Below are 57,671 nucleotides of genomic sequence, written 5' to 3'. Positions count from 1 at the left end.
GGCGCTCTCCTCGCCCAGCTCGCGCAGCGCCGCGATGACGGCGAAGCGGCGGCGGTTGCGGCCCAGGTCGCCGAGCGCCACGAAGGCGGCGCGCATGGAGTCGGGGTTGGCGTTGTACGCGTCGTTGATCACGGTGACGCCGTCGGGGCGGTCGGTGACCTCCATGCGCCAGCGGCTGCGCGGCTCGGCCTCCGACAGCGCCCGGGCGATGGTCGCGACCGGGAGCCCCAGCTCGTAGCCGCCGGCCGCGGCGGCGAGGGAGTTCTCCACCGCGTGCTCGCCGTACAGCCGCAGCGCCACCTCGGCGTCGCCCGAGGGGGTGCGCAGCACGTAGCGGGCCCGGCCGCGCTCGTCCACGGTGACGTCCTCGGCCCGCACGGCGGCGTCGGGGGACCGGCCGAACCACGTCACGCGGGCGGACGTACGGGACGCCATCGCGCGTACGTGCGGGTCGTCGGCGTTGAGCACCGCCACCCCGTCGGACGGCAGCGCCTCCACCAGCTCGCCCTTGGCCTTGGCGATGGCCTCGCGCCCGCCGAAGACGCCGAGGTGGGCGGTGCCCACGTTGAGCACCACGCCGATCCTGGGCGGGGCGATGCGGGCGAGGTAGGCGATGTGCCCCGCGCGGCGCGCGCTCAGCTCCAGCACCAGGAACCGGGTGCTCTCATCGGCCTTCAGCACGGTCAGGGGGTGGCCGATCTCGTTGTTGTACGAGCCGACCGGCGCGACCGTGGGCCCGATCAGCGCGGTGAGCCCGGCCAGGAGGTCCTTGGTGGTGGTCTTGCCCGCCGAACCGGTGATCCCGATGACGGTCGCGGAGGGCAGCTCGGCGTGCACGGCCTGGGCCAGCGCGGCGAGCGCGGCCTGCACGTCGCTCACGATCACCGTGGGCGCCTCGGTCGGGCGCGTGGCGAGCACGGCCGTGGCACCGGCCTCGACCGCCGCGGCGGCGAAGTCGTGGCCGTCCACGCGCGCGCCCTTGATCGCCACGAACAGGGATCCCGGCTCGACGGCGCGCGAGTCGATCACGACGGGGCCGCGCACGACCGTGTGCGGATCGGCCATGCCCATCAGGGCTCCCGATGTGATCTCGGCGATCCTGCCAAGCGGCAACGGGATCATGCTTGTGTCCTCTTCTCGATATCTGATCTACGGTCGATGGCCTCGGCGACCACCTGCCGGTCGTCAAAGGGCAGCACCTCGCCGGCGACGTACTGCCCCTGCTCGTGGCCCTTTCCCGCCACCACGAGGACGTCACCGCGCCCGGCGCGGTCGACCGCGAGGCGGATCGCGGCCGCACGGTCGGGTTCCATGATCACATGAGCGCGTTCGTGCTCGGGCACCCGCAGGGCGCCGTCCAGCATGGCGGCCAGGATGGCCAGCGGGTCCTCCGAGCGCGGATTGTCGCTGGTGAAGATGGCCACGTCCGCCAGGCGGGCGGCGGCCTCGCCCATCATCGGCCTCTTGCCCGTGTCGCGGTCGCCGCCGCAGCCGAGCACCACGGTCAGCGTGCCCGCGCAGACCTCGCGCAGCGCGCGCAGCACCGACTCCACCGCGCCCGGCTTGTGCGAGTAGTCGACGATCGCCTGGAAGTCCTGCCCGGCGTCCACCCGCTCCATGCGGCCGGGCACGCCGGTGAGGGTGCCCACGCCGTGCACGGCCGTCTGCAGCGGAACCCCGGACTCGACCAGCGCCACGACGGCGCCCAGGGCGTTGGCGACGTTGAACGGCCCGGGGAGCGCCACCGCGACGTCGGCCTCGACGCCGCCGGGGCCGACCACCCGGAAGCAGCTCCCGTCGCCGCCGAGGCGCACGTCCAGCGCCCGCCACTCGGCCTCGGCCGCGCCGCGCGCCGAGAACGTGGTGATCGGGATCTTGGCCAGGCCGAGCAGCTCGCGGCCGTAGGCGTCGTCCACGTTGACCACCCCGGCGCGGCTGAACTCCGGGGTGAACAGCCGGGCCTTGGTGTGGAAGTAGTCGTCCATGTCGCGGTGGAAGTCGAGGTGGTCCTGCGACAGGTTGGTGAAGACCGCCACGTCGTACACGACGCCGTCCACCCGGCCGAGCGCGAGCGCGTGGCTGGAGACCTCCATCGCGGCGGCGGTGACGCCCTGCTCGCGCATCAGCGCCAGCAGGCCGTGCACGTCGCTGGCCTCGGGCGTGGTCAGCTTGGGGGTGAACCGCAGGTCGCCCACGCGGATCTCCACACCGCCGATCAGCCCGGTACGGTGGCCGGCCGCGCGCAGCCCCGCCTCGATCAGGAACGTGGAGGTGGACTTGCCGCTGGTGCCGGTGACACCGATGATCGCGATGTCCTCGGCGGGCCGGCCGTAGACCCAGGCGGCCACCTGGCCGAGCACGGCGCGGGGATCGGGCGTGACCAGCACGGGCAGGCCGGTGGCCACCGCGGCCTCCCGCCCCTCGGGGTCGGTGAGGATCGCGACGGCGCCGGCCGCCATCGCCTCACCGGCGAAGCGGGCTCCGTGGGCCGACTTTCCGGGCAGCGCGACGTACAGATCGCCCCGGCGCACCTCGCGCGAGTCGATCGTGACGCCGGTCACCACGGCGATCGGCGCCTTCGGCGAGCCTGACGGCGCGCCGAGCAGGGTCGCGAGCCCGGAGAGCGGGCGGGGCTGACTGGTCGTTGGACGCATGGACGACGGGGGACGCACGGCGAGAGCGTACCTTCACTCGTCACTCACCGGCGCGTATCCGCACCGGTGGGGGTGTGGTCCCGGTAGGTGGAATCTTCCTGCTCTTTAGCGCGAAGGTCATGACGTCCCTGAAAACCGGCGCGGCGATCTGCCCGCCGTAGTGCCCCTTCTGCGGGTCCTGGATCACGGCCAGCGCCACGAGCCTGGGCGCGTCCGCGGGAGTGAACCCGACGAATGTCGCGGTGTACCCACAATAGCCCTGGCACTTCTCGTCGTACCTCATGGCGGTGCCGGTCTTGCCCGCCACCCGGTAGCCCTCGATCGCGGCGAGGTTGCCGGTGCCCTCGGCGCCCACGGCGGCCTCCAGCATGCCCGCGATCTGCTTGGCGGTCGTGGCGCTGATCACCCGGGTGCGCTTGCCGGGCGGCGAGGGGACGATCTTCTTGGTCTCCTCGTCGGCCACGCCCGCCACGATCTGCGGCGCGACCCGTACTCCGCCGTTGGCGATCGTCTGGTAGACGCTGGCCATCTGCAGCGCGGTGACCGAGACGCCCTGCCCGTACGCGACCGTGCAGCTCTGGCTGCCCGACCACTGCGACCAGGACGGCAGCAGGCCGGCCTCCTCGGTCTCCAGGCCGCTGCCCGGCTTGCTGCCGAACCCGAACGCCTTGAGCATGTTGTACAGCTTCTCGTCGCCGACCTTCTGCGCGGCCATGATCGTGCCGACGTTGCTGGAGGTGGCCACGATGCCGGAGAAGGTGAGGTTCTCCGGCTCGTGCGGGTGCGCGTCGCGCAGCACCTGGTCGGCGCAGCGGATGTTGTCCTTGACCCGGAACACGGTGCCGGGGGTCACGGCCCCGGCCTCCAGCGCCGCCGCGGCCGTGATGACCTTGTTGGTGCTGCCCGGCTCGAACACCTCGGCCGCCGCCCGGTTGATCCGGTCCTCGGGCGCGGCCTCTTGCCAGGCGTTGAGGTTCAACTCCGGCGCGTTGGCCATGGCCAGGATGTGGCCGGTGCGCACGTCCATCACGATCGCGCTGCCGCTGCGCGCCCCGGTCTTGGCGACCTCCTGCGCGATGGCCCGCTGGGCCGCCCACTGGATGTCGCGGTCGATCGTCAGCCGCACCTCCCGGCCGGGCACGGGCGCCTGGCGGGTGTCGCGGGTCATCGGGATGCGCTTGCCGTCGCGGCCGATCTCGATGCTCTGCTTGCCGTCGCGGCCCGCCAGCACCTTGTCGTACTTGCGCTCCAGCCCCGCCAGCCCGTCGCCGTCGAACCCGACGAACCCGATCAGGCTGCCCGCCAGGTCGTCACCGGGGTACAGCCGGCGGTACTGCGGCTTGGAGGTCACCCCCGGGAACTCGTGGTCGAGCACCCGCTCGGCCACCACCGGGTCCACGTCCTTGGCGATGAGCTGGTACCGGGTGCCGGTCATGGCCAGCTTGGCCGCGATCTGCTCCTGCGGCCTGCCCAGCTCCTTGGCCAGCGTGGCGGCCACCTGCGCCCGCTTCTCGGCGCTGATCAGCGCCGGGTCCGCCGACACCTCCCGCGCCTCGACCGTGACGGCCAGCTCGTGCCCGTTCACGTCCGTGATCGACCCGCGCCGCGCCGGCAGCACCTCCGGCTGCACGCGCTGCTGCGCGGCCCTGGCCTCGTACACCTTGGAGTCGAGCCCCTGGAGCTGCACCAGCCGCCCGGCCAGGATCGACAGCACGAACGTCATCCCGATGAGCCCGATCGAGATCCGCCGCCGCGGATTGCCCAGCCGCAGCACCGTGGCCGGCGGCTTGGGCGGCCGTGGCGGCCCCCCGCCCCCCTTCAGCAGCGGCCGGGCCTCCTCGGGCCTCCCCGGCCCCCTCCGCGGCGGAACCTCACCCGGCCCCGGCTGCCGGACCCCCCGATCCCGGAGCCCCCGCTCACGCGCTCCCGCGTCACGGGCGGCCCGGTCGCGCGAGACCGGCTCACGCGGCCCGACGTCCCGGAGCCCCCGGTCGCGAGCCGCCGCCGGCTCGCGACCGTCACGGCCGCGACGTTCGGCCCCCCGGCGCTCAGGCCCGGGACGTGCGGAATCGCCCTGCTCGGCCCCCCGCCCGCCCCGGTCCCGCGAAGCACGCTCGCGCGAGGCCCGCTCACGCGGATCACGATCCCGGGACGCACGCTCACGCGGATCACGATCCCGGGGGTCACGGTCCCGGGGGTCACGGTCGCGCGGATCACGGTCCCGTGAGGACGCGCGTCCCCGGGGGCCGCCGTCACGGGCACCGTCGCGTGAGGGCCGGCGCGGGAACGGCACGTCCCCCATGGCGTCCGGCTCAGACGGGCCAGGTGGATCGGGCGGGATCTGCCGGGGGCGAGAGGGCCTGCGAGGGCCACCGGCCTGAGGCGTTCCGGGCATACGGCGACCGGCGCCGGGGCCGCTGGGCCCTCCGGAGCCGGAGCCGCCGCGACCGGGCCCTGAGTTCCGGCCGCCGCTGCTGCTCACGTTGTCCACGTCCTCCGCTTCGCACGCGGCGCTCCTCCGCCGCCACCACGGCGCGACCGCCATGCCGCCCTCGCTACGACACGGCACCGCACCGCCCTTACACCCGGACCCGTGACGAGCCCGCCCCCACCGTCCCGCCGCACCGCCCCCACGACGGCGCGACCACCGGCGGACACGACCCGCCCACAACGCCGAGCGCCCGCCACGGCAGGCCGCACGGCCCCGGCCGCCGACACCCTCTCGCACGCACCGGCCACAGCCCCATGCGCCACGCCGAGCACCACCACCGGCCCTAGCAGCACCACCGGCGGACTCAGGAGGGCCGACAGGCCCGGCAGAGCCGACAGGCCCGGGAGGGAGGCCGGGCCGCACACAGCCGCGCAGGCGCCTCGCGGGCCCATCGCCCCCGGCCCTACAGGACCCGGCTCCGGCACACCGGCCACAGCCCCACACGCCACTGCCGCCGCTACGAGCAACGCCTCCGGCCCTACTGGCAACGCCTCCGGCCCTACCGGCACCGCCGGCGGGCCCTGAACGGCCACGCCGCTCACACCCGCGTGAGCGCCTCCCGGGGCCATCACCACCCACAGGGCCGTCCCAGGACCCGGCTCGGGCACACCGGCCGCAGCCCGCTGCGGACCTGGCAGAACCGCCGAGGGCCCCGGGGTCGCCGACGAGTCCGGAGGCGGCACGGGGCCAGCGGCCCTGTCCCGCGCATCGTGCACGTCCAGCGCCTCATCCACCCCACGCCCGAGACGGGGCCGGTCGGCATGCCGGCCGGGAGCGCCCCGCCGGCGGCCGGGGGCCGCGGGTGGCATGGCCGCCGGTGCCCAGGGCTCGGTGGGCGGGCGGTGCCATGGTGGGACGGCGGGGGTGCTCCCCTGGGGTGCGGTCACTCGCTCGGCCCGGGGTCAGTCGGGCAGGGACGATGCCCTGCCGGTGGGCGTGGTCGCGTCGGGCACGATGATGTTGGGCGAGTTGTCCGGGCGCATGCCGTTCCTGAGAGCCTCCTCGGCGACCTGCTCCGGCATCTCGCGCTGCGCGTTCTTCTGCTTGAGCTGCTCCTTCTTGAGCAGGATCTCCTTGTTGCCGTTGCGGAGCTCGTCGGCCCGGAAGGAGTCCTGCGCGAGCACGGTGTTCAGCAGCAGCAGGCTGACCAGCCCGCCGCACATCAAGCCGACCACGAGCAGCACGAACGGCGCGCGCGGGGCCCGGCCGCGGCGGCGCGGGATGCCCGGACGCGCGGCCAAGGGGCGGCGCAGCCGCACTCCGCCGCCGTCGCGGCCGCCACCGGAGCCGCCCGTGCCTCCCGGGCCGCCGGTGCGGGGCGCGGGGGCGGGCCTGACCGCGGTCTTGGCGGTGGGCGCGTGCCTGGTGGCGCCGCTCGCCTTCGCCGGGGACGCCGTGGTGGCGCCGGCCGTCGTCCCCTGGGGCCGGGGCGCCTGCTTGGGCGCCGTACGCCCCGGAGCCGCCGCCTCCGGGCGCTCGGGACGAGCCGCGCGCTCCGGGCGGGCGGGCCGCTGAGGGCGGGACGGGCGCTCGACGCGGGCCTGGGGCGCGGCGGGGCGGGCGGGACGCATGCGAGCGCGGCCGTCGGACGTACGCGCGGCGGCCTCGCCGCGGGCGGCCCCACCGGTGCGGGCCCGGCCCTCGACGCCCTCGGCACGGGCACGCCCATCGACACGGGCACGGCCGCCTTCCACGCGCGCACGTCCGCCTTCCACGCGTGTACGGCCACCGTCCACGCGCGCACGGCCCTCCACGCGGGCACGGCCACCGTCCACGCGGGCACGCGCCTCGGCACGGGCACGGGCCTCGGTCCGGGCGCGGTCGCCCCCGCGGGAGCGGCCCTCGGTGCGGGCGGCGGTCTCGGGCTGCTCGTCAGGGGCGGGACGACCGGCGGCGCGGGGCGAGCCGGCGCGCGGCACGCGGGGCATCCGCCCCGGGCGCTGGCCCCGCGGGGGCACGCTCCGCTCCACGTCTCGCTCAGTCCTCGTCAACTGGCTCACGGATCCTCTCTGCGGCCCGCAACCGGGCCGAAGCCGCCCGCGGGTTGCGGGCCACCTCTTCTTCGCCGGGAAGCTCTGCTCCCCTTGTCACCAGGCGGAATCTGGGCAGGTCTTCGGGGCGCGGGACGGGCAGGCCGGGTGGGCCGCCCTCGGTGACCCGCGCCGCGAGAACCCGCTTGGTCAGCCGGTCCTCAAGGGAGTGGTAGGCGAGCACCACGACCCGCCCGCCCAGGGTCAGCGCGTCGAGGGCTGCGGGCAGGGCGCGCTCCAGCGCGGCCAGCTCCCCGTTCACCTCGATGCGCAGCGCCTGGAAGGTCCTCTTGGCCGGGTTGCCTCCAGTGCGCCGCGTGGCGGCCGGGATCGCCGCGCGGACGATTTCCGCGAGCCGCCTTGTAGACGTTATAGGCTCCCTGGCCCGTTCCTTGGTGATCAGGCTCGCGACACGCGGGGCGAATCGCTCCTCGCCGTAGTGACGCAGGATCCTGGTCAGGTCGCGCTCGGAGTAGGTGTTGACCACCCGCTCGGCCGTGAGCTCCTGGCCGGGGTCCATCCGCATGTCGAGCGGCGCCTCGTAGGAGTAGGCGAACCCGCGCTCGGCCTCGTCGAGCTGGGGCGAGGAGACGCCCAGGTCGAACAGCGCGGCGTCCACCCGGGGACGGCCCGCGCGGGCGAGGACCGCGGGCAGCTCGTCGGAGACCGCCTTCACCAGTGTGATGCGGGCGGAGTACGGCGCGAGCCGTGCGGCCGAGCGCTCGATCGCGGTGGGATCGCGGTCGATCCCGATGAGATGCAGGGACGGGTGGGCCGCGAGCAGCGCCTCGGCGTGGCCGCCGAGGCCCAGGTTGGCGTCGACCAGCACCGGGTCGGGCCGGTCGAGGGCGGGCGCGAGGATCTGCAGCACGCGGTCGAGCATCACGGGCACGTGCCCACCGGCCTCGCCGTGCTCGGCCTTGGTGCGCTCGGCCTCGGTGCGCCCGGCCTCAGTGTGCTCGGTCTCGGCGTGCTCCGCGCCGGTGTCGCCGGCACGGTGCGTGTGCTGCGTGTGCGCGGCATGCCCGGCGTCGTTGCCATGCATGACCCAAATCCCCCCTTTCGCCGCCTTGCTCGCGGATGATGCGGCATCGTCGATCGTCGGCGCATCCTGTTTTCAGGTCCCCACCCGGCCGCCCGGCCAGGTCCCCATCCGCAACCGCCTCGTGTGAACCGCCTACCTGACACCGGGGAAGGTGCATCAGCTAGGGACGGGTGGGTGCGGGTGGAGACCTCGCCGAACGACATCGAACCGACGGATCGACCGTGATCTACAGGATCCCTGGCAGCACCTCCTCCGACAGATCGGCGAACGCCTGCTCCTGATCGGCCAGATAGGTCTCCCAGGCGTGGGCCGCCCAGATCTCCAGCCGGGTGTTGGCCCCGATGACGACGCAGTCGCGTTCCAACGCGGCGTACTGCCGCAGCGCCTGCGGGATCGTGACGCGCCCCTGCTTGTCGGGCACCTCGTCGGAAGCACTGGCGAAGAAGACGCGGCTGTAGTCGCGAACCGCCTTGGCGGTCACCGGCGCCGTGCGCAGAGCCTCGGTGATGCGCGTGAACTCCTCTACGGGAAACACGTAGAGGCAGCGCTCCTGGCCTTTGGTGATCACCAGACCCTCCGCCAGCTCCTCACGGTACTTCGCCGGCAGGAACAGCCGTCCCTTGTCATCGAGACGCACTTGGTGGGTGCCGAGAAACATCGGCCCCACCTCCCACGCCTCGTGGAGCGCTCAGCGCTGGAGCCCCTGCCCTCCACTGCGCACCACCATACTCCACTTCTCCCCACCGTCAACTAATCCCAATCGTTACGCGGCGCGCTTTCTCGCGCGTTTTCGCAGGTCAAAGGGGTGGTGCGCGGGTGGGGCGGAGTGGAGCGGTACCGGTTCCGCATGGGCGTGTCGCCGGTTCGCAACAGGCCCGGCAAAGCCGCGGAACGGCGGAATGCCCTGGAAAAGCGGTATGCGGCGGGCCTGGGGGCCGGAGGTGGGGGAAGGTGGAGGGGTCTGCGGCGGTTGCAGAGAGGTGGTATGGGGCGGAGGTGTATGGGAGGCATGTCACAGGATCGGGACGCCCATGGCACGCTGTCGGGAAATCACGCGGCGACACTGTGGCTGTTCACCCGGAATGTCACTAAAAGTCGCCCCAGAACCGGCCGCATCGTAGTGTCAGTACACACAATGGAAAGCAATCGCAAGGAATCCGCCATCGCGTCTTGTCCGCGGGGCGACCGTCGCACCCTCATGGAGGCCTGGTGGCAGTAAGCCATGACGTCGGACAGCTAGAGGATCTCGTCGCGACCGCGCACCGGATCCGCCAGGCGATCGAATCGGTGATCGAAGGCAAGAGCGACGTCGTCCGTCTCACCATGACCGTCCTGCTGGCGGAGGGACACCTCCTGATCGAGGACGTGCCCGGCGTGGGCAAGACGATGCTCGCCAAGGCCCTTGCCCGCTCCATCGACTGCCCCGTGCGCCGCGTCCAGTTCACCCCCGACCTGCTGCCCAGCGACATCACCGGGGTGAGCGCGTACAACCAGCAGACCCGCGAGTTCGAGTTCAAGCCCGGCCCGGTGTTCGCCAACATCGTGGTCGGCGACGAGATCAACCGGGCCTCGCCGAAGACCCAGTCCGCGCTCCTGGAGTGCATGGAGGAGCACCAGGTCACCGTGGACGGCACCACGTACGAGCTCGACTCGCCGTTCATGGTGATCGCCACGCAGAACCCGATCGAGATGGAGGGCACCTACCCCCTCCCCGAGGCGCAGCGCGACCGCTTCACCGCCCGCATCGCGATGGGCTACCCCGAGCCCGCCGCCGAGCTGGAGATGCTCGACGTGCACGGGGCGGCCTCGCCGCTGGACAAGCTGGAGCCGGTGGCCACGACCGCCGAGATCAAGGCGCTGATCGAGGCGGTGCGCTCGGTCTACGTCTCGCACCCCATCAAGAGGTACGCGATCGACCTGGTGGCGGCCACCCGCACGTCGCCCGACCTGCGCCTCGGCGCGTCCCCCCGCTCCACCCTGCAGCTCGTGCGCGCCGCGCGCGCCCACGCCGCGATGTCGGGCCGCGACTACGTCATCCCCGACGACCTGCAAGACCTGGCGATCCCGGTGCTGGCGCACCGGCTGCTGCCCAGCGTCGAGGCCCAGGGCCAGCGCCGCCACCCCGAGCAGGTGGTGGCCGACCTGATCCGCAGGGTGCCCGTGCCCGACGCCCAGTCGGCGGCCGGCGGGGCGCCACCACGACGCGGGGCGGGCCCGAGGCAGTGAGCGAGCGAACCACAGGCACGGTCTTGTCGCTCATGCGGCCGGCGGAGGGGATCGCATGAGAGCCGGACTGTCGGCGCTGACCTCGCGGGGCAGATCCTTCCTCGCCTCCGGCTTCGCGGCGCTGGTGTGCGCGTTCGTCCTGGGCGAGCACGACCTGCTCCGCGTCGGCGTGCTGATCGCCGCGCTGCCCCTCCTCGCCGCGACGGTGGTCGCCCGGACCCGCTACCGGCTGAGCTGCGCGCGCCGCCTCGACCCGGTCCGGGCGGAGGCCGGCGGCGAGGCGACGGTGACGCTGCGCCTGGAGAACGTCACCCGGCTGCCGACCGGGCTGATGCTGATCGAGGACACCGTCCCGTACGCTCTGGGCGCCCGCCCCCGCTTCGTGCTGGACCGGGTGGAGCCGCGCGGCATCCGCGAGATCGACTACAAGGTCCGCTCCGACCTGCGCGGCCGGTTCACCATCGGCCCGCTGACCGTGCGGATCACCGACCCCTTCGGCCTGGTCGAGCTGGACCGGAGCTTCACCATCGCCGACACGCTCGTGGTGACGCCGCAGGTCGTGCCGCTGCCCCACGTACGCCTGTCGGGCGAGTGGACCGGCGGCGGCGACAGCCGTACGCGCAGCGTGGCCGCCGCCGGCGACGACGACGTGGCGCCGCGCGAGTACCGCCACGGCGACGACCTGCGCCGGGTGCACTGGCGCTCGACCGCCAGGCGCGGCGAGCTGATGGTGCGCAGGGAGGAGCAGCAGTGGCAGAGCCGCGGCGCCCTCCTGCTGGACACCCGCAGGCACGCACACCGCGGCGAGGGCCCGCGCTCGTCGTTCGAGGTCGCGGTCTCGGCGGCGGCCTCGATCGGGGTGCACCTGGCCCGCGAGGGGCTCGGCCTGCGCCTGGTCACCGACCAGGGCGCCGAGCACATCACCGACAACGGCGTGAGCCACTCCCTGCTCGACACCCTCGCCGTCGTACGCCAGAGCCAGACGCGCTCGCTGGAGTACGGGCTGTCCGCGCTGCGCGGAGGCGGCGGCGACGGTCTGATCATCGCGGTGCTCGGCGCCGTGGACCCAGAAGAGGCCACCGCGCTGGCGCGGCTGCGGCACGGCAGCGTGACCGGGGTCGCGGTGCTGCTCGACACGCCCGTGTGGGAGGCCCCCGGGGCGGGCGAGAGCGCCGAGTTCCGGCAGGCGCAGGCCGTGCTCGCCGGCACCGGGTGGCGGGTCGTGCGCCTGCCGTCCGCCACATCGCTCGCGGCGGTGTGGCAGGAGGCCGCCCAGCGTCCCGGCCAGGGCATCACCGCCCCGACGCCGCTGCGCCTGGGCGCCCCCGCGACCGCCGGGGCCGGAGGCGGGGGCGCGGCGTGAGCATGAGGCTGTCCTTCTTCTCCGGGTTGGCCACGGCCGCGGTCGCGGTGACGCTCTACCCGCTGTTCGCCGGCAGCTCCTGGCTCTGGAGCAGCCTGGGCGCGATCCTGCTGATCATCGCCACGGGCCTCCTGGCCACCCGCTACCGGCTGCCCGGCTGGCTCACGCCGCTCGCCCAGCTCACCGTGCTGTGGGTGTATTTGACGGCCTCGTTCGCCGCCGACGACGCCTGGGCCCGGATCGTGCCGACCCGCGACGCGTTCTTCACCCTCGCCGAGCTGACCGCGCGCGGCTTCGACGACATCCAGCGGTTCGCCGCCCCGGTGCCCGACAACCCGGGCATCACCCTGATCACCGCGGCCGGCGTCGGCCTGATCGCCGTCATGGTGGACGCGCTGGCGGTGCGGGCTCGCCGCGCCGCGCTGGCCGGGCTGCCGCTGCTCGCGCTGTTCATCGTCCCCGCCGAGATCGTCGCCGAGCCGCTGGCGTGGCCTGCGTTCATCCTGGCCGCCGCGGGCTACACCGGCCTGCTGGCCGCCGACGGCCGTGAGCGCGTCGGCCGGTGGGGCCGGGCCGTCCTGGTACGCCGTACGCGCGGCACCGCCCGCCCGGCCGCCGACGCGGGAGGGCTGCGGCTGTCGGGCAAGCGGGTCGGGGTGACCGCCATCGCCCTGGCCATCGTGCTGCCCGCGCTGATCCCCACGCTGGAGCCCAACCCGCTGTTCGGCTTCGGCGTCGGCGGCCCCGGCAACGGCCGCAACGGCAACACCATCAGCATCCCCAACCCGATCGTCAGCCTGAAGGGGCAGCTCACCCTGCCCGACAACGCCACCGTGCTGACGTACCGGAGCAGCGACAACCTGCCGCACTACCTGCGCATGTGGTCGCTGGACCTGTTCACCGGCGAGCAGTGGACGATGACCCCGCCGACCGGCAGGCCCCAGGACCGGGTGGAGAACGGCCCGCTGCCCCCGCCGCCCGGGTTCCGGGCCGGCGTGCCGACCAAGCGGGCCCAGATGAACATCCAGATCAGCGAGGACATCGACGACCTGCAGTTCCTGCCGCTGCCGTACCCCGCGACCGAGGTCGGCGCCGAGGGCGACTGGCGGGCCGACCGCTCCACGCTGATGGTGTTCTCCACCCGCGACTACGCCGAGGGCCTGCAGTACACCGTCACCAGCGACCAGCCCGCCCCCACCCGGGACCTGCTGCAGGCCGCGGGCCCGCCCGGCCCGGAGGTCGTCGAACGGTACCTGGAGCTCCCGCCCGACCTGCCGCCGCGGATCCGGCAGCTCGCCCGCGAGGTGACGGCCGAAGAGGTCACGCCGTACGACAAGGCGGTGCGGCTGCAGGAGTGGTTCACCGGCGACGGCAACTTCTCCTACAACCTGCAGACCCAGGGCCACGGCAACTCGGCGCTGATCGACTTCCTGATCAACAGCCGGGTGGGCTACTGCGAGCAGTTCGCCGCGGCCATGGCGGTCATGGCCCGCGTGCTGGACATCCCGGCCCGGGTGGCGATCGGCTACACCGGCGGCACCAACGTCGGCGGCACCTGGCAGGTGGGCACGCACGACTCGCACGCCTGGCCGGAGCTGTACTTCGAGGGCGTCGGCTGGCTGGCCTTCGAGCCCACCCCCGCGGGCGCGCTCGGCCAGGGCACGGCCCGGCCCCCGGACTACTCGGTCCCCCCGCCGGACGACCCCGCCACCGGCGACGCCACCTCCGACCCGTCGGAGAGCGCGAGCCCCGACGAGACGACCTCCACCGCCGACCCCACCGCCCCCCGCAACCCCCGCCTGGAGGACCGCGAGGGGACGCTGGCCCCGGTGGTGACCGAGGAGGACCCGCCGGTGGCCCCGCGCATCGGTGCCGGCGTGGCGCTCCTGGTCCTGCTGCTGCTCGTCCCGGCCCTGGTCCGCACCCTGGCACGGAGCCGGCGCCTGCGCACGCTCAACCGCCCGTTGCCGGACCCGGGGCCCCCGGCCGTACGGCTCGGTCCCGGGGCCCCGGCGGACGGGACCGCCGGCATCACCGGTGCACCGGCCGAACGGGCGGACCCGGCGGACAGGACCGGCCACCCCATGGCCGGCATCACCGGTGCACGGACCGGACAGGGGGACGCGAGGGCCCGCCACTACGCCGCCGGCGTCGCCGCGGCCTGGGCGGAACTGGACGACCTGCTGTACGACTACGGGGTGACGCGCGACCCCAGCGAGACCCCGCGCACCCTGGCCCAGCGCGTGTCCCAGCAGCACGGCTTCGACCCCAAGGCCACCGAGTCGCTCCGGCACATCACCACCGTGGCGGAGCGCATGCTCTTCGCCCGCACCCCCGGCGACCCCGGCCTGCTCTCCGTCGACCTACGCCGCGTCCGCCGCGCCCTCGCGGCCACGGCCCCCCGGGGCCGCCGCATCAGGGCCACCCTGATGCCCCCCTCCACCCTCCGCCGCCTCCGCGCCCTGGGCACCCGCCTCCTGGACGGCTGGGACCGCCTGGAGTCCCTGAGACTCCGCCGCCCCCGCCGCACCACGCCCTGACGCAATGGTCGGGGGCGCCCCTCCCCGGGGCGCCCCCACCGGGCATGTTCCACGATCCCCGCACGGCGAAATGGGACGTGCAGGACGAGGGCACCAGCAGGCGAGGCGGGGCACCCCCAAGTCGGGGCAGGCAGATGCCGCTCCAAGACGGCCGCCGCCACCTGCCAGCCCCAGGGACAGGCCCGACACGAGCGGCCCCACCGGAAGGCGGGCCGGCAGACGGCCACCACATGCCACGGCCCCCACCGCGCGCAAGCCCTCACCGCCTCGACCTCACGGCCGCGAGCGGCCTTCTTCGCCGCCCCGTCAACCATCGCCGCCCACCTGCCAGGCCACCCCCACAGGACAGGCCCAGCACGAGCGGCCCTACCGGAAGTCGGGGCCGTCAGAAGGGCGGGGCGCCCGCCAAGTGGGGGTAGGCAGATATCGGCCCATGACGCGGCCATCCCGGCCGCGCCGACGCCCTCACCGGCTCGTTCTCACAGCCTGGGGCCGGGCCCTCACCTACGTCGGCGACAGCCTCCGCCACCTGCCGGGTCCCGCGCCCCGCCGCGGCCCGCCCATCACGCTGCCCTCGCCGCACTTGGGCGGAAGGGCGCAACCATGAAATACCGGGCACAGGTGGAATGTCCGCAAGGCGGAACAAGGTGGGTGCCAGAAACCGTGCGAAAGCGACGCCCTCCCGTCGCCTCGCGAAAGTGACGCCTCTCGTCGCCCTCCTTCGACGAGGACGCACCCTGCACCCCCGACACGGTTCTCGGGGCGTGGTGGGGCACGACGCTGGGCCGGGGGCCGCCGTGCCGCCTGCGGGGGACGGGGGTCGGAGACTCAGGATGGCACCGGGCGAGATGCGGCGCGCAATGGGTGAGGCGCCGCGGGCCGGGTGAGACCGGGGGCGGGTGGCCACGCGACGGGTGAGACCGCGGGACGGGTGGCCACACGACGGGTGAAACCACGGGGCGGGTGAGACCACGGGCGGGTCGATAGGGGTGGCGCCAGGACGGCCGGGGCCGGGCCTCGGGTTCGGCCCCTTCAAAGGGCCGCAGACAACGGGGAAGGGGGTGACGCCAAAGGAGCGCAGGAAACGGGGAGGGGTTGACGCCAGGATGGCCGAGGACGGGGCGGCGTGCTCTGCACCGACGGGAAGGCCGAGCCACGGAGAAAGGGTGACACCAAGACAGCCGAGACCGTACCCCCGTGCTCAGCACCAACGAGAGCACCGGCCCACGGAGAAGGGATGACACCAAGACGGCCGAGGGCGGACCCGCGTGCTCGGCGCACCAGCGAGAGGACCGGCCCACGGAGAGGGTGACATCGAAACGGCCGAGGGCGGGCCGGCGTGTTCGGCACCGGTGGGAGGGCCGGGCCAGGGAGAGGGGTGGCCCCGGGAGGGAGGGGTGGGCGCCCGTCACGGGGGGTGGCGGGCGGGGCCCTGTGGAGGAAGCGGGTGCGTCCTGTGGGGAGGGGGGTCAAGGGGACGGGCGGGCGTGGCCCGGGGTGGGTCGCCCGCCGTGTCGGGTCGCCGTGTATGGGGGGTGTGGGGTGCGCCGGCCCCCTGGGGAAGGCCGGGCGGGGGTCAGTGCTCGTCGTGGCGGCGGCGCCAGCGTTCTTCCATGCGCTGCATGAAGCTCTGCCGCGTGCGGCGGTCGAGCCTGGGGGCGGACGATGCCGACGAGCCCGGGGAGGCCGCGGCGTCGCCGAACCCGTTCATACGCTTCCAACTGGACAGACCCCACAAACACGCGGCGAGCATGACCACGAAGCCGCCTACGCCGAGCGGGATGTAGTTGATCACGCCGACCATCAGCAGGACCACGCCGAGGACGAAGCCGATGGAGGCCTTGACCAGGCGACGCTTGTAATGGTTGCGCGGATCACGAATCCGGACGGTATTGGCCCACTTCGGGTCCTCGGCGTAGAGGGCCTGCTCGATCTGGTCGAGCAAGCGCTGCTCGTGCTCAGAGAGCGGCATGGCGCCTCCCAAGGACGGCCCCAGGACGGGGAAGACGGCAACGGACGACACGGGGTGTCCGAACCTCGCGGTCGGTTATCCCCAGAATACGAGGCTGTAGACGCGTACGAAAGCAAACGTCCAACGCGAACCAAACCGGAGGCGACGTCATAGATCTATTCCATCAAACTTAGGACGAACCAGCGACGCCGGGCGGACCGCATCGGGCCCGAAACGTCGCACCGCCTTGTCCATCGCGCGTTCCGCCTCCCTCCAGCCTGACTCCCGCTCTCCCAGGGTAAGCTGCCGCACGGCCGAATCTGCACCCCGGAGGTTCTCCACCCGTACCCCGACAAGGCGCAGTCGCACGCGCTCCAGGCCGGCGGCGGCGTAAAGGTCACAGACTGTGACATAAATCTCTTGCGCGACGTCGGTGGGCTCACGCAGCGTGCGCGATCTGGTGATCGTGGTGAAGTCGGAACGGCGCAGTTTCACGCTCACGGTTCTGCCCACATGACCGCCCGCGCGCAGCCGGGCCGCGACCCGCTCCGACAGCCGCAGCAGCTCGCGCCGGATCGCCTCGGGGTCGTCCACGTCGGCGGGGAAGGTCTCCTCCGCGCCGATGCTCTTGTCGGGCACGTGGGCGGTCACGGCCCGCTCGTCGCGGCCCCAGGCGAGGGCCGCGAGGTGGGTGCCGGCCGCGTGGCCCAGCTCGCGGCGCAGGGTCGCCAGGGGCACCCGGGCGAGGTCGCCGACGGTGTTGATGCCCAGCCGGACCAGGGCCTGCTCCGTGCGCTCCCCCACGCCCCACAGAGCCCCGACGGGCAGCGGGTGGAGGAACTCCACCACCCGGTCGGCCGGGACGACCAGGAGGCCGTCGGGCTTGCACTGGCGGGAGGCGAGCTTGGCCACGAACTTGCTGCTCGCCACGCCCACCGAGCAGGTGATGCCGTAGCGCTCGCGCACCTCGGCGCGGATCATGGCCGCGATCTGAGCCGGCGAGCCGAGCCGCAGCCGCGCGCCGCCCACGTCGAGGAACGCCTCGTCGGACGCGATCGGCTCGACCTGGGGCGTGATCGCGCGGAAGATCTCCATCACGCCCTTGGAGACCTCGGCGTACTTGCCGTGGCTGGGCGGGATCACGACGGCGTGGGGGCACAGCCGCCTGGCCCGGGTCATCGGCATGGCCGAGTGGACGCCGAAGGCGCGCGCCTCGTACGTGGCGCTCAGCACCACCCCGCGCAGCCCCGCCGCGCCGATGATGACCGGCTTGCCCACCAGCTCGGGCCGGTCGAGCAGCTCGACGCTGGCGTAGAAGGCGTCCATGTCGACATGGAGGATCGGGCAGCCGGTGTCGTCGGCGCCCTGGACCGCCGCGACCTTCGGGACCTGCTGTTTCCGCGACACGACACCATCCTATGCGAACGCCTGTTCTACCCCTGGACGGTCGCGAGGACGTGCAGCCGCGTGGCGATCTCGCGCAGCACGGGGTGGGCGGCGGCGGCGCGCTCCAGCTCGACCAGGGCGCCGGCCGCGCCGGGCTCGCCGTCGATGAGCCGGCTGGGCACCAGGTCGGCGAACACGCGTACGCCGTGCACCTCGCCGGGCGCGAACCCGGCGCCGGCCAGCAGCGTGGTGAGGGCCTCGCCGGTGAAGCGGCGCGGGGTGGGGTCGCGGTCGCCCCAGCACCCGCTGGGGTCGGCGAGCACCCGCCGCGCCTCGTCGAAGCGGCCGGCGAGCGCGCGGTGGATGGCGGTGGCCAGCGGGTTGGCGGCGAGCACGCTGATCGCGCCGCCGGGGCGCAGCAGCCGGGCCACCGCGGCCAGCGCGGCGGCGGGCTCATCGACGTATTCGAGCACGCTGTGGCACAGCACCAGGTCGGCGCTCGCGGGCGGCAGCAGCTCGCCGACGCCGGCGGCGTCGCCCTGCATCGCGCGTACGGCGACGCCCGCCTCGGCGGCGCGGCGTTCGAGCGCGGCCAGGGAGTCGGGGCTGGGATCGACCACGGTCACCGAGTGGCCCAGCTCGGCCAGGGGCACCGCGAAGCCGCCGGTGCCGCCCCCGGCGTCGACGATGTCGAGCGAGTCGCGCCCGGTGGCCTTGGCCCGCTCGGCGAGCACGGCTTCCAGGGCGTCCCAGACCACCGCGGTGCGCACTCCCGGTGCCGCCGCCTGCCTCGTGCCGCCTTCGCTCCGCACGGTAAGCCCTCCGCCCGCATCGACTCGTCCATACGACCGGGTCGCGCGGCCCCGTCGCCGCGGCGGCGCGCCCCCGATACGGGCCCCAGCCTACGCCGGTTCAGAGCGTGAGGCTGGGTTTGAGCTGCTTGAATCGGGCGAGCAGCCCGTTGACGAACTGCGGCGACTCATCGGTGGACAGCTCGGCGGCGAGGTGCACCCACTCGCTGATGACCACGCCCTCGGGCACGTCGGGCATCCACAGCAGCTCGTACGTGCCGCCGCGCAGCACGTTGCGATCGACCGCGGGCATGCGGTCGAGGGTCCAGCCCTCGGCGTAGTCGGAGATCAGCTCGTCGATGCGGGCGCGGTGCCTGGCCACGCCCTCGACGACGGCCCTGGTGTACTCGTTGACGGGCGGTTCGGCCCGTTCGAGGCGCTCGGCGAGGACCGCGAGAGGGTCCTCGCCGCGCAGCTCGGCTTCGAAGAGGATGTCGAGCGCCCTGCGGCGCGCCTTCCCCCGAGCCGACATCAGGCCCGGCCGAGGTAATCGCCGGTGCGGGTGTCGACCTTGACCTTCTCGCCGGTCGTGATGAACAGCGGGACCTTGATCTCGGCGCCGGTCTCCAGGGTGGCGGGCTTGGTGCCGCCGGTGGAGCGGTCGCCCTGCAGGCCGGGCTCGGTGTGGGAGACGGTCAGCTCGACGGCGGCGGGGAGCTCGACGTAGAGCGCGGAGCCCTCGTTGAACGCCACCGTGGCGAGGGTGTTCTCCAGAAGGTAGTCGGCGGCGGTGCCGACGGTGGCGCGCGGCACGTGGACCATGTCGTAGGTCTCGGTGTCCATGAACACGAAGTCGTCGCCGTCGAGGTAGGAGTACTGCATCTCGCGCTTGTCGACGTTGGCCACCTCGACCTTTACGCCCGCGTTGAAGGTCTTGTCCACGACCTTGCCCGACAGGACGTTCTTCAGCTTCGTACGGACGAACGCGCCGCCCTTGCCGGGCTTGACGTGCTGGAACTCCACGACGGTCCACAGCTCACCGCCGTCGAGCTTCAGCACCATGCCGTTCTTGAGGTCGTTCGTCGTCGCCACTCGCTTCTCTCCTGCGTACGGCTGCCGCTCCTGCTGCTACAGGACCAGCAGATCCTTGGTCGTCCGGGTGAGGAGCTCCGGTCGGTCGGCACGCGTCACAAGCGTGTCCTCGATGCGGACCCCGCCCCTGCCGGGAAGGTAGACCCCGGGCTCAACGGTGATCGGAACTCGATCCTCCATCCTACCGGGCTTATCAGGGCCGAGGAACGGCACCTCATGGATCTCCAGGCCGACGCCGTGGCCGAGGCCGTGCCCGAAGTGCTCGCCGTGCCCGGCGGCGGCGATGACGGAGCGGGCGGCGGCGTCCACGTCGTGGGCGCTCGCGCCGGGGCGCACGGCGTGCCGCCCGGCGCGCTGGGCCTCGCGCACCAGGTCGTACAGCTCGCGCTGCCAGGCGGCGGGCTCGCCGAGCGCGACCGTGCGGGTCATGTCGGCGTGGTAGCCGTCGCGCAGCGCGCCGAAGTCCATGGTGATCAGGTCGCCGCGGGCGACGGGCCGGTCGGAGGGCGCGTGGTGCGGCACGGAGCCGTTGGGGCCGGCGGCCACGATCGAGTCGAAGGCGGGCTTGTCGGCGCCCAGCTCCATCATCCGGAACTCCAGGGCCCGGGCGATCTCGCGCTCGGTCATGCCCGGCGCGATGGCGGGCAGCACGTCGGCGAACGCCTGGTCGGTGATCGCGCACGCGGCCCGGATCAGCGCGATCTCCTCCTCGTCCTTGACCGCGCGCAGCTCCTCCACCAGGCCGGCGGTGCGTTCGGGCGCGCCGGGCAGCCGGTCGTACGCGGCGACGGACAGGTGCTCGGCCTCGACGCCGAGCCGCAGGCCCGCCGCGGCGGCGGAGCCGGCCAGGGCCCCGGCCACGTCCCGCTCCTGGACGATCTCCTCCACGTCGCCGCAGAGGTTCCGGGCGGTCTCGATGTAGCGGGCGTCGGTGGCGAGCGCGGCCGTGGCGTCGGCGCGTACCAGGACGGCGGCGTTGGAGCTGGCCAGGCCGGTGAGGTAGCGCACGTTGACGCCCTTGGTGACGAGCAGCGCGTCCACCTCGGCGGCGGCGAGCGCGGCGGCCAGGCGGGCGCGGCGGGCGGCGTGGGTGGCGGTCATGCGGCAAATGTACGGCTACGTCCGGCGCCGTGCGGGAGGCGCGCGCCACCGTCGAGTGGCAAGGTGTATCCGGGCAGGATGCGTGTCAGACCACGAGACCGACGAGGATCCCGCACATGGCCGAGCAGAGCGCCGCCGCCGCCGAGCTGATCGCGTTTCTCCGGGCGCGGCTGGACGAGGACGAACGCGACGCGCGGCTGGCCGCCACCAGCCCCCACGGGCGGCGCTGGTGGTGGCACGGCCCCGGGCAGCGGGTCAAGAGCGCCGAGCCGCGCGACGACGTGGCCCGGGTCGATCCGCTGGTCGGCCCGCACATCGCCCGGCACGACCCGGGGCGGGCGCTGGAGGCGGTGGAGGCGCAGCGGCGGCTGCTCGCGCAGACCATCGAGCCGTACGCCGCCGCCCCCGGCTTCGGCGGGGCGGGCGACCTGGCCTGGCTCCAGCTCCGCCTTCTCGCCCTGCCCTATGCCGACCACTCCGACTACCGGGAGGAGTGGCGCCCCTGACCGGGCTCAGGCGGCGAGCTCCTTGATCCGCTCGATCAGGCGCACCCGCTCCTCGTGGGTGGGCGCGACCGGGGCGACGTTGATCGTGGTGACGCCCGACTCGCGCAGCGCCTCGATACGCTCGCGCACGAAGCCCTCGGGCCCGACGAGCGAGGTCTTCTCCAGCAGGTCGGCGGGCACCAGGGCCGCGGCCTCCTCCTTCTTGCCCTCCAGGTACAGCTCCTGGATGCGCTCGGCCTCCTTCTCGTAGCCGTAGCGGCGGGCCAGGTCGTTGTAGAAGTTGCGGCCCTTGGCGCCCATGCCGCCGATGTACAGCGCGAGCATGGGACGCCCGGTGTCGCGCACGTGCGCGACGTCCTCGCCGATGGCCAGCGTGGCGTGCGCGACGACGTCCAGCTCGCCCAGCGCGGGGTCCCGCCTGGCCTTGCCCGCCGCCAGGGAGGCCCCCCACACGTCCGCCGCCTTCTCCGGCACGTAGAAGATCGGCTCCCAGCCCTCGGCGATCTCGGCGGTCATCTCGACGTTCTTGGGCCCGATGGCCGCCACCATGATCGGGATGCGCTCGCGCACCGGGTGGTTGATCAGCTTGAGCGGCTTGCCCAGGCCGGTCCCCCGCTCCTCGGGCAGGGGCAGCGTGTAGTGCTTGCCGTCGTGCACCACCCGCTCCCGCCGCCACACCTTGCGGCAGATCTCGATGACCTCGCGCGTGCGCCCGATCGGCGCGGTGTACGGCACGCCGTGGAACCCCTCGATCACCTGCGGCCCGGAGGTGCCGATGCCGAGCGTGAACCGCCCGTCGGAGACGTAGTCGAGCCCGGCCGCGGTCATGGCGAGCAGGGTCGGGGTGCGCGAGTAGATCGGCAGGATGCCGGAGGCGATCTCCAGCCGCTCCGTCCTGGCCGCGATGTAGCCGAGCTGGCTGACCGCGTCGAACGAGTACGCCTCGGCGACGTACACGATGTCCAGCCCGGCCTTCTCGTAGTCGGCCAGCGCGGCCACGGTCTCCTTGAACCCCCCGGCGTACCCCAGAGCCATACCGATGCGCATGCGCGATCCCTCCAGCCGACGGAACACAGAATTATGTTCGGTTTCCCGTCCGCCAGGGTATCCCGCCCGCCCCCGCGAGCATCACCCAGGTGCCCGGAAAGCCCGGAAGTCAGGTGGCGGCGCGCGGGCGGCCGGCCTCGTCCCGCCCCAGGAAGGCCGACAGGTCCTCGGGGGTGTCGATGTCGGCCGGGTCGGCCACGTCGTCGCAGGGGACGGGGGTGACCAGCTCGGGGTGGGCCCGCAGGAAGGCGCGGGCGCCCACGTCGCCCACGGCCGTGGCGGCGACCTCGGCCAGGTGCTCGCGGGAGATCAGCACCGGGTTGCGCGGCTGCCCGCCGTACGTGGCCACGGCGACCGTCGCGCCCTCGCGCGCCGCCGCGATCAGCCGCCGCACGGCCTCCGCGCCCACCTTCGGCTGGTCCACCAGCGCGATCACCACCCGCTCGGCCCCCGGAGGCAGCGCGGACAGGCCCGCCCGCAGCGACGACCCCATCCCGCTGCGCCAGTCGGGGTTGTGCACCGCCACCGCGCCGCGCACCTGCACCATGGCGGCGCCGAGCACCACCACGACCGGATGGCACCCCCCGTCGTGCAGCACGCGCACGCCACGCTCGACCAGGGTCTCGCCCGCGACCTCGACCAGCGCCTTGGGCCTGCCCAGGCGGCTGCCCGACCCCGCCGCGAGCAGCAGCCCGGCCGTCGATGCCGAATGGTTCATCGTCTCAGTCTTCACCCTCGCGGGCCCGCGCGGGGGGCGACACGCGTCATGTGTCGCCGTGGATACGGCCCGTGGTGTCGGTCAGGGGGCGGCCCGAGCCGCCCCAGCGGAGCTGGATCAGCTCGGCGGCGATGGCCACGGCGGTCTCCTCGGGGGTGCGGGCGCCGAGGTCGAGGCCGATCGGCGAGCGGAGCCGGGCCAGCTCCCGCTCGGTCAGGCCGGCCTCGCGCAGCCGCTCCAGCCGGTCCTCGTGGGTACGGCGTGAGCCCATCGCGCCCACGTACGCCGCGGGGCCGCGCAGGGCGACCTCCAGCAGGGGCACGTCGAACTTCGGGTCGTGCGTGAGCACGGTGATCACGGTGCGCTCGTCCACCGTGGTCGAGGTGAGGTAGTCGTGCGGCCACTTGACCACCACCTCGTCGGCCTCGGGGAAGCGCTTGGCGGTGGCGAAGACCGGCCGGGCGTCGCACACGACCACGTGGTAGCCGAGGAACTTGCCGATCCTGGCCACGGCGGCGGCGAAGTCGATGGCGCCGAAGACCAGCATGCGCGGCGGCGGGGCGTAGGAGTGCACGAACACCGACAGGTCGTCCAGGCGGCGCTCGCCCTGCGGGCCGTAGCGGCGGATGCCGGTCAGGCCCTGGGCGAGCATGCCGCGGGCGTCGTCGTCCACGGCGTCGTCCAGGCGGCGCACGCCGAGGGAGCCGGAGGCGCGATCGGGCCAGATGACGCGCCGGGCGCCGACCCTGCCCGGCCCGGACACCACGGTGGCGACCGCGACCGGCTCGCGGGCCGCGATCGACGCGGCGATCTCGCCCAGCTCCGGGTAGGTGTCCCTGGAGACCTGCTCGACCAGGATGTCGATGATGCCGCCGCAGGTCAGCCCGACGGAGAACGCGTCGTCGTCGCTGACGCCGTAGCGCTGCAGAACCGCCTCGCCGGTGCCGGCGACCTCGCGCGCCAGCTCGTACACCGCGCCCTCGACGCAGCCGCCGGACACGCTGCCGACCGCCTCGTCGCCCAGGACCGCCATGGACGCGCCGGGCGGGCGGGGCGCGCTGCGGAAGGTGTTGACGACGGTGGCGAGCCCGAACTTCTCCCCCGACTCCCACCACCGCACGATCTGGGTGAGCACGTCACGCATGGGACAACCTCTCCGCGAGTTCCTCGTACGCGGCCAGGCTGTGCCCGGCCACGAAGTCGTCGATGTACGGCAACGCCGCGCGCATGCCGGCCGTGAGCGGCCGGTAGCCCTCGTGGCCCTTGTGCGGGTTGACCCACACCACGCGGTGCGCGAGCCGCGACAGCCGGGCCATCTGGGCGCCCAGCAGGCCCGCGTCGCCGCGCTCCCAGCCGTCGGAGGCGATCACCACGGTCGCGCCGCGCGCCTCGTGCAGGGCCAGGAACTCCTTCAGCTCCTCGCCGAGCCGGGTGCCGCCGCTCCAGTCGGGGATGGCCGCCGAGACCGCGTTCATGGCCAGGCCGGGGTCGCGGTGGCGCAGCTCGGCGGTGACCGCGGTCAGCCGGGTGCCGACCGTGTACGCGCGGGTGGCGCGCGGCTCGGACCTGACCAGGGCGTGCGCGAGGCGCAGCAGCGTGTCGGCGTAGGGGGCCATGGAGCCGCTGACGTCGATGAGCAGCACGACCTTGCGCGGGCGGGTGCGGTGGGCGCGGCGGCGCAGCGCGGCCACCTCGCCGCCGCGGCGCAGGGCCTCCCTGATGGTGCGCCGCTCGTCGAGCGGGCCGCGGCGCGCCGGGCTGAAGCGGCGTGACCTGCGCTGCTCCCGGCCCCGGGCCAGCAGGGCGAGCATGCGGTGGATCTCGGCCCGCTCGGCCGGGGTGAGCGCGGCGACGTCGCGGTGGCGCAGCACCTCGATCCGGCTGGCGCGCGCCGCGGCGGCCTCCGCGTCCTCGTCGCGGTCGCGGTCGTCGTCGCGCCCGCCGTCGCCGTCGAGGGCGGCCATGTGCCGGGTGACGGTGACCGCCGGCATGCCCGCGGGCCGCGGCACCGCCCGGCGTCCGGCGAAGTACGCCTCGAAGCACCGGTCGTAGCGCGGCAGGTCGTCGGGCGAGGCGCACAGGGTCACCCGGCCCGCCCAGTAGACGTCGGCGGGTTCGGCGACGTCCAGCACGGCCAGCGCGCGCAGCATGTTCTGGGTGCGCTCGTGGTCGGCGCCGACGCCGGCGGCGCGCAGCGTACGGGCGAAGCCGGTCACGGTCGCGACCAGCCCACCGCCGCCGTCACGGCGCGGGCCCGGGGACGTGCCCGGGGACGCAGTGTGCCCGGACGCGCCCGGGGACGCGGTGTGCCCGGACACGCCCGGACGGGCGCCGTGGTGCGGCATGCCCGGGAACGCGCCGCGCTCAGGCACGGCCGAGGATGCCGTTCCTGAGCGCGACCGCCTGGTCCTCGCGGTGCTTGAGCACCGCGCCCAGCGTGGCCGCGGCGAGGCCGGGGTCGAGGTCCCTGGCGCCGAGGGTGAGCAGCGCCTCGGCCCAGTCGAGCGTCTCGGCGATGCCCGGCGGCTTGGCCAGGTCGGCGGCGCGCAGCCGCTCGGCGGCGCGGGCGACCTGCTCGGCCAGCGCGGCGGTGCAGCCGGGCAGGCGGCGCATCAGGATCGACACCTCGCGGTCGAAGGAGGGGTGCTCCAGCCAGTGGTACAGGCAGCGCCGCTTGAGCGCGTCGTGCACGTCGCGGGTGCGGTTGCTGGTGACCACCACGACCGGGGGCCGCTCGGCGCGGATCGTGCCCAGCTCCGGGATCGAGATCGTGTAGTCGGACAGGATCTCCAGCAGGAACGCCTCGAACTCGTCGTCGCCCCGGTCGATCTCGTCCACCAGCAGCACGCTGGGCTGGGTCTCCAGGGCCTTGAGCAGCGGGCGGGCGATCAGGAAGCGCCGGTCGTACAGCTCGCCCTCCAGGCGGGCCGCGTCGGTGATCCCGGCGGCCTCGGCGGCCTTGAGGTGCAGGATCTGGCGGGCGAAGTCCCAGTCGTACAGGGCCTGGGCGGCGTCCAGGCCCTCGTAGCACTGCAGCCGGATCAGCGGCGCCCCCAGCACCGCGGCCAGGGTCTTGGCCAGCTCGGTCTTGCCCACCCCCGCCTCGCCTTCGAGGAACAGCGGGCGTCCCATGCGCAGCGCCAGGAAGCAGGCCGTGGCGAGCCCCTCGTCGGCGAGGTAGGCGTGCTCGTCCAGCAGCTCGGCGAGCCGCCGAGGCGAGTCGATCTCAGACGTATGGGGTATTCCGCCAGTCTCGCGCAGCACTCCCTCAGGCTACGCCCACCCGGGCGTAACGGGGATCAGGCGGGCGGGTCGGCCGGGCCCCGCGCCTCGGCGCGCAGCCGGATCAGCGCGTCCAGCTCGGCGGCCTGGCGCCGGGCCAGCGCCTTCTCCGAGCCCATGATGCCCATCGCGCCGACGGTGGCGCCGTCGCTGAAGTCGATCTTCGCCCAGGGCTCGCCCTCGATCAGGGTGACGTCCAGCACCTCCGGCCAGGAGTAGCGGTGGGTGCGCACCGGGTTGACCACCGTGACGCCCTCGTCGTCGGCCACCACGCGGCACCGGCCGAGCAGGTGGAGCACGGCGGCCATCAGGCAGCCGAGCCCCACCATCGCGATCTTGTCGGCGAGCGTGAACGGCTCGGGCAGCACGACGGCGAAGACGATCGATCCCACGACGATCACCGTGGCCGCGGTGTACGCGGCGATCCTCCCCCTGCGTGGCCGCCAGGTGACGGGCAGGGACGGCGGCGGCACGGGCTCGGGCATCGAACGGGTCTCTCCATCGGCTCGCTGGACTGCGGATCGATCGAAACCTACCCCACCTGGCCGCCCGTCCCCCATTCCGGTGTCATCCACGCCGGCCGCCGTCGCGGGAGCGGACGCCGTACGCCGTCATCCGCGCAGGCCGCGCAGGACCAGGGCGGTCTCCAGGGCGGCGACCGTCGCCTCGTAGCCCTTGTCCTCCTTGCTGCCGGGCAGGCCGGAGCGTTCGAGCGCCTGGTCGAGGGTGTCGCAGGTGAGCACGCCGTTGCCGACCGGGGTGCCCTCGTCCAGCGAGACGCGGGTCAGCCCGGCCGTCACCGAGTCGCAGACGTAGTCGAAGTGGGCGGTCTCACCGCGGATCACCGCGCCGAGCGCCACGACGGCGTCGTGCGAGCGGGCCAGCGCCTGCGCGACCACCGGGATCTCCAGCGAGCCCGCGACCCGCACCACCGTGCACCGCGCGCCGCTGTCGCCGGCGGCGCGCACCGCCCGCGCCACCAGGGTGTCGGTGATCTGCTCGTGCCAGCGGGCGGCGACGATGCCGACGGTCAGCTCGCCCGCCTCCACCGGCTCCGCCGCCGGACGCCCCTCGCCGCTCACAGCTCCACCTCCGGGATCTCGTGGCCCAGCCGCTCGCGCTTGGCCGACAGGTAGCGGCGGTTGTGCGGGTTGACCGCGGCGGCCATGGGCTCGCGGCCCAGGACCTTGATGCCGTAGCCGTCCATGCCGCGCAGCTTGGCCGGGTTGTTGGTCAGCAGCCTGATCGACTTCACGCCGAGGTCGCCGAGGATGTGCCCGGCGTTGGAGAACTCGCGCGCGTCCACGGGCAGGCCCAGCTCCAGGTTGGCGTCCACCGTGTCGCTGCCGTTGTCCTGCAGCCCGTACGCCCGCAGCTTGGCCAGCAGCCCGATGCCGCGGCCCTCGTGCCCGCGCAGGTAGACGATCACCCCCCGCCCCTCGGCCGCGATGGCCGCCATCGACCGGTCGAGCTGCACCCCGCAGTCGCAGCGCAGCGAGCCGAACACGTCGCCGGTCAGGCACTCGGAGTGCGCCCGCACCAGCACGTTCTCGCCGTCGCCCAGGTCGCCGTAGACCAGCGCGACGTGCTCGCCACCGTCGAGGGAGCTGGCGTAGCCGTACGCGCGCCACATGCCGTGGCGGTTGGGCAGCCGGGTCTCGGCGACCCGGGTGACGACGCGCTCGATCCGGCGCCGGTAGTCGGCGAGCTGCTCGATCGACACCAGCGCGAGGTCGTGCTCGTCGGCGAACGCGCGCAGCTCGGGCAGCCGCTTCATGGTGCCGTCGTCGTTGACCACCTCGCACAGCACCCCGGCGGGCGGGAGCCCGGCGAGCACGGCCAGATCGACCGCCGCCTCGGTGTGACCGCGCCGGGCGAGCACGCCGCCCTCGCGGTAGCGCAGCGGGAAGATGTGCCCGGGGCGTACCAGCTCGGAGGGCTTGGTGTCCGGGTCGCTCAGCGCCCGGATGGTCCTGGCCCGGTCGGCGGCCGAGATGCCGGTGCTGACGCCTTCGCGGACGTCCACGCTGACGGTGAAGGCGGTGCGCATGGCCTCGCGGTTGTCGGCGACCATCAGGGGCAGGCCGAGCCGGTCCAGGTCCTCGCCGAGCATGGGCACGCAGATCACGCCGCTGCCGTAGCGGGTGGTGAAGGCCACCAGCTCGGGCGTGGCCGCCGAGGCGGCGAAGATGATGTCGCCCTCGTTCTCGCGGTTCTCGTCGTCCACGACCACGACGGCCCTGCCCTCGCGGACGTCGGCGACGGCCCGCTCGATCGGGTCCAGCACGATGCGGTTCATCGCGCGGCCTCCGCCTGGCGCGGCGCGAGAAGCCGTTCGACGTACTTGGCGATGACATCGACCTCCAGGTTGACCCGGTCGCCCGGACTCCTGCGGCCGAGGGTGGTGCCGTCGAGCGTGGTGGGGATCAGCGACACGCTGAACTCGCCGTCGCCCACGCCGGTCACCGTCAGGCTCACGCCGTCCACGGCGATCGAGCCCTTCTCCACGACGTAGCGGCTCAGCCCGGCGGGCAGCGAGAAGCGCACGACGTCCCAGTGCTCGGCGCGCTCGCGGTCCAGCAGCTCGCCGGTGCCGTCAACGTGCCCCTGGACGATGTGCCCGCCGAGGCGCTGGTCGGCGCGCACGGCGCGCTCCAGGTTGACCCTCTCGCCCGGCCGCAGCGCGCCCAGCGAGCTGCGGTCGAGGGTCTCGCGCATGACGTCGCACTCGAACACCCCGTCCGCGACCGCCGCGACGGTCAGGCACACGCCGTTGACGGAGATCGAGTCGCCGTGCCGCGCGTCGGAGGTGACGACCTCGCCGCCGATCGAGAGCCGGGCGGCGTCGCGGCGCGGCTCGACCGCCACCACCCGGCCGAGTTCCTCCACGATTCCGGTGAACATGCACACTCCTCCTGGTTCGCGGCTCGGCGAGGAGTGCGCGCGGCCGGCGCGCGTGTCACCCTGCTGGGTCACCCTGGGCCTCCAAGTCGCCAGTAGCCTTCGTCAGCCTGGCGGGCCCCGGGGAGATGGCGCACATGATGCGCCGCAACGCGGCCGGGACGCCCGAGGGGCGGCGCCTGCCGCTCGCGTGCTGCCTCCCATCCGGACTCTCACCGTCGGTCCCGGAGTTCCACCGGGTCAACCGGCCGCTGGCTGCGGACGGGTCGCGGACTTTCACCGCCGGCTCGGAATTTCACCGACCCCGGAGCACGCTTGCTCTGTCCCCAGTGTGCCACGCCCGGAAAACCACCCGCGACCGGCTCCCCAAAAACCACCAAGCGCTAGCTAGGCACCGGCAAACCCCCAGCTCCAGCCCCCTCTCCCCCAACCCGGAGCCCCAGCCCTCCCCCATGGCAGGGAGAGGCCAGACGACGGCCCGGCCAGGCACACACCGAACGCCGCCACAGAAGCGGCAGGCCGGTCTCTCGCCGGGCGGTGACCACCACGTGGAAGCGCGCCGGCGGGGGTTCCCACGACGGCCGGCCGAAGCCAACACACCGGCACCGCCCCACCTCCCGATACCGGACGAGATTCGACGGCCCGTGGCCGAGTGGGATTCGTCTTGGCCGCAGGCGGCGACGCCTCCCCCGTCGACAGCCCTCGTGCGGGCCGCCTACGGTGCCCGGCACAAGCCTTACCTCCGCCCGAAGAGACGGCCGGCTCGGCTCACGCGCGGCAACCTCGCGCCGAAGAGCGCGCCGACCGCGGCTTCTCTCGGCGGCCACCCGCAGCCACCTCACCGGCACCAGGCGCCCCGATCCGGCGGGGGTCACCAGGGGTGTGGGTGGTGGCCGTTGCGGTCTTCAGTGGGCCTTGTGCGGGTGCGTCTGACGGGCAGGGGCGGGGCGGGCGAGGGGCGAGGGCCGGTCGCCGCCGGGTGGTCGTGGGCGGCGAAGGCGTCCGCGTGGGCGTGGGCGTGGGCGGGCTTGGGGAAGGGGGGTTCGTCCGTGCGGTCGCCGCGGCGGCGGTGGCGGGCCCTGGAGGGGGGACGGTCGGCGGTGGGGGTGGTGGTGCGGCGGGTGGCGGCGGCGGCCAGGGCGGTGGTGATGGGGACGGACGCGATCAGGCCGAGGGTGCCGACGATGCTGCGTACGATCTCCTGGGCCAGCACCGGGTTGGTCACCACCTGGCCGATCGGCTCGCGGCCCACGCTGATCAGCAGCAGCAGGGGCAGGGAGGCGCCGGCGTAGGCCAGGACGATCGTGTTGATCACCGAGGCGATGTGGGCGCGGCCGATGCGGGCGGCGGCGCGGTAGAGACGGGCGAAGCCGTACGCGGGGTTGGCGCGGGCGAGTTCGGCCACCGTGACCGCCTGGGTGACCGTCACGTCGTCGAGGACGCCGAGGGTGCCGATGATGATGCTCGCCAGCAGCAGGCCCTGGGTGTTGATCTGGTAGCCGGTGTCGAGGTAGAAGGAGCTCTCGTCGGTGATGCCGTTGAGCCGGACCAGGCCGATGGCGAGGTAGGACAGCAGGCCGGTCAGCGCGAGGCTGACCGTGGTGCCGATGATCGCGATCGAGGTCGTGACCGTGAAGCCGTGGGTCAGGTAGAGCACCGCCAACATGATCGCCGAGGCGCCGACGATGGCCACCAGCAGCGGGGGCTCGCCGGCCAGGATCGCCGGGATCAGGAACATCAGCAGCAGCACGAAGGTGATGGCCAGGCCGACCAGCGCCGAGAGGCCGCGCCAGCGGCCGAAGGCGATCACCGCGAGCGCGAACGCGACGCCGGCCAGCAGCAGCGGGAACGAGCGATCGTGGTCGGAGATCTGGTACGGCGACGCCTCCAGGGTGTCGCCGGGCAGGTAGGTGAGCACGATGTCGTCGCCGGTGGTGAACCGCTGCGCGCCGGGGCCGCTGGGCAACTGCGCGGTGACGCTCCGGCCCGCCTGGTCGCCGCTGGTCAGCTTCACCCTGGCGGTGCCGCACGTCGCGGGGTCGCTCGGCGGCGGTGTCTGCGCGCCCGCCCCTTCCACGGGAGGCTCCTGCGGGCAGGGGGTGAGGGTGATCTGCACGATCGTGCCCTTGACCCGCTGGAGCTGGGGGGAGGACGCGCCTTCACCGCCGGGGTCGCCCGGCCACAGCCAGATCAGGCCCGCCAGCGTCGCGAGCGCCAGGGTGAGGATGCCGGCCAGGGTGACCCGTACGGTCGCCCGCGAGCCGGGCAGGCCGGCGCCGGCCGTGTCAGCGGGGCCGTGGGAATGGTTGGCGCCCATGTTCGGCGAAATCTCCTGAGGGGTAGGTGGGGCCGCTGGTGACCCTACAGCAGGAGAAGGACCTGACCGGCCCGGACGGCGTGGCCGGTGGGATCGTTCCCGGGCCGGCCGACGGGATCGTTCCCGGGCCGGCCAGCGGGATCGTTCCCGGGCCGGTCAGCCGGCGGGCGCGACGCGGCGCCCACGGGTGGTGCTCAGGCGGCCATTAGGCGGCGGGCGCGCAGGGCGTCGGGGGCGTACCTCATCGGGGCGGGCACCAGGCCGAGGCTGCGGTGCAGCGCCCGCAGCGAGGTGGTGGCCCACAGGTCTTCCAGGGGCGTGGCGGGCAGGCCGTACATCCTGCGGGCCCAGCGCGGCAGGGACGCGAAGGCGAGCAGCGTGATCAGCGGCATCGCGGGCTTGAGCGGCAGCAGGCGGCGCGGCAGCGGCGTGCTGAGCGAGCTGAGCAGGGGGTGGGCGGCCTCGGGCACGCGGTGCAGCCGGGGGCGCTGCGCCTCGATGTACGCGCGCATCTCGGCCACCGAGCCGGGCACGCCGTCCGGGCGCAGGCCGACGACCTCGGCGGCGCGGCGCCATTCGGCGACGAACCGGTCGGCCTCGGCGTCGGTGAGGCCGACCCCGGCGCGGCGGGCCACCGACAGGTAGGAGTCGACCTCGCCGACGTGCACCCACAGCAGGGCGTCGGGGTCGTCGAGACGGAACCGCTCGCCGGTCTCGGGGTCGTACGCGGTCAGGCCGGCGTGGATGCGCCGCACCCGCGCCCCGGCCCGCTCGACCTCGGCCAGGGTGCCGTACGTGCGCACCCGGACGAACTCGGTGGTGCGCTGGAAGCGGGCCCACGCCTCCTCGGGGTCCATGAGCGCGGAGTTCTGGATCACGCCGCGCATGGCGCGCGGGTGCAGGCCCTGCATGAGCAGCGCGCGGAAGCCCCCGACCAGCAGGATCGGCTCGCCCATCACCTTCCAGGTGACCGACCGCGGCCCGAACAGGCCCAGATCCTCCCGCTCCGGCCGCCCCGCACCCGCCTGTCCGGCCCGGCCTGCGTCGCCGGCGTGGCCTGTCTCGCGCACGTCCATCTCGCGCACCTCTCGGACCTCTCGGACCTCCACGGCCTCGGCCTCAATCCGCTCGTAAGCGGGAGGTTACCCAGCCGCGGACCGGGCGAACCACACGGAACTCCAGTGAATGCCAATATTCGATGATAAATATGCCGATCGCATCATGGTCATGTCACAGAACCGTGAAATACCACTTCGGAGGATATATCGAGTATCGCAGGCCGCCGCCGTAACGGTCAACGAAAATCGGCGAACAACCCGGTTTATTTTTCACAACAAACCTGGGATCACGGTCAAATCGTGGGCCAGGGCATTGATTTCCGTCAACGCTTTTTGCAATGGTTCCTGAAGGCCGGGCGCGCGGCGCGTCCGGCGCTTTCCTTGGGGGCCCGCAGCACGATGACCACGCCTGTACCAGCAGCGCCCGGCACCGCCGCCGAACCGGTGGCCGACCCGAAGGCGAGCGTGCCGGTGACGACCGGCCGCTCCCCCGGCCGGCTGATGTGGCTGCGTTTCCGGCGCGACCGTACCGGCGTCGCGTCGGCGGTCGTGGTGGCCTTCTTCCTCCTCGTCGCCATCTGCGCGCCGCTCATCTCCTGGGTGTACGGCAAGGACCCGTACACCCAGTACGGCCAGGAGCGGCCGGGCCTGCTGAACGAATTCGGCTATCCGATCCTGCCCAACGGCGGCATCAGTCCGGAGTTCTGGTTCGGCCTGGAGCCCGGACTCGGACGGGACGTGTTCATGCTGCTGGTCTACGGCATCCGGACCTCGCTGCTGATCGCCGGCGCCGCCACCGTGCTCACCACGCTCATCGGCGTGGTCGTGGGCATCACCGCCGGCTACGCGGGCGGCAGGACCGACTACCTCGTGGGCCGGGTGATCGACATCCTGCTGTCGTTCCCCTCCACCCTGTTCTTCATCGCGTTCATGCCCGTGGTCGAGTCGGTGTTCGTCTCGGCCCAGGAGGAGACCCCGACCTGGCTGCGCGCGGCGTCGCTGATCACCGTGCTGACCATGTTCGGCTGGGCCACGATCGCCCGCCTGCTGCGCGGCCAGGTGCTCTCGCTGCGCGAGCGCGAGTTCGTGGAGGCGGCCAGGGTCAGCGGCGCCTCCCCCGCGCGGATCGTGTTCAAGGAGCTGCTGCCCAACCTGTGGACGCCGATCATCATCCAGGCGACGCTGCTGCTCCCGCTGTTCGTCACGACGGAGGCGGGCCTGTCGTTCCTGGGCGTCGGCATCGTGGAGCCGACCCCCGACTGGGGGCGCATGATCCAGCGCGGCGCCGAGGTCTACCGCGACGACATCACATTCCTGATCTTCCCCGGCGTGGCGATGGTGATCTTCGTGCTCGCCTTCAACCTGCTGGGGGACTCCGTGCGGGACGCTCTCGACCCCAAGACGCGTCGATAGCCCCCCATGCTGCAAGGAAAGGACGACATGACCACTCCGAGGAAGCGGGCCGCGGCGAGCGTCGCGGTGATCGCGGCGGGCGCTCTCGCGCTCTCGGCCTGTGCCCAGGGAGGCGGTGGCGGACCGGCCCCCTCGGCCGCGGCGGGCAGGAGCCAGGACGTCCAGGCGCTGACCAGGATCAGCGTGGGCACCGCCGAGGACTCCCGGGGACCGGCCGCGCCCGAGCCCGGCGCGGTGAAGGGCGGCACGGTCAACATGATCGACCGCGACGACTTCTCCCACCTGGACCCGGCCCGGATCTACCTCAACTACAACGCCACCGCCTCCAAGCTGTTCACCCGCCAGCTCACCGAGTACAAGATCGGTGACGACGGGAGCATCAAGCTGGTCGGCGACCTCGCGGTGGACCCGGGCACGACCGAGGACGGCGGCAAGACCTGGCGCTTCACCCTCAAGGACGGCCTGAAGTGGCAGGACGGCTCGCCGATCACCACGGCCGACGTCAAGCACACCTTCGAGCGCATCTTCGCCCCGTTCACCCCCGAGGGCCCGCCGTACGCCGAGCAGTGGCTGCTGCCCGAGGGGAAGGAGTACACGGGCCCGTACGACGGCGAGCACCTGGACACGATCAAGGCCGTCGACGAGAAGACGATCGAGTTCACGCTCAACGCGCCCCACCCCGACTTCAACTTCACCGTGGCGATGACCGGCTACGGGATCGTGCCCGAGAAGCACGACACCAAGGAGAAGTACGACCGGCAGCCGTTCTCCTCCGGGCCGTACAAGATCGTCAGTCATGTCACGGACAAGTCGATGGACCTGGAGCGCAACGAGCACTGGGACCCGGCGACCGATCCGATCCGCAACGCCTATCCCGACAAGTGGCACATGGAGTTCGGGGTCCAGGCGCTGCAGTCGACCGACCGCTTCATCGCCGACAACGGCGACGACAAGAACGCCATGACCTTCCACAACCCGGTCGCCACCGAGCGGCTGCAGCAGGTCACCGGCGATCCGGAGCTGATGAGGCGCACGGTCTCGGGACTGACCCCGTACACGACCTTCTACAACATCAACACCAGCCGGATCAAGGACGTCCGGGTGCGGCAGGCGATCATCAAGGCGTTCCCGATGCAGCAGGTGCGCCAGCTCCAAGGGGGCGAGCTGGGGGCCGGCAAGTACGCCAGCACGGTGATGAGCCCGACGGTGCTCGGTTACGAGTCCTTCGACCTGTACGGCCAGCAGACCAGGCCGCAGGGCGACCCCGAGGCGGCCAAGAAGCTGCTCGCGGAGGCGGGGCAGCCCAACCCGACCCTGGTCTACGCCTACAACCAGACGCCGACCCAGGAGAAGACCGCGGTGGCGATCAAGACCGGACTGGAGAAGGCCGGGTTCAAGGTGGTCACCAAGCCGCTGAACCCCACCACCTTCTACGACGCGGTCGGCATGGTGAACAACCCGTACGACGTCTACTGGGGCGGCTGGGCGGCCGACTGGCCGACCGGCTTCACCTCGCTGTCGCTGACGTACGACGGCCGGCAGATCGCCGACCAGGCGCCGAACTACTCCCACCTCAACGACCCGAAGGTCAACGCGGCCATCGACGAGGCCGCCAAGATCACCGACCCGGCCGAGGCGGGCAAGGCGTGGGCCAGGGTGGACCGGATGATCATGGAGCTGGCGCCGATCGTGCCGGAGTTCTACCAGACCTACTTCGGCCTGTACGGCTCCGGCCTGGGCGGCGTGGAGTTCGACCCGATCACCGGCGAGCAGTCCCCGACCGACGTCTACGTGAAGCAGTGACCGCCGCCCGGTGCGGGCGGGCCGCCCGCCCACACCGGGCCCGACCGGAGAGCCCATGTACCACTTCCTGGTCCGCAGGATCCTCGGCGCACTGGTGATCTTGCTGATCATCACCGCCGTGACGTTCTTCCTGTTCTTCGCCATCCCCCGCGACCCGGCCAGGCTCGCCTGCGGCAAGATCTGCCCGCCGGAGACCCTGGAGCTGGTCCGGCACAACATGGGCATCGACGAGCCGGTCTTCCTGCAGTACTGGCACTGGCTCGCGGGCATATTCGCCGGGCGCGAGTTCACCTACGGCCACTGCGACGCGCCCTGCCTCGGCTACTCCTTCGTCAACCAGGAGCCGATCTTCGACGCGATCGTGGACCGCTTCCCCACGACCCTGTCGCTGACCATCGGAGCCGCGGTGGTCTTCCTGCTGTTCGGGGTGGGCACCGGCATGATCGCCGCCGCGCGGCGGGGCCGGGCCGCGGACAAGATCGCCAGCTCGGCGTCACTGGTCGGCGCCTCGATGCAGATCTACTTCGTGGGCGTGCTGGCGACCTGGGTGCTGGTGGACCGGCTCCGCGTCCTGGAGCGGCCCGCGTACCACGACTTCACCGCCGACCCGTTCGCCTGGGCGGGCGGCCTGCTGCTGCCCTGGCTGGTGCTGTCGATCATCTTCACCGCCAACTACACCCGCATGACCCGCTCGTCCATGGTGGAGCAGCTCAGCGAGGACTACGTGCGCACGGCGCGGGCCAAGGGCATGTCCTCGCGCACGGTCTTCCTGCGCTTCGCCTGGCGTGGCGCGATGGGCCCGATCATCACCATCTTCGGCGTGGACCTCGGCACGCTGCTCGGCGGCGCGATCATCACCGAGCAGACGTTCAGCCTGCACGGCATCGGCGAGCTGTCGATCAAGGCGGTGGTGAACCAGGACCTGCCCATGCTGCTGGGCGTCGTCCTGGTCTCGGCGGCGGCCATCGTCGTGTTCAACATCGTCGTGGACGCCGCGTACGCCGTCATCGACCCGCGCGTGCGGCTGAGCTGAGGAGAGACCCCGTTGACCACCCCGTTCCTGTCGGTCCGCGACCTGACCGTGGCCTTCGGCACCGAAGACGGCGTCGTCCACGCGGTGGACGGGCTCAGCTTCGACGTGGAGAAGGGCACCACGCTGGGCATCGTGGGCGAGTCCGGCTCCGGCAAGTCGGTGACCAACCTGGCGATCCTCGGCCTGCACGACCCGGCGTACACGAAGATCGGCGGCGAGATCACCCTGGACGGGCGGGAGCTGACCAGGGCGAGCCCGAGGGAGATGGAGCGGCTGCGCGGCAACAAGGTCGCCATGATCTTCCAGGACCCGCTGACCTCGCTGTCGCCGTACCACACGGTGGGACGGCAGATCGGCGAGACCTTCCGCAAGCACACCGGCGCGAGCCGCCGCGAGGCCCGCGACCGCGCGATCGAGATGCTGCGCCGGGTCGGCATCCCGCACGCGGCCTCGCGCGTGGACGACCACCCGCATCAGTTCTCCGGCGGCATGCGCCAGCGGGTCATGATCGCCATGGCGCTTGTGTGCGACCCCGACCTGCTGATCGCCGACGAGCCCACCACCGCGCTGGACGTGACCGTACAGGCCCAGATCCTGGACCTGCTCAAGGAGCTGCAGGACCAGTCCGGCACCGCCATCATCATGGTCACGCACGACCTGGGCGTGGTCGCCCGCACCGCGCACGAGGTCCTGGTCATGTACGCCGGGCGCGCGATCGAGCGCGGCGCCGTGCGGGAGGTCCTGGGCACGCCCCGCCACCCCTACACCTGGGGCCTGCTGTCGTCGATGCCCAAGCTGCGCTCGCCGGTGGACGTGCCGCTGGTCCCGGTGCGCGGCACCCCGCCCAGCCTGATCAACGTGCCGCCCGGGTGCCCGTTCCACCCGCGCTGCGACTACACCGAGCTGGCGGGGCCGGGGCTGTGCCGGGGCGAGCGCCCGGAGCTGGCGCCGCACCGGGGGCACGGCGACGCGTGCTACCTGACCCCGGCCCAGAAGCGCACGATCTTCACCGAGCAGATCAAGGACAAGCTGTGACGGACGATAACCTGCTGGAGCTGTCGGGGCTGACCAAGCACTTCCCGGTCACCGGCGGGCTGATCTTCAAACGGCAGGTCGCGAAGGTGCACGCGGTGGACGGCATCGACCTGACGGTGCGCGCCGGCGAGAGCGTGGGCCTGGTCGGCGAGTCCGGGTGCGGCAAGTCCACCACCGGCCGCCTGGCCGCCCGCCTGCTGGAGCCGACCTCCGGCGCGATCCGCTACCGGGGCAGGGACGTCGCGCACGCCTCCCGGCGGGAGCTGAAGCCGATCCGCTCCGAGATCCAGATGATCTTCCAGGACCCGTACTCGTCGCTGAACCCGCGCCAGACCGTGGGCTCGATCATCCGCGGCCCGATGGAGATCAACGACATCCGGCCCCCGGGCGGGCGCGACGCGCGGGTGCGCGAGCTGCTGGAGATCGTCGGGCTCAACCCCGAGCACTACAACCGCTTCCCGCACGAGTTCTCCGGCGGGCAGCGGCAGCGCATCGGCGTGGCCAGGGCCCTGGCGCTGGAACCCCGGCTGATCGTCGCCGACGAGCCGGTCTCCGCGCTGGACGTGTCCATCCAGGCGCAGGTGGTGAACCTGCTGCAAGGGCTCCAGCGCGACCTCGGCATCGCGTTCCTGTTCATCGCGCACGACCTGGCCGTGGTGCGGCACTTCTCGCAGCGGGTCGCCGTGATGTACCTCGGCAAGATCGTGGAGATCGCCGACCGCGAGTCGCTGTACGAGCGGCCGCGCCACCCGTACACGCACGCCCTGCTGTCGGCCGTGCCCGACACCGACCCGGACGGCGCGGCCCGCGAGCGCATCCGCCTGGCCGGCGACGTGCCGAGCCCCATCGACCCGCCCTCGGGCTGCCGCTTCCGCACCCGCTGCTGGAAGGCGCGCGACACGTGCGCCACCGAGGAGCCGCCGCTGAGGCGCCTGGAGGGGAACGCCGAGGGCCACCTGACCGCCTGCCACTTCCCGGAGGCCCCGGCGACCGCCGGCGACCAGGAGGTCGTGCTGGACCCGGCGCTGGGCTAGGACCGGCGCCGGGTCAGGGCTGCGACTCCGGCAGGGCCGACTCCCAGACGCGCTCGGCCCGCTCGCGCAGGAACTGCACCGCGCGGGCCGGGTCGTCGGCGCCGTAGACCGCGCTGCCGGCCACGAACACGTCGGCGCCGGCCTCGGCGCAGCGCTCGATGGTGTCCTCGGCCACGCCGCCGTCGACCTGGAGCCAGACCCGCCCGCCGTGCTTGGCGATCATCTTGCGGGCCCGGCGGAGCTTGGGCAGCACCACGTCGAGGAACGACTGCCCGCCGAAGCCCGGCTCGACGGTCATCAGCAGCAGCATGTCGATCTCGCTGAGCAGGTCTTCGTACGGCTCGACCGGCGTGGCCGGGTTGAGCGCCAGGCCGGCGCGGGCGCCCGTGGCGCGGATCTGGCGCAGGGTGCGCACCGGGGCGCTGGCGGCCTCGGCGTGCACGGTCACGCTGCCCGCCCCCGCCTCGCCGTAGGCCGGGGCCCACCGGTCGGGGTCCTCGATCATCAGGTGGCAGTCGATCGGCGTCGAGGTGGCCTTGAGCAGGGCCTCGACGACGGGCAGCCCGATCGTGAGGTTGGGCACGAAGTGGTTGTCCATGACGTCCACGTGCAGCCAGTCGGCGTTGGGCACCGCCGCCACCTCGTCGGCGAGCCGGGCGAAGTCGGCGGACAGGATGCTGGGCGAGATCTGTACGGCCATGATGGGGCCAGTCTATGGGCCCGCCGTCACCTCCCGTGGCCGGGCCAGGCCGAGTCGCAGGAACAGCAGCGGCGCGCCGAGGACCACCCACAACGCCACCAGCGTGTAGCGCACGGCCCCGGCCGCGATCGTCTCCCCCAGTACTCCCGCCGCCGCCCACACCAGCACCGCCCCGGCCATCCCGATCAGCCACCGCAGCGCCCGCACGCCCGCCGGCCCGGCCGCCGAGAACCAGCCCGCGCGCGCCATCACCGACGCGCCCGCCAAAGCCCCGGTCACGGCCCCCGACATGGCCACCACCCGGTCCATGCCGCCCGGGTCGTCGGCGCCCGCCTCGCGCCACGCCGCGGGCAGCGACCAGCCCTCGTGCGCCAGCGTGGCCAGCGCGCCGCCGCCGAGCAGCACCGCGCCGGCGGCCACGGACAGGGCGAGCTGCACCGCCATGGCCCGCGCCCGCCACCAGCGCGCGGCCGGCCCGCCCAGCCGCTCGTACACCAGCAGGAGCAGCGCGCCGAGCGCCGGCCCGCCGAGGACGTCCGAGACGAAGTGGACCCCCAGGTAGACCCGCGACACCGACACCAGCGCCACGAAACCGAACGCCGCCCACTGCGCCGAGGGCACCCCGTACGGGCCGCGCCCGCCGCCGACCAGGACCCGGCCGGCCACGAGCGAGGTCTGCGCGTGCCCCGACGGCATGCCGAAGGACCCCTCACCGCTCAGCACCCGCACCCGCCCGTCGATCCACGCGGGCCGGGGCTGGTGGAAGGCCAGCTTGGCCACCGCGTTGACCCCGGCCGACACCAGCACCGCCAGCCCGACCCGCACCCCGAGCCGCGGGCTCACGCACCAGTACACCGCCGACAGCGCCACCAGCACCGTGCCGTCGGCCCCCAGCGCCGAGACCAGCCACAGCAGCGGCCCCATCCACCACAGCCACTCCTGGGCCACGATGGTGATCCCGGTCTCGGCACGGTGCAACCCCTCGAACCACTCGGCCCACTCGCTCACAGCAGCCACGCTACCCAGGCACGGTGCCCCCGGCGTGATCGTCAGGGGCGGCGGCGCAGCAGGGCCAGGAACATCGCGTCGGTGCCGTGGCGGTGCGGCCAGAACCGCGCGTACGGGCCAGGGCCGAGGCCGGGCACCTCGGGCAGGTGGGCGGGCGCGTCCAGCGCCTCGGCGTCCGCGTGGCGCGCCAGCGAGTCCTCCACCACGGCCGCGGTCTCGGCGACGTGCGGCGAGCAGGTCACGTACGCCACCACGCCGCCCGGCCGCACGGCCCGCAGCGCCTCGTCCAGCAGGGCCCGCTGCAGCCCGGCCAGGTCGGGGACGCTGGCCGGGTCGCGCCGCCAGCGGGCCTCGGGCCGGCGGCGCAGCGCCCCCAGCCCGGTGCAGGGGGCGTCGAGCATGATCCGGTCGAAGGACGCCGGGCGCCACACCGGGCGGGTGCCGTCGGCGACGATCACCTTGGCGTCGCGGGTGGTGCGCCACACCAGCCGGGCGCGGTGGTACTGCACGTCGGCGGCCAGCAGCCGCGCCCCCTCGCCGGCCGCGACGGCGTCGAGGAGCCCGGCCTTGCCGCCGGGCCCGGCGCACATGTCGAACCAGCGCTCGTCGCGGCCCTCCAGCGGCACCCGGGTCAGCGCGAGCGCGACGAGCTGGCTGGCCTCGTCCTGCACCGCCGCCCGGCCCTCGGCCACCGCCGGGACGGACGCCGGGTCGCCCTCGGTGAGGTAGGCCGCGTACGGCGAGTACGCCGCGGGCACGGCGCCCGCCTCGGCCAGCTCCGCCACCGTGCTGCGCCCCGGCCGCGCCACCAGCGCCACCCGGGGCCGCTCGTTGTCGGCCTCCAGCAGCGCCGCGGTCTCGCGGAACAGCGCCTCGTCCTTGTCGGGACGGGCGGCGGCCAGCGCGTCGCGCAGCGCCGAGACGATCCAGCGCGGGTGGCTGTAGGAGACGGCGAGGTTGCCGATCGGGTCGTCGTCGGGATCGGGGGCCACGATGGGCAGCCAGTCGTCCAGCGAGCGGGTGGCGACCTTGCGCAGCACCGCGTTGGCGTAGCGCGAGGGGCCGGTGCCGATGCGCAGCCGCACCAGATCGACGGTGGTGCCCACGGCGGCGTGGGCGGGCACGCGGGTGCGCAGGAGCTGGTGGGCGCCGATCCTGATCGCGTCGAGCAGCGGCGGGTCGAGGTCCTCGGGCGGGCGGTCGCTGCAGGCGGCGATGATCTCGTCGTACGTGCCCAGGCCGCGCAGGGTGCCGTAGGCCAGCTCGGTGGCCAGCCCGGCGTCACGCCCGCTCAGCCGCCGCTCGCGGATCAGTGCGGGCAGCAGCAGGTTGGCGTAGGCGTCGCGCTCGTCCACGGCCCGCAGCACGTCGTAGGCCGCGTTGCGGGCCTCGTCGCGCACCGGCCGCTGCTGCCGCCGCGGACGGCCGCCACCGCGCCCGCCCCGGCCGCGGCGGGCGTCGTCGGGTCCCTTCTGGGGCATCGCCGCGCTCACACCACCTGGTCGCCGCTGCCGATGCGGACCCCGCGGGCCCACTCGGCCGCCGTCATCGGCCGCTTGCCCTCGGGACGCACCTCGCCCAGCTCCACCGGGTGGGTGGCCGTGCCCACGAAGACCGCGTGCTTGGTGGCGGCCACCTCGCCGGGGGCCAGCTTGTCGGCCTCGGGGGCCGGGCGCACCGGCCCCAGCTTCACCCGCTGGCCGCGGAACTCGGTCCAGGCCCCGGGGGCGGGGGTGCAGGCGCGCACGAGGCGGTCCACCCGGAAGGCCGGGGCGGTCCAGTCGACGCGGGCGTCGTCCACGGTCAGCTTGGGCGCCAGGCTCACGCCCTCCTCGGGCTGCGGGCGCGGGGTGAGCACGCCGTCCTCGATGCCGTCGAGCGTGGCCACCAGCAGCTCGGCGCCGGAGATCGCCAGGCGGGCCAGCAGCTCGCCGCTGGTGTCGGCGGGCCGGATCGGCTCGGTGACGACGCCGTAGACGGGCCCGGCGTCCAGCGCCTTGACGATCTGGAACGTGGACGCCCCGGTGATCTCATCGCCGTTGAGCACCGCGTGCTGCACGGGGGCGGCGCCCCGCCAGGCGGGCAGCAGCGAGAAGTGCAGGTTGACCCAGCCGTGGCGCGGGATGTCCAGCGCGGCCTGCGGCAGCAGCGCGCCGTACGCGACGACGGGGCAGCAGTCGGGGCCGATCTCGCGCAGGCGGTCCAGGAAGGCGGGGTCGCTCGCCTTGGCCGGGCGCAGCACCTCCACGCCCGCCTCCTCGGCGACCTCGGCCACCGGGCTCGGATGCAGCTTGCGCCCCCGGCCCGACGGCGCGTCGGGCCGGGTGACGACGGCGGCGACCTCGTGCCGCGGGGAGTCGAGCACGGCCCGCAGGGCGGGCAGCGCCGTTTCGGGGGTTCCGGCGAAGACCAGGCGCACGGCGGCTACAGCGCCTTCCCCTGGGTCGCGTGCGGCGAGAACTTGACCTGCGGCGCGGGCAGGCCGCTCCACTCGGCCTCGCGGACCGCCTTCATGGCCAGCTTGCGCTGCGCGGGGTCCATTCGGTCGATGAACAGGATGCCGTCGAGGTGGTCGGTCTCGTGCTGGAAGCAGCGCGCCATCAGGTCGGTGCCCTCCAGCGTGACCGGCTCGCCGTGCATGTCGAAGCCCTTGGCCACCGCCCGGATGCGCCGCGGCGTCGGGAAGGACAGGCCGGGGAAGGACAGGCACCCCTCCTCGCCCTCCTCGTCCACCTCGTCGCCGAGGGTCAGCTCGGGGTTGACCAGATGCCCGAGCTGCTCGTCCACGTAGTAGGTGAAGACCCGCAGGCCGACCCCGATCTGCGGCGCGGCGAGCCCGGCCCCCGGCGCGTCCATCATCGTGTCGGTCAGGTCCTTGACGAGCTTGCGCAGTTCCTTGTCGAAGTCAACCACCGGCTCGGCCGGTGTGCGCAGCACCGGGTCGCCGAACAGGCGGATCGGCTTAATCGCCAACGGGCCACTCCGTTCCACATCAACGGACGAACGAGGATCGTCCCAGTCTACGGGCCCGAAGGCGAAGATCTGCCCCATCCACCCGCCCGTCGTACACCAAGAGTCACCATAAGCGCACGATGCGCACCTCCCCCGGACCCGCGCGGGCGGGCCGGGGGGCCTGGGGCGGGCCGGGCACCGGGCGGGCACCGGGCGGGCGCCGGTCAGGCCCCGTCGGGCACCGGCCGGGCACCGGTTCAGGCACCGGGTCCGGGCGGCGCTCAGCGGAGGGCGCCGGACCGGGCACCGGTCAGGCACCGTCGGGCACCTACCTGTCAGGCGCCGGTCCGGGCAGCGCTCAGCGGAGGGCGCCGGAGCGGGCGCGCATGGCGGACTTGCGGGCCGCCTTGGCTATGGCGGGGTCGGGGTGGTTGGCGGCCAGGAGGTCCAGGACGGCCAGGGCCTGGGGGTGGTCCACCGAGGGCATCTCCTCGACCAGGCGGGCCAGCTCGTCCTCCTGCATGACGGCCTCGAAGACGGTCATCTCCTCCGGGCCGTCGCTCGCGTGCAGGAGGGCGGCGAGGGTGTCCACGGCCAGCCAGTCGCCGTCCTCGGGGCCCAGGGCGGGGGCGGGCAGGTCGCGGACGTGCAGCCAGGAGGCGGCGTAGCGCCACATCAGCGGGTCGTCCAGCGCGGCGCGCACGGGGGCCTCGGCCTCGGGGCCCAGCTCCTCCAGGATCGTGCCGACCATACCGCGCACGCCCGGCGTGCCGGAGGAGCCGATCGCGACCAGCTCGCGGGCGGCGTCCTCGGGGCGGCGGCGCTCCAGCCACACCGCGACCGCGCTCGGGGCGGCCTCGCCGGCCAGCATCGCCTGGACCAGCTCGCGCGCGGTCAGCTCGGCGAAGACGGCGACCTCGGCCACGGTGGGCGCGTCGTGGCCCTCGCGCAGCAGATCCTGGCGGACGGCCCACAGGCCGAGCGGGGTGAGCCTGGGCATGCCCTCGGCGTGGCCCTCGATCAGGCCGCAGTAGCTCAGCAGCTCCAGGGCCTCGGCCAGCTCGCCGGGGAGCGCCGCGGCCAGGCGGCGCATCTCCTCCGGCGGGGCCTCGCAGGCCACCTCGTGCGACTGCAGGATGCCCTTGACCAGCGTGGCCTCGGCCAGGCCCTCGCTCACGGAGTACATCGTGGCCAGCATCTCGGCCAGGTGGTCGTCCACCACGGCCGAGCCGGTGAGGCTGTCGTCGGCACGGTCCAGGACGTCCATGACCACACCGTCGTAGAACTCCAGCAGCTCGTGCGGGGTCATGGCGTCGCCGCCGGAGCCGGTGAAGGCGCCGGGCGAGACCCTGCCGCCGACGATCTGCAGCAGCCCGGTGTTGACCGCGACCACCCACAGCAGGTGCAGCAGGGGGATGTCGGCGGCGCTCGCGGCGGCGGCGAGGCGGTCGGCGGGCACCGGCAGGACCAGCTCCGCCACCGCGGCCCGCGCCTCGTCCAGCGGTAGCAGGCGCTCCTCGGTCACCTCGCGGGAGCCGGTCCAGGCCGCGAGCCTGCGCGCGTCGGTGACGAGGGGCACCGACAGCACGTCGGCCGCCAGGCGCGCGTCGTCGTGCAGCGCGACCGGCGGGAAGCTGAGCACCTCCGGGTCGCACTCGGGGCAGTCGCAGGCGTCGTGGACGGCCGCGCCGCCGATGCCCTCGGGGCCCAGCGGGCCCTCGGAATCCTCGGCGCCCCCGTGACCCGGGCCGCCGCTCACGACGGCGGACGCGCCCGCGCCAGGGCGGGCGCCGGCGAGCTGCGCGAGGATCTCGGCGCGCTGCCGCGGAGGCACCTCGCCCAGGTCACCGACCAGTTGCCGCAACTCGCCGAGGTCGTAGACGTTTCCGGTGTTCCCTCTGTTTGCCACTCAGGAAACTTACTGCACAGCGGTCACGGGTGAGTACGTCATCCGATGGAACGGGACCTGGCTTTGAAGGCGGCCTTGCGCGCCGCCTTCGCGACGTTGCCGTCGGTCATCGACCGGCCGAGCAGCTCCAGCACCTCCACCACGTCGGGGTGGTCCACCCGCCACATCTCCTCGATCAGGTGGGCCGGCGGCCCGGAGGCGGCCATGTTCTCGGCGAACGACTCGGGGTCGTCCTCGGCGGCGGGCATGGCCAGGGCGAGCATGTCCACGCTCACCCACAGCAGCTCCTCCTGGGTGAGCTGGGGGCAGGGCAGGCCGCGCGCGGACAGCCAGTGGATCGCGTGCGGGCGCAGCTCGGGGTCGTCCAGGCAGGCGCGCACGGCCGGCTCGGCCTCCGCGCCCAGCCGGTCCACGATGGTCACCGCGATGCCCCGGGCCACGGCCGGGGCGCCGGCCGCGGCGCCGAGCAGCTCGGCCGCGGCGGCGCCGGCGGGCCTGCGCTCCAGCCAGCGGGTGATGTCGTCCTCGGCCAGCTCGGCGGGCACGCCCGACAGCAGCCCCTCGATCAGCTCCCCGGCGCTCGCGTCGGCGAGGTCGGGGGCCTCGGGCGCCTCGATGCCGAGGTCGGAGTACAGCTCGCGCAGGCCCCACACGGCCAGCGGGGTGAGCGTGATCATGTCGCCGCGCACGTGCTCGACCAGCCCGCAGTAGCCCAGCCGGACCGCCGCCAGGGCCAGGTCGGGCGCGCTCTCGCCGACCCCGGTCTCCTCCAGGTAGCCGGCCACGACGTCCAGCGAGACGGGCGCCTGGACCCGGTAGAGCATGTCGCACAGGTCGTACAGCTCCTCGTCGAGAAGCGGCTCGCCGGTGACGCGGCCCTCGGTGTCCTTGTCCACCATGTACTCCACCGCGCTCGCCCACAGGTCGAGCACGTCGTCCTCGTCGCGCTCGTCGAGCGGGCCGAACCCGTCGTCCACCGCTACCGCCCCGTCGCGCGCCTCGGCGACGCCGGTGTAGACGGCCAGGTCCCACAGCAGCGCGGGCTCGGCCACGCCCAGCTCGGACACCGCGGCGGGGACGTCGGCGGCGCGGAAGCGGCCCTTGGCGGTCGGGGTGCGGCCGGAGGCGAGCATCCACTCCACCAGCCGGTGGGCGTCGTGCAGCAGCGGCACCTGCCGCGCCGCGGCGGCCAGCCGCTCGCGCGGGGCCAGGCGCACGGCGGGCAGCGGGGAGCACTTCGGGCAGTCGCACGGCTCGGGCCCGGGGGTCCCGGCGCTCCCGGTGCCGGCGTGCGGAACGGTCCCAGAGGCGGCGGGCTTGGGGGCGGCCGGACGGACCAGGTCGGCCCCCGGGCCGAGCGGGCCGATCTGGTCGGGGTGCTCCAGTGACTCGGGGCCGATCGCGCTGAAGATGCTCTTGGCCATGCCGAAGCGGGAGGTGTCGGCCAGCGCCTCGGGCATCTCGGGCTCGATGCGGTCCAGCGTGGCGCGCATGCGCGCCGCCTCCTTGCCGGCGACCTCCCCCGAGGACTGGAGGAAGTCGACAAGGGTGCGCGCGGCGGCCAGGGTCTCGCCGGCGCTCTCGGGCGGCGCGATGACCTTGCGCGGGTAGATCGAAAGCAGCAGTTCCTCGAACGTGCCGGAGGTGAAGTCGCCGAGCGTCTCCACGCCCAGGTAGTCGCTCGCGTAGTCGCACAGCAGCCGGATCTCGTCAACATCGATGGCGACGGCGTGCGCGCGCCCCCAAGCGCGCAGATCGTCGATGGCTCGATTAACCCATTCGATCGACACAGGGGAAAACTAACGGCTTACCGAAGGCGCGGCGAATCGGCGAAAGCGGCCATCGCGGCGCGCGTACGGCTACAGGCCCTCCACCGGATCGACGCACACCCGCACCGGATCGGCGGCCTTGCGGGCCGAGCGCACCCCGCTGGCCCCCTTCAGCGCCGCGGCCAGCGCCGCCCCGCCCGGGCGGCCGACGCGGATCAGGGCGCGTTCCAGCTCCCCTTCCCCGCCCCCGTCGCGGCGGCGCGCCTCGACGGGCACGGGCCCGAGCACCTGGGCCCCGGCGGGCAGCCGGGCCTCGGCGAGCAGCTCGCGCACAGCGGCGGGGGCGCCGGTGAGGGTGGCCAGCCGCACGGCCGGGGGGAAAGCGAGATCTATCCGCTCGGACAGCTCGCGTTCGGCATGGGTCGCCGGGTCCCAGCGCACCAGCGCCTGCACGGCGGGCACCGCCGAGTCGGCCAGCACGACCAGCTCGGCGGACGGGCGCAGCAGCGCGGCGGCGTTCATCCAGCGGCGCAGCGCCTCCTCGGCCGCGCGCAGATCGGGGCGTCCGAGCAGGGCCCACCCGTCGAGCAGCACGCCCGCGGCGTACCCGCGGCCCTCCGGGACGGGCTCGGCGCCGGGCGTCGCCACGACCAGCGCGGGCGCGTCGGGGACCGTGGCGAGCACGCCGTCGCGCCCGGAGGTGCGCACGGTGACCGAGGGGAAGGCCCGGCCCAGCTCCTCCGCGGTACGCCGGGCGCCGATCACGATCGCGCGCACCCGCGGCGAGCCGCAGGAGGGGCAGCGCCAGTCGCCCGCGATCCGGCCGCACCAGCGGCAGTACGGCGCCGCGTGCCCGCCGCGCAGGGCGAGCGGGCCCCCGCACCGGGCCTCGGCCTCCGGGACCGTTCCCGGGCCGACGGGGAGCCGCCCGTCGCGCGCGAACGGCACGGCCCCGCACCTCGCCGGGGCGCGGCAGCCCTGGCAGGCCAGCGCGGGCAGGTACCCCCGGCGCGGCACCTGCACCAGCACCGGCCCGCTCTCCAGCCCGCGCCGCAGCGCCCGCCAGGCCAGGCTGGGCAGCCGCGCGGCGCGCGCGGCCTCGTCGCGGGCCAGCTCGGCGTCGTCGCCCGCGGGCCGCACCCGCGGGGCGTGCGCCCGGACGGCGGCGCGGGCGGCGGTCAGCGTACGGGCCCAGCCGGCGGCGACCAGCCGGGTGGCCTCGGCGGTGCGGGCGTGCCCGCCGACGAGCAGCCCCGCGCCGGCCCGGTGGGCCCGCAGCACGAGGACGTCGCGGGCGTGCGGGTAGGGGGCCAGCCGCTCGGCGTGCAGGTCGTCGCCGTCGTCCCAGACGACCGCGAGCCCCAGGTCGCGCACCGGCGCGAACATCGCGGCCCGGGTGCCCACCACGGCCCGCACGTGCCCGCGCAGCGCCCGCAGCCACCGCCGGTACCGCTCCGCCGGGCCGAGATCGGCGGTCAGCGCCACATGCCTGCCGGGGCCGAGCACGGCCGTGAGCGCCGCGTCGGCGTGGGCCACGTCCTTGCCGTCGGGCACCACCACCACCGCGCCCCTGCCGCCCCGCAGCGTCGCCCCGACGGCCTCCGCGACCGCGTAGGTCCACTCGGGCCGCCCCTCCCGCACCCCCGGCAGCGCGCCCCACACGGCCCGCGGCGCCCGCCCCTCGGCCAGCGCCGTCAGGAACGAGCGCCCCACCGGATACCCGTCCCAGGCGCTCGCCCCCCGCCACTCCTCCACCGGCGCCGCCGGGACCTCCTCCATCGGCAGCGCCGCCTCCGCGCGGGCATGCCGCGGCGGCACGGCCAGGCGCAGCACGTCGGCCAGCGTCCCGGCGTAGTGGTCGGCCACCGCCCGCGCCAGCCCCGCGATCTCCGCCGTGAGCACCGGCTCCGGCGAGACGACCCGCTCCAGCGGCGCGAGCGCGCCCGCGTGCCCGCTCTCCTCCACCCGGTCGAGCAGGTACCCGTCCACCAGCTTCCCCGCGAACCGCACCCGCACCCGGCACCCCGGCACGGCCCGCTCGTCCATCACCGCCGGCACCAGATAATCGAAGGGCCGGTCCAGATGCGGCAACGGATTGTCCACCACCACCCGCGCCACCGGCACCCGCCCCGCCGCCTCGACCGCCCCCCTCCCCCTCGCAGCCGCCCGCACCGCCGGATCGGCCGCCAGAAGATCGCCCTGGGCATGCGGGTCACTGGTCGGCTCGGTCACGCACATGGTCTACCAGATCCCAACCCCCCACCGGCCCACCCACCACGGCGCGACGGGGGGTGGGCGCGCGGAATGGGGCCGCACCGGACGCAACCGCGTCCGGACGTGGGCGCGCCGGACGTGGCCCCGCAGCATGCGGCGGGCGCGCCGGATGTGGCCGCCCACCATGCGCCACGCCTGGTGCGGGCGCGCGGATGGGGCCGCGGCCCCTCAGGATGTGGCCGCGCCGGATGGGCCCCAGGATGTGGGGCGCCGGATGTGGCCGCGCAGCACGTGGGCGCGGTGGATGTGGGCGCGCGGAATGGGGCCGCGCCGGATGAGGCCCCGTGGGGCGTGGGGCGCCGGAGGTGGTCCCCGCAGGATGGGGCGGCGCGGGGTGGAGGGCGGGGTGGGTTGCGGTCTGCGGGCGTCGGTACGGCACCGCCGGGCCTGCAGTACGGGATGCCCCCATGGTGGGGTCGGCGTGAAAGTGTGCGTCGTGGTCGCTCCGAGGGGCGACGATCCCGGGTGTCCGGCGGGGAGGGGTATTGGCCAGTGGGTCACGCCCTATGGAGCGATCCACCACGTGTCCTCAGGCGGCGGGGGACCCCTCCCAACGGCGCCTGAGCGCTGCGGAAAACACGTCGGCACATCTCGTCACCCACTGGCCACCCATAGTTTTCTGCCACGGTGGCCGTTCTCGCATCGGGGAAAGTGCCTATATGCGGCCGACCGCTTCCGGTATTTCGCTATCGCCCGCTCCACTTGTCACGTTCCGCTATCCAGGCGGCCACTTGGGTGCGGGAGGCGAGTGCGCCCTTGGCCAGGATGTTGCGCACGTGTGCGTCAACAGTACGCTTCGCGATGAGCAGGTGTGCGGCGATCTGGGGGTTGGAGCGGCCCTCGGCGATGAGTTCCGCGATCTGCAGTTCGCGGGCGCTGAGCGCCTCGGTGACCGGGACCGCGATCCTGGGTGTACCCGCCTCGGGGTCGGTCATGCCCGCGTGGGGCGCGCCGGCGGCGGGGGCGTAGGCGGCGCCGCGGCGCTCCAGGGCGTACCAGCGGTACGGTTCCGGCAGCCGGTAGCCGCCCGTGCCGGGGTCGGCGAGGACGATCGAGCGCTCCACGAGGGACGGGAGCAGGGCTGCCGCCTCACCTGCGAGCCCGGTGGCGGTGCGGGTGTCGAACGGGCCGGGCAGGGCCGCCAGCGCCTCCCACAGGGCCCGCTGGGGCTCGTCGCACAGGTCGTGGCTCCAGGCGATGGCGGCGCGCAGGTCGCGGTGGCGGGGCAGGGGGGCCTCGCCGGGGTGGGCCAGGAGGGCGAAACCGTCGTCGAGGCGGGCCAGCAGGTCGCGGGCCGACAGTGAGCGCATGCGGGCGGCGGCCAGTTCGATGGCCAGCGGGAGGCCGTCGAGCCTGCGGCAGATCTCGGCCACCTCGGGGACGGGGGCGAAGTCGGGATCGACGGCCTCGGCCCTGTGGGCGAACAGGGTGACGGCGGCGTTCGCCGGGCCGGTGACCGGCAGCGGCGCGAGCCGCAGCACCCGCTCCCCCGCCGTCCCCAGCGGCGTACGGGTGGTGGCCAGGACGCGTACGCGGGGCGCCTCGGCCAGCAGCGCCTCCACCAGGCGGGCGGCGGAGCGGGGCACGTGGTCGCAGGTGTCGAGCAGGATCAGCGCCCGGCGATCGGAGAGCGCCCGTGCCACGTCCCGCGCCCGCGGCGGGACGTCCAGGCCCATGATCCCGGCCACGGTGGCGGCGACCGCGTCCCGGCCGCCGTCCCCGGCCGCTTGCTCGCTTGGGAGGGGCGACAGTTCGGCGTGCCACAGGCCGTCGCGGAAGCGGCGGGCGACCGTGCCGGCGATGCGCAGGGCGAGCCTGGACTTGCCCACGCCCGCGGGCCCGGTCACGGTGACCGGGTGGGCGGAGGCGAGCAGGCGTACGCCCGAGGCCACCTCCTCGGCGCGGCCGACGAAGGTCGTCACCTCTGCGGCGAGGTTGCCGGGTCTGCGGCCGGCCACGGTCCACCTCCTCCGGAGCGGTCGATCCCGAAGCGAGCGAACCGGGAACAGCGGCGATGGCGCGTGGCACGCCACCGGGGGGCACGTGGCGGAGGCTAGCATGCCGCATCCCGCACGTCGCGTCCCCGGGGGTGGATGGGCGTCACCATGCCGGTCAGTGGCACCATGCCGGTCAGTGGCGGCGGCGGGCGGCCCAGGCGGCGATCTGGCTGCGGGCGGAGAAGTCGAGTTTGGCGAGGATGTGCTCGACGTGGGTGTCGACGGTTCTGCGGCCGACGACGAGGCGCTGGGCGATCTCGCGGTTGGTCAGGCCCTCGGCCACCAGGTCGGCCACCTCCTCCTCCCTCGGGCTGAGCGGGGTCTCCTCGGCGGGCTCGGCCGGGCGGGCGGGGCCGGGGGCGGGGGGCGGTGCGGTGGGGGCGGGCGGACAGGTGCTGCGCAGGGCGTAGGCGATGGCCTCCTCCATCGACATCGCCCCGCCCTCGGTGGCCGCCTCCTCGTAGTCCCGGCGCGGCAGGGCGCGGCGCAGCCGCTCCTCGCAGCGGGTGTGCTCGGCGAGGAAGTGCGGCGAGCCGTACAGCGGGCGGCGCACCTTGCGCCACTGGCCGTGCGCGGCGTGCAGCAGCCGGGTGGCCCACATGGGGTCCTCCTGGCCGGTGGCGAGCCAGGCCACGAGTTCCAGGCAGAGGGAGGCCCCGCTCGCGTCGTGCAGCCGCTGCTGCACGCCCAGGGCCTCGCGGGCCAGGGCCAGCGCGCCGGGCAGGTCGCCCCGGGCGCGCAGGACCAGGCTGAGCCCCATGTCGGCCCACGACCTGATCCAGGACTGGCCGGTGGCGTCGGACATGCGCTTGGACGCGCCGAGCACCTCGGCGGCCCGGTCCACCTGGCCGAGCCACAGCCGGGTGATGCCCAGCTCGACCATGGCGGTCAGCACCACCAGGTCGCGTTCCTCGCCGCCGAGCAGCTCGATGGCCTCGCCGAGGTACCCGGCGGCGCTGGTGAGGTCGCCCTCGCCGAACGCGACCGTGCCGCGCACCTTGATCACGCTGGTGCGGCACGACGGGTCGTCCACGCCCTCGGCCAGGGCGGCGGCCTCGTCCAGGCGGGCGCGTGCGCCGCGCAGGTCGCCCAGGCTGACCAGCAGGTACGCCAGCAACAGCAGCAGCCCGGCCCGGGTCTTCGGCTCGGGGCGGCCCACGTCGAGGAACCATTCGGCGTAGTGGCGGCCCTCGCGGCTCATCCCGCAGGCGATCCACAGGTAGGTGAGCACCAGGACCATGCGCGCGCCGGTGTCGGCCTCGGCGGGGTCGGCGGCGCAGAACTCCAGCGCCGCGCGCAGGTTGGGCCACTCGGCGCGGACGCGGGTCCACTGCTCGGCCTGGTCGCCGCCCGGCGGCACGGTGACGGCGGCGTCGGCGAGCGCGAGGTAGTGGTCGCGGTGCCGGGCGCGCAGCACGCGCCGTTCCTCCGGGCCCGCCGTCTGCGCGGCGCCGAACTCCCTTATCCCGTCGAGCATCCGGTACGTCGTGCGGTCGGGCTCCTTGACGCAGACCAGGATCGACTTGCCGACCAGGCCGTCCACGGCGGGGTAGATCCGCTCGGCCGGCAGCCGCTCGTCGGCGCACACCGCCTCGGCGGCGGCCAGGTCGAACCGGCCGGGGAAGATCGACAGCCGGGCCCAGAGCAGGCGCTCCTCCTCGGTGCACAGGTCGTGGCTCCAGGCGATGGCCTCGCGCATGGTGCGGTGGCGGGCGTCGCGCCCGCACACGCCGCCGGGGCCGGGGCCGTACTCGCCGGAGCGGCCCCGGGAGGGCCAGAAGCGCTCGTCCAGGAGCTGGAGGATGCTCGCCAGCGGCAGGGTGCCCGCGCGTACGGCGGCGAGCTCCAGGGCCAGCGGGATGCCGTCGAGGCGGCGGCACAGCTCGGCCACGGCCTCGGCGTTGTCCTCGGTGAGCCGGAACCCGGGGTCGGCGGCGGTGACCCGGTCGAGGAGCAGCGCGACGGACTCGCACCGGGCCAGGTCGGGCAGTGAGCGGGCCTGCTCGCGGGTCGGCACCTCCATCGGGCGGATGTGCAGGCTGTGCTCGCCGGGCGCGCCGAGCGGCTGCCTGCTGGTCGCCAGGACGCGCAGGCCGGGCGCGGCGGCCAGGAGGGTGTGGGCGAGCCGGGCGCACGCGTCGACCAGGTGCTCGCAGGTGTCGAGGAGCAGCAGGAGCTGTTTGTCGGCGAGGTAGTCGGCCAGCTCCTGCGCGCCCGGCTTGGCCGCCTGGTCGGGCACCTCCAGCGCGCGGGCGATCACCTGGGCCAGCCGCTCGGGGTCGGACAGGCTGGACAGCTCCACGAACAACACGCCGTCGGCGAACGCCCGGCGCATGTCCTCGGCGGCGCGGAGCGCGACCCTGGTCTTGCCCACCCCGGCGATGCCGGTGATGGTCACCAGACGGGACTTTTCGAGCGTACGCCGTACGTCAGCGATTTCTTTACGCCGTCCGACAAAGCTCGTCAGCTCGGCGGGCAGACCTGCCTGCCCACTCGCCACCATCTGCGGGTCACCCACTCCTCCAAGATTCGCAAACCACATTCTTGGGGTGGCGGGCGCCCCGTGTCCAGAAGCGCGATAGTACGGGCCCGGCTACCGTCCGTCCGGTTCCGTCCGGAAAACCGGCCGTTCCCGATGGCGGAGCGCCGCCGGGCCGGAATGCCGCGAAGGGCGCCGGCCGCGGTAGCGGCGGGCGCCCGGATGCGGGACGTGCGGGGACGTCAGATGCCGGCGGCGGCGCGCAGGGCGTCGGCGCGGTCGGTGCGCTCCCAGGAGAAGTTGGGCTCCTCGCGGCCGAAGTGGCCGTAGGCGGCGGTCTGGGAGTAGATCGGGCGCAGCAGGTCCAGGTCGCGGATGATCGCGGCCGGGCGGAGGTCGAAGACCTCCAGGACGGCCTCCTGGATCTTGGTGACCGGGAGCTTCTCGGTGCCGAAGCACTCCACGAACAGGCCGACCGGCTGGGCCTTGCCGATGGCGTAGGCGACCTGGACCTCGCAGCGGTCGGCGAGGCCGGCGGCCACGACGTTCTTGGCCACCCAGCGCATCGCGTAGGCCGCCGAGCGGTCCACCTTGGAGGGGTCCTTGCCGGAGAAGGCGCCGCCGCCGTGGCGGGCCATGCCGCCGTAGGTGTCGATGATGATCTTGCGGCCGGTGAGGCCGGCGTCGCCCATCGGGCCACCGATCTCGAAGCGGCCGGTGGGGTTGACCAGGAGGCGGTAGCCCTCGGTGTCGAGGTCCAGCCCGGCGAGGACCGGCTCGACGACGTGCTCCTTGATATCGGGGGTCAGCATCTCCTTGAGGTCGATCTCGGGAGCGTGCTGCGTGGAGACGACCACGGTGTCGAGGCGGACCGGCACGTCGCCGTCGTACTCGATGGTGACCTGGGTCTTGCCGTCGGGGCGCAGGTAGGGCACGGTGCCGCTCTTGCGCACCTCGGACAGGCGGCGGGCCAGCCGGTGGGCGAGCATGATCGGCAGCGGCATCAGCTCGGGGGTCTCGCGGCAGGCGTAGCCGAACATCAGGCCCTGGTCGCCCGCGCCCTGGCGGTCCAGCTCGTCGGCGCCCTCGCCCTCGCGGACCTCGTAGGCGTCGTCGACGCCCTGCGCGATGTCGGGGGACTGCGCGCCGATGGAGACCGAGACGCCGCAGGAGGCGCCGTCGAAGCCCTTGTGCGACGCGTCGTAGCCGATCTCCAGGATCTTCTCGCGGATCACGCCGGGGATGTCGACGTACGTCTCCGTCGTCACCTCACCCGCGACGTGAACCTGGCCGGTCGTGATCATCGTCTCGACGGCCACCCGGCTCTTGGTGTCGTCCTTGAGCATGGCGTCGAGGATCGCGTCACTGATCTGGTCGGCGATCTTGTCCGGGTGTCCTTCGGTGACCGACTCGGAGGTGAACAGGCGACGGGACAACTCAGTGGCTCCTATGCAGCGGCTGCTGGCGTCTGAGTGCTCAGGCGTGCGAGCACACCACGAGCGCTTCCGCGAGTCTAGCCGTACGCGAGGTCGAGGCGCGAAACCGTCTCGAAATGCGTACGGCCGGTTGTGGTCATAGGTCGGGCAAGGGGTCGGCGGGCAGTATCTCGGGGGCGAACACCTCGGCGTCGGCGGCGGCCACCACCGCGGCGTACTCCTCGTCGATCTCGAACAGCGTGCCGCCCAGCTCGATCGTGGGGCCGAGCGAGAGGGACAGAGGGCCCAGGCGGGTGTGCCGTGGGTGCACGGCGTACACGCTCTCGGGCTGGTCGCGGTTGAAGAACCGGGTGGAGATCACCACGATGGAGCGCTCGGTGACCGCGATCAGGAAGTGCGCGACGCCGGGCGAGTGCACCGCGAGCGCGGGGAAGATGTAGCGGATGTTGTCGCCGGGACGCAGCAGGGCCCGGCATCGTTCCCGCACGGTCGCGCTCACCGGCATCGGCGGCCCTCCTCCGCGTCCCCCGGGCAGCCCATACACCCGGCGAAATCTGCGGCTATTCGGGAGTATCCGCTGAAAATTCCGGCGCCGCAACGGGCGCGCTCAGGACGGCGGACTCAGGACAGGCAGACTCAGGACAGGCAGACTCAGGACAGGCAGACTCAGGACAGGCAGACTCAGGACAGCAGCAGACTCAGGACAGCCGACTCAGACAGCAGACTCAGGACAGCAGAGGGGTCACCAGGTTCCAGACGGCGTCGGCCACGTCGTCCTTGGGGCCGCGCGGGATCTCCACGCTGCCGCCCTCGGCCGACAGCACGACGGCGGCGTTGTCGGGGGTGCCGAAGGCGAGGCCGTCGCCGACCTGGTTGACCACGAGCAGGTCGCAGCCCTTGCGGGCGAGCTTGGCCCGGCCGTTGGCCAGGACGTCGTCGGTCTCGGCGGCGAAGCCCACGATCACGGGCGGACGGCGGGAGCCGTGCGGGCGCGCCGAGGACACGGCGGCGGCCAGGGCGGCGCGCTTGCGCTCGCCCAGCTCGGCCAGGATGTCGGGGTTCTTGACCAGGTGGATCGGGTCGGGTTCGGCCGAGGACTTCTTGATCTTGGTCTGGCTGCGGGCGGCCGGGCGGAAGTCGGCCACGGCGGCGGCCATCACGACCGCGTCGGCGGTCTCTGCCGCGGCCAGCACCGCCTCGCGCAGTTCGAGCGCCGACTCCACGCGTACGACCTTGGCGCCGGCCGGGTCGGGGAGCGCGACGTTCGCGGCCACGAGCGTGACCTCGGCGCCGCGGGCGGCGGCCGTACGGGCCAGGGCGTAGCCCTGCAGCCCGGAGGAGCGGTTGCCGATGAACCGCACCGGGTCGATCGCCTCGCGGGTGCCGCCCGCCGATACGACGACGTGGCGGCCGGCGAGGTCGCGCGGGCGGCCGGCGAGCACGCGGCGGCACGCCTCGAAGATCTCGGGCGGGTCGGGCAGCCTGCCGCGCCCGGTGTCGGCGCCGGTGAGCCGGCCCACGGCCGGGTCGAGCACGATCGAGCCGCGCTCGCGCAGCGTGGCGACGTTGGCCCGCGTGGCCGGGTGCTCCCACATCTCGGTGTGCATCGCGGGCGCGAACACGACCGGGCAGCGCGCGGTCAGCAGGGTGTTGGTGAGCAGGTCGCCCGCGATGCCGTGGGCGGCCTTGGCCAGCACGTCGGCGGTGGCGGGCGCCACGACCACGAGGTCGGCCTCCTGGCCGATGCGGACGTGCGGCACCTCGTGCACGTCGTCCCACACCTCGGCGGAGACGGGGTTGCCCGACAGCGCCGCCCACGTGGGCGCGCCGACGAAGCGCAGCGCCTCGCGGGTGGGCACGACGCGGACCTCGTGGCCCGACTCGGTGAACAGGCGCAGCAGCTCGCACGCCTTGTAGGCGGCGATGCCGCCGCTCACGCCGAGCACGACGCGCGGGCGCGGCGGCGTGTCGCCGCGCCCGCCGGCCTTCGAGCTCACCTGAGCCGGGTCAGCTCTCGACGGGCTCGGAGGTCAGCAGGCCCTCGCTCACCTCGCGCAGGGCGATGGAGAGCGGCTTCTCCTGGGCGTGCGTCTCCACGAGCGGGCCGACGTACTCCAGCAGGCCCTCGCCGAGCTGGGAGTAGTAGGCGTTGATCTGGCGCGCCCGCTTGGCGCCCATGATCACAAGACTGTACTTGCTGTCGACGACCTCAAGAAGCTGGTCGATCGGCGGGTTGGTGATGCCTTCGGCGACCGGGGCGGTGCCTGCCACGTTGGGACCTCTCGTCAGCTAACCGGTTGCGCGCGCCTGTCAAGTGGTCACGCGGTAAG

At 73.9% G+C, this 57,671-nt stretch carries 46 protein-coding genes, 1 pseudogene and 1 riboswitch (2 of these 48 running past the window's edge); of the genes and pseudogenes, 9 read left to right on the top strand and 38 right to left on the bottom strand.

Going from position 1 to position 57,671, the window contains the following annotated elements:
- From HNP84_RS52625 to mraZ, 6 genes and pseudogenes are all read right to left on the bottom strand, one after another.
- A pseudogene (locus tag HNP84_RS52625) lies at positions 1–1,122 on the bottom strand (UDP-N-acetylmuramoyl-tripeptide--D-alanyl-D-alanine ligase) (its annotated part extends 249 nt beyond the left edge of the window); the annotation flags it as partial.
- A complete protein-coding gene (locus HNP84_RS06930; protein WP_185048562.1) occupies positions 1,119–2,654 on the bottom strand; it encodes a UDP-N-acetylmuramoyl-L-alanyl-D-glutamate--2,6-diaminopimelate ligase in 1,536 nt (511 codons plus the stop codon). The gene HNP84_RS06930 and the pseudogene HNP84_RS52625, both read right to left, overlap by 4 nt.
- 40 nt (positions 2,655–2,694) lie before the next feature.
- On the bottom strand, positions 2,695–4,428 hold the full coding sequence (locus tag HNP84_RS06925) for a peptidoglycan D,D-transpeptidase FtsI family protein (protein WP_446697325.1): 1,734 nt from the start codon (positions 4,426–4,428) through the stop codon (positions 2,695–2,697).
- 1,619 nt (positions 4,429–6,047) lie between these two features.
- Positions 6,048–6,839: a cell division protein FtsL gene (ftsL, locus tag HNP84_RS06920; RefSeq protein WP_185048560.1), complete on the bottom strand. Its 792-nt coding sequence runs from the start codon at positions 6,837–6,839 to the stop codon at positions 6,048–6,050.
- A 283-nt stretch (positions 6,840–7,122) separates the two neighbouring features.
- Positions 7,123–8,058 (bottom strand): 16S rRNA (cytosine(1402)-N(4))-methyltransferase RsmH, encoded by a 936-nt coding sequence (gene rsmH / locus HNP84_RS06915; RefSeq protein WP_185048983.1) that lies wholly within the window; start codon positions 8,056–8,058, stop codon positions 7,123–7,125.
- A 388-nt stretch (positions 8,059–8,446) separates the two neighbouring features.
- Positions 8,447–8,878 (bottom strand): division/cell wall cluster transcriptional repressor MraZ, encoded by a 432-nt coding sequence (gene mraZ, locus HNP84_RS06910; RefSeq protein ID WP_185048559.1) that lies wholly within the window; start codon positions 8,876–8,878, stop codon positions 8,447–8,449.
- 551 nt (positions 8,879–9,429) lie between these two features.
- On the opposite strand from mraZ, the gene HNP84_RS06905 reads away from it, so the two are divergent.
- From HNP84_RS06905 to HNP84_RS06895, 3 genes are read left to right on the top strand one after another with little or no spacing between them, the layout of a single operon-like run.
- Complete coding sequence (locus HNP84_RS06905) at positions 9,430–10,446, top strand: AAA family ATPase (RefSeq protein WP_185048558.1); 1,017 nt, start codon at positions 9,430–9,432, stop codon at positions 10,444–10,446.
- Between the two features lie 55 nt (positions 10,447–10,501).
- On the top strand, positions 10,502–11,809 hold the full coding sequence (locus tag HNP84_RS06900; protein WP_185048557.1) for a DUF58 domain-containing protein: 1,308 nt from the start codon (positions 10,502–10,504) through the stop codon (positions 11,807–11,809).
- A gap of 2 nt (positions 11,810–11,811) precedes the next feature.
- Entirely contained in the window at positions 11,812–14,349 is a 2,538-nt protein-coding gene (locus HNP84_RS06895) for a transglutaminase TgpA family protein (protein WP_185048982.1), read from the top strand.
- 1,576 nt (positions 14,350–15,925) lie between these two features.
- On the opposite strand, the gene HNP84_RS06890 is transcribed toward HNP84_RS06895, so the two are convergent.
- From HNP84_RS06890 to HNP84_RS06865, 6 genes are all read right to left on the bottom strand, one after another.
- A complete protein-coding gene (locus HNP84_RS06890; RefSeq protein WP_185048556.1) occupies positions 15,926–16,321 on the bottom strand; it encodes an SCO2097 family morphological protein in 396 nt (131 codons plus the stop codon).
- Between the two features lie 147 nt (positions 16,322–16,468).
- Positions 16,469–17,707, bottom strand: coding sequence for a DNA polymerase IV (dinB, locus tag HNP84_RS06885; protein WP_185048555.1), 1,239 nt, complete (start codon positions 17,705–17,707; stop codon positions 16,469–16,471).
- A 26-nt stretch (positions 17,708–17,733) separates the two neighbouring features.
- A complete protein-coding gene (locus HNP84_RS06880; protein ID WP_185048554.1) occupies positions 17,734–18,498 on the bottom strand; it encodes a methyltransferase domain-containing protein in 765 nt (254 codons plus the stop codon).
- A 100-nt stretch (positions 18,499–18,598) separates the two neighbouring features.
- On the bottom strand, positions 18,599–19,009 hold the full coding sequence (gene nusB / locus HNP84_RS06875) for a transcription antitermination factor NusB (RefSeq protein ID WP_185048553.1): 411 nt from the start codon (positions 19,007–19,009) through the stop codon (positions 18,599–18,601).
- Positions 19,009–19,569 (bottom strand): elongation factor P, encoded by a 561-nt coding sequence (gene efp / locus HNP84_RS06870; protein WP_185048552.1) that lies wholly within the window; start codon positions 19,567–19,569, stop codon positions 19,009–19,011. Before efp ends, nusB begins: the two co-directional genes overlap by 1 nt.
- Positions 19,570–19,605: 36 nt before the next feature.
- Positions 19,606–20,670 (bottom strand): M24 family metallopeptidase, encoded by a 1,065-nt coding sequence (locus tag HNP84_RS06865; protein WP_185048551.1) that lies wholly within the window; start codon positions 20,668–20,670, stop codon positions 19,606–19,608.
- Positions 20,671–20,786: 116 nt separating this feature from the next.
- On the opposite strand from HNP84_RS06865, the gene HNP84_RS06860 reads away from it, so the two are divergent.
- A complete protein-coding gene (locus HNP84_RS06860) occupies positions 20,787–21,176 on the top strand; it encodes a DUF6221 family protein (protein WP_185048550.1) in 390 nt (129 codons plus the stop codon).
- A 6-nt stretch (positions 21,177–21,182) separates the two neighbouring features.
- On the opposite strand, the gene HNP84_RS06855 is transcribed toward HNP84_RS06860, so the two are convergent.
- The 11 genes from HNP84_RS06855 to HNP84_RS06805 all read right to left on the bottom strand — a co-directional run bounded on the left by HNP84_RS06855 (position 21,183) and on the right by HNP84_RS06805 (position 32,550).
- Positions 21,183–22,223 (bottom strand): LLM class F420-dependent oxidoreductase, encoded by a 1,041-nt coding sequence (locus HNP84_RS06855; RefSeq protein ID WP_185048549.1) that lies wholly within the window; start codon positions 22,221–22,223, stop codon positions 21,183–21,185.
- A gap of 109 nt (positions 22,224–22,332) precedes the next feature.
- Positions 22,333–22,941, bottom strand: coding sequence for a nucleotidyltransferase family protein (locus HNP84_RS06850; RefSeq protein ID WP_185048548.1), 609 nt, complete (start codon positions 22,939–22,941; stop codon positions 22,333–22,335).
- Between the two features lie 46 nt (positions 22,942–22,987).
- The gene (locus HNP84_RS06845; protein ID WP_185048547.1) at positions 22,988–24,085 is read right to left on the bottom strand and encodes an XdhC family protein; all 1,098 of its coding nucleotides are present in this window, start codon (positions 24,083–24,085) and stop codon (positions 22,988–22,990) included.
- On the bottom strand, positions 24,078–25,313 hold the full coding sequence (locus tag HNP84_RS06840; protein ID WP_312924027.1) for a vWA domain-containing protein: 1,236 nt from the start codon (positions 25,311–25,313) through the stop codon (positions 24,078–24,080). Before HNP84_RS06840 ends, HNP84_RS06845 begins: the two co-directional genes overlap by 8 nt.
- The gene (locus HNP84_RS06835; RefSeq protein WP_376771825.1) at positions 25,306–26,205 is read right to left on the bottom strand and encodes an AAA family ATPase; all 900 of its coding nucleotides are present in this window, start codon (positions 26,203–26,205) and stop codon (positions 25,306–25,308) included. Before HNP84_RS06835 ends, HNP84_RS06840 begins: the two co-directional genes overlap by 8 nt.
- 35 nt (positions 26,206–26,240) lie before the next feature.
- On the bottom strand, positions 26,241–26,708 hold the full coding sequence (locus HNP84_RS06830; RefSeq protein WP_185048546.1) for a PH domain-containing protein: 468 nt from the start codon (positions 26,706–26,708) through the stop codon (positions 26,241–26,243).
- Positions 26,709–26,834: 126 nt separating this feature from the next.
- Entirely contained in the window at positions 26,835–27,305 is a 471-nt protein-coding gene (gene ribH / locus HNP84_RS06825) for a 6,7-dimethyl-8-ribityllumazine synthase (protein ID WP_185048545.1), read from the bottom strand.
- The gene (locus tag HNP84_RS06820; RefSeq protein WP_221335966.1) at positions 27,302–28,522 is read right to left on the bottom strand and encodes a bifunctional 3,4-dihydroxy-2-butanone-4-phosphate synthase/GTP cyclohydrolase II; all 1,221 of its coding nucleotides are present in this window, start codon (positions 28,520–28,522) and stop codon (positions 27,302–27,304) included. Before HNP84_RS06820 ends, ribH begins: the two co-directional genes overlap by 4 nt.
- On the bottom strand, positions 28,519–29,127 hold the full coding sequence (locus HNP84_RS06815) for a riboflavin synthase (RefSeq protein ID WP_185048544.1): 609 nt from the start codon (positions 29,125–29,127) through the stop codon (positions 28,519–28,521). Before HNP84_RS06815 ends, HNP84_RS06820 begins: the two co-directional genes overlap by 4 nt.
- A gap of 183 nt (positions 29,128–29,310) precedes the next feature.
- A riboswitch (FMN riboswitch) is annotated at positions 29,311–29,441 on the bottom strand.
- 554 nt (positions 29,442–29,995) lie between these two features.
- Positions 29,996–31,441 (bottom strand): YibE/F family protein, encoded by a 1,446-nt coding sequence (locus tag HNP84_RS06810; RefSeq protein WP_185048543.1) that lies wholly within the window; start codon positions 31,439–31,441, stop codon positions 29,996–29,998.
- 194 nt (positions 31,442–31,635) lie between these two features.
- Complete coding sequence (locus HNP84_RS06805; RefSeq protein WP_312924026.1) at positions 31,636–32,550, bottom strand: oxygenase MpaB family protein; 915 nt, start codon at positions 32,548–32,550, stop codon at positions 31,636–31,638.
- A 348-nt stretch (positions 32,551–32,898) separates the two neighbouring features.
- On the opposite strand from HNP84_RS06805, the gene HNP84_RS06800 reads away from it, so the two are divergent.
- Genes HNP84_RS06800 through HNP84_RS06780 form a run of 5 tightly spaced genes read left to right on the top strand, consistent with a single transcriptional unit; the run spans position 32,899 to position 38,817 of the window.
- A complete protein-coding gene (locus HNP84_RS06800; protein WP_185048542.1) occupies positions 32,899–33,912 on the top strand; it encodes an ABC transporter permease in 1,014 nt (337 codons plus the stop codon).
- A 27-nt stretch (positions 33,913–33,939) separates the two neighbouring features.
- A complete protein-coding gene (locus tag HNP84_RS06795; protein ID WP_185048541.1) occupies positions 33,940–35,715 on the top strand; it encodes an ABC transporter substrate-binding protein in 1,776 nt (591 codons plus the stop codon).
- 55 nt (positions 35,716–35,770) lie between these two features.
- The gene (locus HNP84_RS06790) at positions 35,771–36,748 is read left to right on the top strand and encodes an ABC transporter permease (protein ID WP_185048540.1); all 978 of its coding nucleotides are present in this window, start codon (positions 35,771–35,773) and stop codon (positions 36,746–36,748) included.
- A gap of 12 nt (positions 36,749–36,760) precedes the next feature.
- Positions 36,761–37,783, top strand: a complete 1,023-nt coding sequence (locus tag HNP84_RS06785) for an ABC transporter ATP-binding protein (protein WP_185048539.1) — start codon at positions 36,761–36,763, stop codon at positions 37,781–37,783.
- A complete protein-coding gene (locus tag HNP84_RS06780) occupies positions 37,780–38,817 on the top strand; it encodes an ABC transporter ATP-binding protein (RefSeq protein WP_185048538.1) in 1,038 nt (345 codons plus the stop codon). The genes HNP84_RS06785 and HNP84_RS06780 overlap by 4 nt, the downstream gene beginning before the upstream one ends.
- A 13-nt stretch (positions 38,818–38,830) precedes the next feature.
- Here HNP84_RS06780 and rpe read toward each other — a convergent pair whose 3' ends face one another.
- From rpe to gmk, 15 genes are all read right to left on the bottom strand, one after another.
- Entirely contained in the window at positions 38,831–39,517 is a 687-nt protein-coding gene (rpe, locus tag HNP84_RS06775) for a ribulose-phosphate 3-epimerase (protein WP_185048537.1), read from the bottom strand.
- Between the two features lie 12 nt (positions 39,518–39,529).
- Positions 39,530–40,525 (bottom strand): phosphatase PAP2 family protein, encoded by a 996-nt coding sequence (locus tag HNP84_RS06770; protein WP_185048536.1) that lies wholly within the window; start codon positions 40,523–40,525, stop codon positions 39,530–39,532.
- Between the two features lie 41 nt (positions 40,526–40,566).
- The gene (locus HNP84_RS06765; protein WP_185048535.1) at positions 40,567–42,006 is read right to left on the bottom strand and encodes an RsmB/NOP family class I SAM-dependent RNA methyltransferase; all 1,440 of its coding nucleotides are present in this window, start codon (positions 42,004–42,006) and stop codon (positions 40,567–40,569) included.
- Between the two features lie 8 nt (positions 42,007–42,014).
- Positions 42,015–42,944, bottom strand: coding sequence for a methionyl-tRNA formyltransferase (fmt, locus tag HNP84_RS06760; RefSeq protein ID WP_185048534.1), 930 nt, complete (start codon positions 42,942–42,944; stop codon positions 42,015–42,017).
- 5 nt (positions 42,945–42,949) lie between these two features.
- Positions 42,950–43,498 (bottom strand): peptide deformylase, encoded by a 549-nt coding sequence (def, locus tag HNP84_RS06755; RefSeq protein WP_221335965.1) that lies wholly within the window; start codon positions 43,496–43,498, stop codon positions 42,950–42,952.
- Between the two features lie 337 nt (positions 43,499–43,835).
- Positions 43,836–45,386, bottom strand: a complete 1,551-nt coding sequence (locus HNP84_RS06750) for a hypothetical protein (protein ID WP_312924025.1) — start codon at positions 45,384–45,386, stop codon at positions 43,836–43,838.
- Between the two features lie 38 nt (positions 45,387–45,424).
- Positions 45,425–47,176 carry a hypothetical protein gene (locus tag HNP84_RS06745; protein ID WP_312924024.1) on the bottom strand — a complete coding sequence of 584 codons (1,752 nt, stop codon included), beginning with the start codon at positions 47,174–47,176 and terminating at the stop codon, positions 45,425–45,427.
- Between the two features lie 69 nt (positions 47,177–47,245).
- Positions 47,246–49,393: a primosomal protein N' gene (locus HNP84_RS06740; RefSeq protein WP_185048532.1), complete on the bottom strand. Its 2,148-nt coding sequence runs from the start codon at positions 49,391–49,393 to the stop codon at positions 47,246–47,248.
- A gap of 722 nt (positions 49,394–50,115) precedes the next feature.
- On the bottom strand, positions 50,116–51,387 hold the full coding sequence (locus HNP84_RS55875) for a LuxR C-terminal-related transcriptional regulator (protein WP_185048531.1): 1,272 nt from the start codon (positions 51,385–51,387) through the stop codon (positions 50,116–50,118).
- A gap of 172 nt (positions 51,388–51,559) precedes the next feature.
- A complete protein-coding gene (locus HNP84_RS06730) occupies positions 51,560–53,824 on the bottom strand; it encodes an ATP-binding protein (protein ID WP_185048530.1) in 2,265 nt (754 codons plus the stop codon).
- Between the two features lie 323 nt (positions 53,825–54,147).
- Complete coding sequence (gene metK / locus HNP84_RS06725) at positions 54,148–55,341, bottom strand: methionine adenosyltransferase (protein ID WP_185048529.1); 1,194 nt, start codon at positions 55,339–55,341, stop codon at positions 54,148–54,150.
- A gap of 136 nt (positions 55,342–55,477) precedes the next feature.
- Positions 55,478–55,846 (bottom strand): hypothetical protein, encoded by a 369-nt coding sequence (locus HNP84_RS06720; protein WP_185048528.1) that lies wholly within the window; start codon positions 55,844–55,846, stop codon positions 55,478–55,480.
- A gap of 220 nt (positions 55,847–56,066) precedes the next feature.
- Entirely contained in the window at positions 56,067–57,338 is a 1,272-nt protein-coding gene (gene coaBC / locus HNP84_RS06715) for a bifunctional phosphopantothenoylcysteine decarboxylase/phosphopantothenate--cysteine ligase CoaBC (protein ID WP_185048527.1), read from the bottom strand.
- A gap of 10 nt (positions 57,339–57,348) precedes the next feature.
- Positions 57,349–57,612 (bottom strand): DNA-directed RNA polymerase subunit omega, encoded by a 264-nt coding sequence (rpoZ, locus tag HNP84_RS06710; protein WP_185048526.1) that lies wholly within the window; start codon positions 57,610–57,612, stop codon positions 57,349–57,351.
- A gap of 47 nt (positions 57,613–57,659) precedes the next feature.
- A protein-coding gene (gmk, locus tag HNP84_RS06705) for a guanylate kinase (protein ID WP_185048525.1) crosses the window boundary here: on the bottom strand, positions 57,660–57,671 show its 3' end. 600 nt of this gene lie beyond the right edge of the window; the window shows 12 of its 612 coding nt (coding positions 601–612); its start codon lies off the right edge, out of view; the stop codon is at positions 57,660–57,662.

The sequence above is a fragment of the Thermocatellispora tengchongensis genome, from assembly GCF_014202315.1.
Classification (GTDB): domain Bacteria; phylum Actinomycetota; class Actinomycetes; order Streptosporangiales; family Streptosporangiaceae; genus Thermocatellispora; species Thermocatellispora tengchongensis.
The sequence above is the reverse complement of the archived record's forward strand: the minus strand, read 5'-3'. Positions and strand labels throughout refer to the sequence as shown.

Excerpts from the sequence above, each read along its gene's own strand:
- HNP84_RS06830 (WP_185048546.1), bottom strand. The coding sequence starts at position 26,708 with ATGCCCGAGCCCGTGCCGCCGCCGTCCCTGCCCGTCACCTGGCGGCCA.
- HNP84_RS06790 (WP_185048540.1), top strand. The coding sequence starts at position 35,771 with ATGTACCACTTCCTGGTCCGCAGGATCCTCGGCGCACTGGTGATCTTG.
- HNP84_RS06720 (WP_185048528.1), bottom strand. The coding sequence starts at position 55,846 with ATGCCGGTGAGCGCGACCGTGCGGGAACGATGCCGGGCCCTGCTGCGT.
- rpe (WP_185048537.1), bottom strand. The coding sequence starts at position 39,517 with ATGGCCGTACAGATCTCGCCCAGCATCCTGTCCGCCGACTTCGCCCGG.
- mraZ (WP_185048559.1), bottom strand. The coding sequence starts at position 8,878 with ATGTTTCTCGGCACCCACCAAGTGCGTCTCGATGACAAGGGACGGCTG.
- HNP84_RS06795 (WP_185048541.1), top strand. The coding sequence starts at position 33,940 with ATGACCACTCCGAGGAAGCGGGCCGCGGCGAGCGTCGCGGTGATCGCG.
- HNP84_RS06820 (WP_221335966.1), bottom strand. The coding sequence starts at position 28,522 with ATGAACCGCATCGTGCTGGACCCGATCGAGCGGGCCGTCGCCGACGTC.
- HNP84_RS06900 (WP_185048557.1), top strand. The coding sequence starts at position 10,502 with ATGAGAGCCGGACTGTCGGCGCTGACCTCGCGGGGCAGATCCTTCCTC.
- HNP84_RS06890 (WP_185048556.1), bottom strand. The coding sequence starts at position 16,321 with ATGCCGCTCTCTGAGCACGAGCAGCGCTTGCTCGACCAGATCGAGCAG.
- rsmH (WP_185048983.1), bottom strand. The coding sequence starts at position 8,058 with ATGCTCGACCGCGTGCTGCAGATCCTCGCGCCCGCCCTCGACCGGCCC.
- HNP84_RS06800 (WP_185048542.1), top strand. The coding sequence starts at position 32,899 with ATGACCACGCCTGTACCAGCAGCGCCCGGCACCGCCGCCGAACCGGTG.
- HNP84_RS06815 (WP_185048544.1), bottom strand. The coding sequence starts at position 29,127 with ATGTTCACCGGAATCGTGGAGGAACTCGGCCGGGTGGTGGCGGTCGAG.
- nusB (WP_185048553.1), bottom strand. The coding sequence starts at position 19,009 with ATGTCGGCTCGGGGGAAGGCGCGCCGCAGGGCGCTCGACATCCTCTTC.
- HNP84_RS06855 (WP_185048549.1), bottom strand. The coding sequence starts at position 22,223 with ATGCGCATCGGTATGGCTCTGGGGTACGCCGGGGGGTTCAAGGAGACC.
- HNP84_RS06895 (WP_185048982.1), top strand. The coding sequence starts at position 11,812 with ATGAGGCTGTCCTTCTTCTCCGGGTTGGCCACGGCCGCGGTCGCGGTG.
- HNP84_RS06845 (WP_185048547.1), bottom strand. The coding sequence starts at position 24,085 with ATGCGTGACGTGCTCACCCAGATCGTGCGGTGGTGGGAGTCGGGGGAG.
- HNP84_RS06810 (WP_185048543.1), bottom strand. The coding sequence starts at position 31,441 with ATGGGCGCCAACCATTCCCACGGCCCCGCTGACACGGCCGGCGCCGGC.
- HNP84_RS06865 (WP_185048551.1), bottom strand. The coding sequence starts at position 20,670 with ATGACCGCCACCCACGCCGCCCGCCGCGCCCGCCTGGCCGCCGCGCTC.
- HNP84_RS06740 (WP_185048532.1), bottom strand. The coding sequence starts at position 49,393 with ATGTGCGTGACCGAGCCGACCAGTGACCCGCATGCCCAGGGCGATCTT.
- HNP84_RS06850 (WP_185048548.1), bottom strand. The coding sequence starts at position 22,941 with ATGAACCATTCGGCATCGACGGCCGGGCTGCTGCTCGCGGCGGGGTCG.
- HNP84_RS06930 (WP_185048562.1), bottom strand. The coding sequence starts at position 2,654 with ATGCGTCCAACGACCAGTCAGCCCCGCCCGCTCTCCGGGCTCGCGACC.
- HNP84_RS06860 (WP_185048550.1), top strand. The coding sequence starts at position 20,787 with ATGGCCGAGCAGAGCGCCGCCGCCGCCGAGCTGATCGCGTTTCTCCGG.
- HNP84_RS06765 (WP_185048535.1), bottom strand. The coding sequence starts at position 42,006 with ATGCCCCAGAAGGGACCCGACGACGCCCGCCGCGGCCGGGGCGGGCGC.